At 67.2% G+C, this 57,092-nt stretch carries 51 protein-coding genes and 1 tRNA gene (2 of these 52 only partly in view); 29 read left to right on the top strand and 23 right to left on the bottom strand.

Annotated features, from left to right (window positions below; genetic code table 11):
- Positions 1-526, top strand: the 3' portion of a protein-coding gene (locus A5782_RS17900; RefSeq protein WP_067102992.1) for a TetR/AcrR family transcriptional regulator. Its footprint begins 17 nt before the window's first position; only the last 526 of its 543 coding nucleotides appear in the window; its start codon lies beyond the left edge, outside the window; the stop codon is at positions 524-526.
- Between the two features lie 37 nt (positions 527-563).
- On the opposite strand, the gene fadD8 is transcribed toward A5782_RS17900, so the two are convergent.
- Positions 564-2,165, bottom strand: coding sequence for a fatty-acid--CoA ligase FadD8 (gene fadD8, locus A5782_RS17895; RefSeq protein ID WP_067102990.1), 1,602 nt, complete (start codon positions 2,163-2,165; stop codon positions 564-566).
- A 191-nt stretch (positions 2,166-2,356) separates the two neighbouring features.
- On the opposite strand from fadD8, the gene A5782_RS17890 reads away from it, so the two are divergent.
- The 6 genes from A5782_RS17890 to A5782_RS17865 all read left to right on the top strand — a co-directional run bounded on the left by A5782_RS17890 (position 2,357) and on the right by A5782_RS17865 (position 9,249).
- Complete coding sequence (locus A5782_RS17890) at positions 2,357-3,961, top strand: amidohydrolase (protein WP_067102988.1); 1,605 nt, start codon at positions 2,357-2,359, stop codon at positions 3,959-3,961.
- A gap of 50 nt (positions 3,962-4,011) precedes the next feature.
- The gene (locus A5782_RS17885) at positions 4,012-4,929 is read left to right on the top strand and encodes an o-succinylbenzoate synthase (protein ID WP_231986717.1); all 918 of its coding nucleotides are present in this window, start codon (positions 4,012-4,014) and stop codon (positions 4,927-4,929) included.
- Positions 4,926-5,714, top strand: coding sequence for an alpha/beta fold hydrolase (locus tag A5782_RS17880; protein WP_067102983.1), 789 nt, complete (start codon positions 4,926-4,928; stop codon positions 5,712-5,714). The genes A5782_RS17885 and A5782_RS17880 overlap by 4 nt, the downstream gene beginning before the upstream one ends.
- 113 nt (positions 5,715-5,827) lie before the next feature.
- On the top strand, positions 5,828-7,474 hold the full coding sequence (gene menD / locus A5782_RS17875; protein WP_067102981.1) for a 2-succinyl-5-enolpyruvyl-6-hydroxy-3-cyclohexene-1-carboxylic-acid synthase: 1,647 nt from the start codon (positions 5,828-5,830) through the stop codon (positions 7,472-7,474).
- Between the two features lie 11 nt (positions 7,475-7,485).
- Positions 7,486-8,043, top strand: coding sequence for a DUF3592 domain-containing protein (locus tag A5782_RS17870; protein ID WP_067102979.1), 558 nt, complete (start codon positions 7,486-7,488; stop codon positions 8,041-8,043).
- A gap of 51 nt (positions 8,044-8,094) precedes the next feature.
- Complete coding sequence (locus tag A5782_RS17865) at positions 8,095-9,249, top strand: glycosyltransferase family 1 protein (RefSeq protein ID WP_067102977.1); 1,155 nt, start codon at positions 8,095-8,097, stop codon at positions 9,247-9,249.
- Between the two features lie 61 nt (positions 9,250-9,310).
- Here A5782_RS17865 and A5782_RS17860 read toward each other — a convergent pair whose 3' ends face one another.
- Complete coding sequence (locus tag A5782_RS17860; RefSeq protein WP_067102975.1) at positions 9,311-9,502, bottom strand: CsbD family protein; 192 nt, start codon at positions 9,500-9,502, stop codon at positions 9,311-9,313.
- Between the two features lie 458 nt (positions 9,503-9,960).
- Between A5782_RS17860 and A5782_RS17855 the strand changes: the two genes are divergently transcribed.
- From A5782_RS17855 to A5782_RS17845, 3 genes are all read left to right on the top strand, one after another.
- On the top strand, positions 9,961-10,410 hold the full coding sequence (locus A5782_RS17855) for a MarR family winged helix-turn-helix transcriptional regulator (protein WP_067102973.1): 450 nt from the start codon (positions 9,961-9,963) through the stop codon (positions 10,408-10,410).
- 164 nt (positions 10,411-10,574) lie between these two features.
- A complete protein-coding gene (locus A5782_RS17850; RefSeq protein ID WP_197694262.1) occupies positions 10,575-11,180 on the top strand; it encodes an NAD(P)-dependent oxidoreductase in 606 nt (201 codons plus the stop codon).
- A 242-nt stretch (positions 11,181-11,422) separates the two neighbouring features.
- A complete protein-coding gene (locus A5782_RS17845; RefSeq protein WP_067102969.1) occupies positions 11,423-11,629 on the top strand; it encodes a hypothetical protein in 207 nt (68 codons plus the stop codon).
- 44 nt (positions 11,630-11,673) lie between these two features.
- Here the strand turns inward: A5782_RS17845 and A5782_RS17840 are convergent, their stop codons facing one another.
- Positions 11,674-12,498, bottom strand: coding sequence for an SDR family oxidoreductase (locus tag A5782_RS17840; protein WP_067102968.1), 825 nt, complete (start codon positions 12,496-12,498; stop codon positions 11,674-11,676).
- 57 nt (positions 12,499-12,555) lie between these two features.
- Between A5782_RS17840 and A5782_RS17835 the strand changes: the two genes are divergently transcribed.
- Complete coding sequence (locus A5782_RS17835) at positions 12,556-13,248, top strand: demethylmenaquinone methyltransferase (protein WP_067102966.1); 693 nt, start codon at positions 12,556-12,558, stop codon at positions 13,246-13,248.
- A 7-nt stretch (positions 13,249-13,255) separates the two neighbouring features.
- Here A5782_RS17835 and A5782_RS17830 read toward each other — a convergent pair whose 3' ends face one another.
- Entirely contained in the window at positions 13,256-13,654 is a 399-nt protein-coding gene (locus A5782_RS17830) for a DUF732 domain-containing protein (protein ID WP_067102963.1), read from the bottom strand.
- Between the two features lie 112 nt (positions 13,655-13,766).
- Positions 13,767-14,996, bottom strand: coding sequence for a menaquinone reductase (gene menJ, locus A5782_RS17825; protein WP_067102961.1), 1,230 nt, complete (start codon positions 14,994-14,996; stop codon positions 13,767-13,769).
- A 20-nt stretch (positions 14,997-15,016) separates the two neighbouring features.
- Between menJ and grcC1 the strand changes: the two genes are divergently transcribed.
- From grcC1 to A5782_RS17810, 3 genes are all read left to right on the top strand, one after another.
- Positions 15,017-16,024, top strand: a complete 1,008-nt coding sequence (grcC1, locus tag A5782_RS17820; protein WP_067102959.1) for a nonaprenyl/(2E,6E)-farnesyl/geranylgeranyl diphosphat synthase — start codon at positions 15,017-15,019, stop codon at positions 16,022-16,024.
- Positions 16,025-16,128: 104 nt separating this feature from the next.
- Positions 16,129-16,992, top strand: a complete 864-nt coding sequence (gene htpX, locus A5782_RS17815) for a zinc metalloprotease HtpX (protein ID WP_067102957.1) — start codon at positions 16,129-16,131, stop codon at positions 16,990-16,992.
- Positions 16,993-17,034: 42 nt separating this feature from the next.
- On the top strand, positions 17,035-17,277 hold the full coding sequence (locus tag A5782_RS17810; protein WP_067102955.1) for a helix-turn-helix transcriptional regulator: 243 nt from the start codon (positions 17,035-17,037) through the stop codon (positions 17,275-17,277).
- A 40-nt stretch (positions 17,278-17,317) separates the two neighbouring features.
- Here A5782_RS17810 and A5782_RS17805 read toward each other — a convergent pair whose 3' ends face one another.
- From A5782_RS17805 to A5782_RS17790, 4 genes are all read right to left on the bottom strand, one after another.
- Positions 17,318-18,865, bottom strand: a complete 1,548-nt coding sequence (locus A5782_RS17805) for a SulP family inorganic anion transporter (RefSeq protein ID WP_067102953.1) — start codon at positions 18,863-18,865, stop codon at positions 17,318-17,320.
- A 244-nt stretch (positions 18,866-19,109) separates the two neighbouring features.
- Positions 19,110-20,135, bottom strand: a complete 1,026-nt coding sequence (locus A5782_RS17800) for an NAD(P)H-dependent glycerol-3-phosphate dehydrogenase (protein WP_067102951.1) — start codon at positions 20,133-20,135, stop codon at positions 19,110-19,112.
- 68 nt (positions 20,136-20,203) lie between these two features.
- A complete protein-coding gene (locus A5782_RS17795) occupies positions 20,204-21,715 on the bottom strand; it encodes an NAD(P)/FAD-dependent oxidoreductase (RefSeq protein WP_067102949.1) in 1,512 nt (503 codons plus the stop codon).
- Positions 21,716-21,820: 105 nt separating this feature from the next.
- Complete coding sequence (locus A5782_RS17790) at positions 21,821-22,312, bottom strand: YajQ family cyclic di-GMP-binding protein (protein WP_067102947.1); 492 nt, start codon at positions 22,310-22,312, stop codon at positions 21,821-21,823.
- A gap of 69 nt (positions 22,313-22,381) precedes the next feature.
- Between A5782_RS17790 and A5782_RS17785 the strand changes: the two genes are divergently transcribed.
- The 4 genes from A5782_RS17785 to A5782_RS17770 all read left to right on the top strand — a co-directional run bounded on the left by A5782_RS17785 (position 22,382) and on the right by A5782_RS17770 (position 23,929).
- Positions 22,382-22,465 (top strand) — tRNA-Tyr (locus A5782_RS17785).
- 243 nt (positions 22,466-22,708) lie between these two features.
- On the top strand, positions 22,709-23,089 hold the full coding sequence (locus A5782_RS17780) for a hypothetical protein (protein ID WP_156624006.1): 381 nt from the start codon (positions 22,709-22,711) through the stop codon (positions 23,087-23,089).
- Positions 23,090-23,194: 105 nt separating this feature from the next.
- A complete protein-coding gene (locus A5782_RS17775; RefSeq protein ID WP_156624005.1) occupies positions 23,195-23,449 on the top strand; it encodes a hypothetical protein in 255 nt (84 codons plus the stop codon).
- A gap of 339 nt (positions 23,450-23,788) precedes the next feature.
- Positions 23,789-23,929, top strand: coding sequence for an LppA family lipoprotein (locus A5782_RS17770; RefSeq protein WP_231986714.1), 141 nt, complete (start codon positions 23,789-23,791; stop codon positions 23,927-23,929).
- 5 nt (positions 23,930-23,934) lie between these two features.
- Here the strand turns inward: A5782_RS17770 and A5782_RS17765 are convergent, their stop codons facing one another.
- Entirely contained in the window at positions 23,935-24,903 is a 969-nt protein-coding gene (locus A5782_RS17765; RefSeq protein WP_067102941.1) for a DMT family transporter, read from the bottom strand.
- Positions 24,904-25,057: 154 nt separating this feature from the next.
- On the opposite strand from A5782_RS17765, the gene A5782_RS17760 reads away from it, so the two are divergent.
- Together A5782_RS17760 and A5782_RS17755 are read left to right on the top strand one after the other, a co-directional pair.
- Positions 25,058-25,552: a hypothetical protein gene (locus tag A5782_RS17760; protein ID WP_067102938.1), complete on the top strand. Its 495-nt coding sequence runs from the start codon at positions 25,058-25,060 to the stop codon at positions 25,550-25,552.
- Between the two features lie 360 nt (positions 25,553-25,912).
- Positions 25,913-27,211: an NRAMP family divalent metal transporter gene (locus A5782_RS17755; RefSeq protein WP_067102936.1), complete on the top strand. Its 1,299-nt coding sequence runs from the start codon at positions 25,913-25,915 to the stop codon at positions 27,209-27,211.
- Between the two features lie 25 nt (positions 27,212-27,236).
- On the opposite strand, the gene A5782_RS17750 is transcribed toward A5782_RS17755, so the two are convergent.
- From A5782_RS17750 to A5782_RS17740, 3 genes are all read right to left on the bottom strand, one after another.
- Positions 27,237-28,598 (bottom strand): hypothetical protein, encoded by a 1,362-nt coding sequence (locus A5782_RS17750; RefSeq protein ID WP_067102934.1) that lies wholly within the window; start codon positions 28,596-28,598, stop codon positions 27,237-27,239.
- A 111-nt stretch (positions 28,599-28,709) separates the two neighbouring features.
- Complete coding sequence (locus A5782_RS17745) at positions 28,710-29,939, bottom strand: cytochrome P450 (RefSeq protein WP_067103161.1); 1,230 nt, start codon at positions 29,937-29,939, stop codon at positions 28,710-28,712.
- Between the two features lie 182 nt (positions 29,940-30,121).
- Positions 30,122-31,021 carry an NYN domain-containing protein gene (locus A5782_RS17740; RefSeq protein ID WP_067102932.1) on the bottom strand — a complete coding sequence of 300 codons (900 nt, stop codon included), beginning with the start codon at positions 31,019-31,021 and terminating at the stop codon, positions 30,122-30,124.
- Positions 31,022-31,129: 108 nt separating this feature from the next.
- Here A5782_RS17740 and A5782_RS17735 point away from each other — a divergent pair, with 108 nt between their 5' ends.
- The gene (locus A5782_RS17735) at positions 31,130-32,002 is read left to right on the top strand and encodes an alpha/beta fold hydrolase (protein WP_067102930.1); all 873 of its coding nucleotides are present in this window, start codon (positions 31,130-31,132) and stop codon (positions 32,000-32,002) included.
- A gap of 7 nt (positions 32,003-32,009) precedes the next feature.
- Here the strand turns inward: A5782_RS17735 and A5782_RS17730 are convergent, their stop codons facing one another.
- The 3 genes from A5782_RS17730 to A5782_RS17720 all read right to left on the bottom strand — a co-directional run bounded on the left by A5782_RS17730 (position 32,010) and on the right by A5782_RS17720 (position 36,820).
- Positions 32,010-33,173: an FAD-binding domain gene (locus A5782_RS17730; protein WP_067103159.1), complete on the bottom strand. Its 1,164-nt coding sequence runs from the start codon at positions 33,171-33,173 to the stop codon at positions 32,010-32,012.
- Positions 33,174-33,249: 76 nt separating this feature from the next.
- Entirely contained in the window at positions 33,250-34,500 is a 1,251-nt protein-coding gene (locus A5782_RS17725) for a cytochrome P450 (protein WP_067102928.1), read from the bottom strand.
- 97 nt (positions 34,501-34,597) lie between these two features.
- On the bottom strand, positions 34,598-36,820 hold the full coding sequence (locus A5782_RS17720) for an FUSC family protein (protein WP_067102926.1): 2,223 nt from the start codon (positions 36,818-36,820) through the stop codon (positions 34,598-34,600).
- Positions 36,821-36,858: 38 nt separating this feature from the next.
- On the opposite strand from A5782_RS17720, the gene galT reads away from it, so the two are divergent.
- The 3 genes from galT to A5782_RS17705 all read left to right on the top strand — a co-directional run bounded on the left by galT (position 36,859) and on the right by A5782_RS17705 (position 40,067).
- A complete protein-coding gene (gene galT / locus A5782_RS17715) occupies positions 36,859-38,037 on the top strand; it encodes a galactose-1-phosphate uridylyltransferase (protein ID WP_067102924.1) in 1,179 nt (392 codons plus the stop codon).
- Complete coding sequence (locus tag A5782_RS17710) at positions 38,034-39,134, top strand: galactokinase (protein WP_067102922.1); 1,101 nt, start codon at positions 38,034-38,036, stop codon at positions 39,132-39,134. Before galT ends, A5782_RS17710 begins: the two co-directional genes overlap by 4 nt.
- 246 nt (positions 39,135-39,380) lie before the next feature.
- Positions 39,381-40,067: a PAS and ANTAR domain-containing protein gene (locus A5782_RS17705; RefSeq protein WP_067102919.1), complete on the top strand. Its 687-nt coding sequence runs from the start codon at positions 39,381-39,383 to the stop codon at positions 40,065-40,067.
- A gap of 12 nt (positions 40,068-40,079) precedes the next feature.
- Here A5782_RS17705 and A5782_RS17700 read toward each other — a convergent pair whose 3' ends face one another.
- Positions 40,080-40,565: a hypothetical protein gene (locus A5782_RS17700; RefSeq protein WP_067102917.1), complete on the bottom strand. Its 486-nt coding sequence runs from the start codon at positions 40,563-40,565 to the stop codon at positions 40,080-40,082.
- Between the two features lie 90 nt (positions 40,566-40,655).
- Entirely contained in the window at positions 40,656-41,339 is a 684-nt protein-coding gene (locus A5782_RS17695) for an LpqN/LpqT family lipoprotein (RefSeq protein ID WP_067102916.1), read from the bottom strand.
- Between the two features lie 200 nt (positions 41,340-41,539).
- Here A5782_RS17695 and A5782_RS17690 point away from each other — a divergent pair, with 200 nt between their 5' ends.
- A complete protein-coding gene (locus tag A5782_RS17690; protein WP_067102914.1) occupies positions 41,540-44,176 on the top strand; it encodes a GH92 family glycosyl hydrolase in 2,637 nt (878 codons plus the stop codon).
- Between the two features lie 6 nt (positions 44,177-44,182).
- Here the strand turns inward: A5782_RS17690 and A5782_RS17685 are convergent, their stop codons facing one another.
- The gene (locus tag A5782_RS17685; protein ID WP_067102912.1) at positions 44,183-46,558 is read right to left on the bottom strand and encodes a lysylphosphatidylglycerol synthase transmembrane domain-containing protein; all 2,376 of its coding nucleotides are present in this window, start codon (positions 46,556-46,558) and stop codon (positions 44,183-44,185) included.
- Between the two features lie 168 nt (positions 46,559-46,726).
- Between A5782_RS17685 and A5782_RS17680 the strand changes: the two genes are divergently transcribed.
- Positions 46,727-47,680 carry a class I SAM-dependent methyltransferase gene (locus A5782_RS17680; RefSeq protein ID WP_067102910.1) on the top strand — a complete coding sequence of 318 codons (954 nt, stop codon included), beginning with the start codon at positions 46,727-46,729 and terminating at the stop codon, positions 47,678-47,680.
- An 8-nt stretch (positions 47,681-47,688) separates the two neighbouring features.
- Positions 47,689-48,642, top strand: coding sequence for a class I SAM-dependent methyltransferase (locus A5782_RS17675; RefSeq protein ID WP_067103157.1), 954 nt, complete (start codon positions 47,689-47,691; stop codon positions 48,640-48,642).
- A 34-nt stretch (positions 48,643-48,676) separates the two neighbouring features.
- On the opposite strand, the gene A5782_RS17670 is transcribed toward A5782_RS17675, so the two are convergent.
- Together A5782_RS17670 and A5782_RS17665 are read right to left on the bottom strand one after the other, a co-directional pair.
- Entirely contained in the window at positions 48,677-50,041 is a 1,365-nt protein-coding gene (locus tag A5782_RS17670; protein ID WP_067102908.1) for an HNH endonuclease signature motif containing protein, read from the bottom strand.
- 85 nt (positions 50,042-50,126) lie between these two features.
- Complete coding sequence (locus A5782_RS17665; RefSeq protein WP_067103155.1) at positions 50,127-50,858, bottom strand: TVP38/TMEM64 family protein; 732 nt, start codon at positions 50,856-50,858, stop codon at positions 50,127-50,129.
- Between the two features lie 131 nt (positions 50,859-50,989).
- Between A5782_RS17665 and A5782_RS17660 the strand changes: the two genes are divergently transcribed.
- Positions 50,990-52,108, top strand: coding sequence for a DUF2235 domain-containing protein (locus tag A5782_RS17660; RefSeq protein ID WP_067102906.1), 1,119 nt, complete (start codon positions 50,990-50,992; stop codon positions 52,106-52,108).
- A gap of 13 nt (positions 52,109-52,121) precedes the next feature.
- Complete coding sequence (locus A5782_RS17655) at positions 52,122-52,703, top strand: phospholipase D-like domain-containing protein (protein ID WP_067102904.1); 582 nt, start codon at positions 52,122-52,124, stop codon at positions 52,701-52,703.
- Here the strand turns inward: A5782_RS17655 and recD are convergent.
- Together recD and recB are read right to left on the bottom strand one after the other, a co-directional pair.
- Positions 52,696-54,408: an exodeoxyribonuclease V subunit alpha gene (gene recD / locus A5782_RS17650; RefSeq protein ID WP_369815646.1), complete on the bottom strand. Its 1,713-nt coding sequence runs from the start codon at positions 54,406-54,408 to the stop codon at positions 52,696-52,698. The genes A5782_RS17655 and recD overlap by 8 nt on opposite strands.
- On the bottom strand, positions 54,405-57,092 hold the 3' portion of the coding sequence (gene recB, locus A5782_RS17645; RefSeq protein WP_067102902.1) for an exodeoxyribonuclease V subunit beta. The gene runs 615 nt beyond the window's last position; 2,688 of the gene's 3,303 nt are visible here — the last part of the coding sequence; the start codon falls outside the window, past its right edge; the stop codon is at positions 54,405-54,407. The genes recD and recB overlap by 4 nt, the downstream gene beginning before the upstream one ends.

Here is a 57,092-nt window from a genome sequence, read left to right as displayed (position 1 = left end):
TGCACGCCGCAATCGCGAACGGCTGCTGGCGGCGGCCACCGCGGCGTTCACCGCGCACGGCGCGTCGGTCTCGCTCGAGTCGATCGCCCGCGACGCGGGAGTGGGAATCGGCACGCTCTACCGCCATTTCCCCACTCGGGAAGCCCTCGTCGAGGCGATTTACCGTGCCGAGCTCGCCGAGGTGGCCGCGGCCGCCGAGCAGGTGCTCAAGCGGCATCCGCCCAAGACCGCGCTGCGACGCTGGATGGACAGGTACGCGAGCTTCGTAGCCGCCAAGCGCGGAATGGCCGAGTCGCTGCACGCGATCTTCGACTCCGGCGCTCTTGAGCCCAGCCAGACTCGCGACAGCATCGTCGGTGCCGTCGAGATGCTGCTGCGGGCCGGCGCCGACGACGCGACCCTGCGCGCCGACGTGCAGGCCGACGACGTGGTGTCCAGCCTCATCGGCATCTTCTTGGCCAGCTCTTCGCCGGAGCAGACCGGGCGCATGCTCGACCTGCTGGTCGCGGGCGTGGCGGCTACCTGACCCAGTGTGCGGCCGGCCGCGCGTTCGGCGCAGAAACCTAGCCGACGGAGCGGGCGGCACCTTCCCAGAATTGCGCGCGCACGGCCTTCTTGTCCGGCTTGCCCAGCCCGGTCAACGGCAGCGAGTCGGCGAGCACCACGCGCTTGGGTGACTGCACCGAGCCCTTGCGCTCCTTGACCGCGGCCTGGATCTCGGCGGTCATCTTCTCGATCGCCGCGTCATCGCGGGGCGCGTCGGAGCGCAGCACCACCACCGCGGTGACGGCCTCGCCCCACTTCTCGTCCGGCGCGCCGACCACGCACACCTGGGCGATGGCCGGATGCTCGGCGACGACGTCCTCGACCTCGCGCGGGAACACGTTGAAGCCGCCGGTGACGATCATGTCCTTGACCCGGTCGACGATGAAGTAGAAGCCGTCCTCGTCCTCGCGGGCCATGTCACCGGTGTGCAGCCAGCCGTCTTTAAAGGTCTTCGAGGTCTCGTCAGGTAAATTCCAGTAGCCGCCCGCCAAAAGCGGTCCGCTGACACAGATTTCGCCCGGCTCGCCCTGGGGCACCGGCTTGCCGTCCTCACCCAGCAGCGCGACCCGCGCGAAAAGCGTTGGGCGCCCACACGACGTCAGCCGCTTCTCATCGTGCTCACCCTTGGCCAGGTAGGTGATGGCCATCGGCGCTTCGGACTGCCCGTAGTTCTGGGCGAAGATCTGGCCGAATCTGCGGATCGCCTCGGCCAGCCGAACCGGGTTGATCGCCGAGGCGCCGTAGTAGACGGTCTGCAGCGACGAGAGGTCGCGGGTGTGTGAATCCGGGTGGTCCATCAGCGCATACAGCATCGACGGCACCAAGAAGGTGGCCGTAATACGCTTCTCCTCAATGGTTTTCAGCACATCGGCCGGATCGAACTTGGGCAGCACGTGCATCTCGCCGCCCTTGATCAGGGTGGGCAGGAAATACGCCGCCCCGGCATGCGATAGCGGGGTGATCATCAAAAACCGCGGCTCCTCCGGCCACTCCCACTCCGAGAGCTGGATCTGGGTCATGGAGGAGATCGACTGCGCGGTGCCCATCACGCCCTTGGGTTTGCCGGTGGTGCCCCCGGTGTACGTCAGGCCGATGACCTGATCCGGCGGCAGGTCCGCGGCGGTCAGGGGCTGCGGGTCGTACTTGGCCGCCTCGGCCGCCAGGTCGACCGCGACCCCGCTGAGCGCCTCGGGCACCGGGCCGATGGTCAGGATCTGTTTGAGCCCCGGGACCTTCTCCAGCAGTGCCAGCGCGCGCTCGACGAACATCGGGTTGGGGTCGATGATCAGCGAGCTGATGCCGGCGTCGTTCAGCACATAGGCGTGGTCGTCCAGTGAGCCCAGCGGATGCAGGGCGGTGCGCCGGTAGCCGCGGGTCTGGCCGGCGCCGATGATCAACAGCACCTCGGGGCGGTTGAGCGACAGCAGGCCGACCGCGACACCGGTGCCCGCGCCCAACGCCTCGAACGCCTGGATGTACTGGCTGATCCGCTCGGCCATCTGACCACCGGTCAGCGTGGTGTCGCCGAGGAACAGCACCGGCTTGGTCTTGTGGCGCTTGAGTGCGCCTACGAGCAGGTGGCCGTTGTGGGTCGGGTTGCGCAACAGATCGTCACTCATGTGGCCAGACTAGAACGTGTTGCAATTTGGGTCAGCCGCACCCTCGATGACCCCCCGGGGATCTAGGTTTGACTGGTGGCGACCCGCTTCGTCCGGCTCCGCCGCCCTCGCGATCGCCACTAGGTTTGACCGGTGGCGACCCGCTTCGTCCGGCTCCGCCGCCCTCGCGATCGCCACTAGGATCCCTACGCATGGGGCAGGCAGATCTCGTCGTTACCGGAACCGTATTGACCGTCGATGAGGCGCGGCCCACGGCCGAGGCGCTCGCCATCGCCGACGGTCGCATCATCGCCCTCGGCACCCGGGCCGACGTCGCCGAGTTCGTCGGTCCCGGCACCCAGACCATCGACATCGGCGACGGCTGTGTCATGCCGGGATTCGTTGAGGCACATGGGCATCCGTTGATGGAGGCCGTCGCCCTGTCGGACCGTATCGTCGACATCCGCCCGGTCACCATGCGCAGCGCCGACGACGTCGTCGCGGCGATCCACTCCGAGGTCGCCCGCCGCGGATCCGACGGCGCCTACCTCAACGGCTGGGATCCGTTGTTGCAGAACGGTCTTCCAGAACCCACGCTGAGTTGGCTTGACGACGTCGCGCCGGACAGTCCGCTCGTCATTTTGCACAACTCCGGGCACAAGGCCTTTTTCAACTCCACCGCTGCCAAGCTGCATGGGCTGAACCGCGACACCCCCGACCCCAAGGGTGCCAAGTTCGGCCGCGACGCCGACGGTGAACTCGACGGCACCGCCGAGGAGACCGGCGCGGTGTTTCCGCTGCTGGGCGGGGCCATCGACTTCGCCGACTATCCGCGGATGCTGCTCGCCGAGTGCGCTCGGCTCAACCGCGCCGGCCTGACCACCTGTTCGGAGATGGCGTTCGACCCCGGGTTCCGGCCGATGGTCGAACAGCTGCGCGATCAGCTGACCGTGCGGCTGCGCACGTATGAAATCTCCAACCCGCAGATGTCCACCGCCGCCACACCCGGGCAGGGCGACGACATCCTGCGCCAGGTCGGCATCAAGATCTGGGTGGACGGCTCGCCGTGGATCGGCAACATCGACCTCTCGTTTCCCTACCTGGACACCGAGGCCACCCGGATCATCGGCGTCGCACCGGGTTCGTGCGGCTGCGCCAACTACACCGCCGAACAGCTGCACGAGATCGTCGGTGCCTACTTCCCGCTGGGCTGGCCGATGGCCTGCCACGTGCAGGGCGACGCCGGTGTGGACACCATCCTCGACGTGTACGAAGACGCGCTGCGCCGCCATCCGCGTGACGACCACCGGTTGCGGCTCGAGCACGTCGGCGCCATCCGGCCCGAGCAACTGCAGCGCGCCGCCGACCTCGGCGTGACCTGCAGCATCTTCGTCGACCAGATCCACTACTGGGGTGACGTCATCGTCGACGGGCTGTTCGGCGAGGAGCGCGGAACCCGTTGGATGCCAGCGGGATCCGCGGTGGCCACCGGGATGCGCATCTCGCTGCACAACGATCCGCCCGTCACGCCCGAGGAGCCGCTGCGCAACATCAGCGTGGCGGTGACCCGGACGGCGCCGAGCGGCCGGGTGCTCGGACCCGAGGAGCGCTTGACTGTCCACCAGGCGATCCGCGCCCAAACCATCGACGCGGCCTGGCAGCTGTTCTGCGACGACGTGATCGGCTCGCTGGAGGTCGGCAAGTACGCCGACCTGGTGGTGCTCTCGGCCGACCCGCGAACGGTGCCGCCCGAGCAGATCGCCGACCTTCAGGTGCGGGCGACGTATCTGGCGGGCCGCCAGGTCTACAGCGCGTGACGCCGACGCTCGAGGATCTGCTCGACCGCCTGCACGTGGTGGCGCTTCCCATGCGGGTGCGCTTTCGCGGCATCACCACCCGGGAAGTCGCGCTGATCGACGGACCGGCGGGCTGGGGCGAGTTCGGGGCGTTCGTCGAATACGAGCCGCGCGAGGCCGCGCACTGGCTGGCGTCGGGCATAGAAGCCGCCTACCGCCGGCCGCCGCCCATCCGCCGCGATCGCGTGCCGATCAACGCGACCGTGCCGGCCGTGCCCGCCGCGCAGGTGGGCGAGGTGCTGGCCCGCTTCCCGGGGGCCGGCACGGCCAAGGTCAAGGTCGCCGAGCCCGGGCAGACGCTGGCCGACGACCTCGCCCGGGTCAACGCCGTGCGCGAACTGATTCCCACCGTGCGGGTGGACGCCAACGGCGGCTGGAGCGTCGAACAGGCCGTACAGGCGGCGGCCGCGCTGACCGCCGACGGGCCGCTGGAATACCTGGAGCAACCCTGTGCGACGGTCACCGAACTCGCCGCGCTGCGCCGGCGCGTCGACGTGTTGGTCGCCGCCGACGAAAGCATCCGCAAGGCCGACGACCCGCTGGCCGTGGTCCGCGCCCGGGCCGCGGACATCGCCGTGCTCAAAGTAGCCCCGCTGGGCGGCATTTCGGCCATGCTCGAGATCGCCGCGCAGATCGACATCCCAGTCGTGGTCTCCAGCGCGCTGGATTCGGCGGTGGGAATCGCCGCCGGCCTGAGAGCCGCCGCGGCTCTGCCGCAGCTTCGCCACGCCTGCGGGCTGGGCACCGGCGGGCTGTTCGTCGACGACGTCGCCGAGGCCGCCGCGCCCGTCGACGGCTGCCTGCCGGTGGGGCCGGTCACGCCGGATCCGGGGCGCCTGCACGCGCTGCGGGCGGCGCCAGATCGGCGGCAGTGGTGGATCGACCGGGTCAAGGCCTGCCATCGGTTGCTTGTACCGTCGTCCGGGTGATCAACCTGGCTTACGACGACCGCGGCTCCGGTGAGCCCGTGGTCTTTATCGCCGGCCACGGCGGCGCCGGACGAACCTGGCACCCCTATCAAGTCCCCGCGTTCCTGGCGGCCGGATACCGCGTCATCACCTTCGACAATCGCGGAATCGGAGCCACCGAAAACGCGGAAGGCTTCTCGACCCAGACCATGGTGGCCGACACCGCGGCGTTGATCGAAGGCCTGAACGCGGCCCCGGCCCGCATCGTCGGGATGTCGATGGGCGCGTTCATCACCCAGGAGCTCATGCTCGCCCGGCCCGAGCTGGTCAGCTCGGCGGTGCTGATGGGCACCCGTGGCCGCATGGACCGGGCCCGGCAGTTCTTCCGTGACGCCGAGGCCGAGCTGGCCGATGCCGGTGTCGCGCTGCCGGCCGCATATGAAGCGAAAATCCGCCTGCTGGAAAACTTTTCCCGCAAGACGCTCAACGATGACACCGCGGTCGCCGACTGGATCGCGATGTTTTCCACCTGGCCCGTCAAGCCCACCCCCGGCATTCGTGCGCAGCTGGATGTCGCGCCGTACACCAGCCGGTTGACTGCCTACCGCAGCATTGCGACCCCGGTGCTGGTGATCGGCTTCTCCGACGACGTGCTGACGCCGCCGTATCTGGGTCGCGAGGTGGCGGACGCGCTGCCCAACGGCCGTTACGTGCAGATACCCGACACGGGTCATCTCGGCTTCTTCGAGCGGCCCGACGCCGTCAACGCCGCCATGCTCAAGTTCTTCGGCGAGGCCACGGGCTGAGTGCGGCTCACCCGGGCTGATGCGGTTCCTCGAGGCTGGGGTCTGATTGCCCGCTTCCTTCCTCCCGCCGCTACGCGGCGGGCATCGTCACGGGGCTGTGACACCCTGTAGGAGTGAACCCCTCGACGACACAGGCTCGCGTCGTCGTTGACGAGCTGATTCGCGGCGGTGTCCGCGATGTGGTGCTTTGCCCCGGTTCGCGGAACGCCCCACTGGCGTTCGCGTTGCAGGACGCCGACCGATCCGGTCTGATCCGCCTGCACGTCCGCATCGACGAACGCACCGCCGGGTATCTGGCCATCGGCCTGGCCATCGCCGCCGGCGCGCCGGTGTGCGTCGCCATGACGTCGGGCACCGCCGTCGCCAACCTCGGTCCGGCAGTGATCGAGGCCAACTACGCGCGGGTGCCGCTGATCGTGCTGTCGGCCAACCGGCCCTACGAACTGCTGGGCACCGGGGCCAACCAGACCATGGAGCAGCTGGGCTACTTCGGCACCCAAGTGCGGGCCACCATCAGCCTGGGCCTGGCCGAGGACGCCCCCGAGCGGCTGGATTCGGCCAACGCCACCTGGCGATCGGCCACCTGTCGGGTGCTGGCGGCCGCCACCGGATCCCGTACCGCCAATGCCGGGCCCGTGCAGTTCGACATTCCGCTGCGCGAGCCCCTGGTGCCCGATTCCGAACCTCAAGCGGTGACACCGCAGGGCCGCCCGGGTGGCCGGCCGTGGACCCACACCCCGCCGGTCAGCTTCGACCAGCCGCTGGACATCGATCTCTCACCCGACACGGTCGTCATCGCTGGACACGGCGCCGGCGCGCAACCCAACCTGGCGCAGCTGCCGACCGTCGCGGAGCCGACGGCCCCGGCGCCGGCCAACCCACTGCACCCGCTGGCGCTGCCCCTGCTGCGGCCCAAGCAGGTGATCATGCTCGGCCGCCCCACCCTGCACCGGCCGGTGTCGACATTGCTGGCCGACCCGCAGGTGCCGGTGTTCGCGCTCACCACCGGGCCGCGCTGGCCGGACGTCTCGGGCAACTCGCAGGCCACCGGGACACGCGCGGTCACCACCGGCGCACCGAGCCCGGCGTGGTTGCACCGCTGCGCGGAAACCAACCGGCACGCCCTGGCCGCCCTCCGCGGCCAGCTCGCGGCGCACCCGCTGACCACGGGCCTGCACGTCGCCGCGGCCGTGGCCGACACGCTGGCGCCCGGCGATCAGCTGGTGCTCGGGGCGTCCAACCCGGTTCGCGATGCGGCGCTGGTCGGCCTGGACACCCACGGCATCCGGGTGCGGTCCAACCGCGGCGTCGCCGGGATCGACGGGACGGTCTCGACGGCGATCGGGGCGGCGCTCGCGCATGAGCGGGAGGGCGGAGCGGACACCCCGGCGCGTACCGTCGCGCTGATCGGCGACCTGACGTTCGTGCACGATAGCTCCGGGCTGCTGATCGGCCCCACCGAACCCACGCCGCGCCGACTGACGATCGTGGTCTCCAATGACAACGGCGGCGGCATCTTCGAGCTTCTCGAACAGGGCGACCCGCGGTTCTCCGACGTGTCGTCACGGGTTTTCGGAACACCGCACGACGTCGACGTGGGCGCGCTGTGTCGTGCCTACCACGTCGAAAGCCGCCAAATCGAGGTCGGTGAATTGCCGGCGGCCCTCGACGAACCCGGACCCGGAATGCGGGTGCTGGAAGTCAAGGCCGACCGGTCGTCGCTGCGGCAACTGCACGCCGCCATCAAGGCCGCGCTATGAGGCGCGCATAGATGGAGATATCTCTAAAAGCTCTGCTGCACATACTGATTCATGGACGCAGCGACGAGCCGCCGAAAACGCATGCCCGGATTGCGTTGCGATGGGCCCGGATTGCGGTGCTGATCGTCGCCGGCCTGGTCACCTTGCAGTCAATGCTGCTGGTGGCCGGCGCCTGGCGCGATGACATTGCGATCACCCACAACATGGGCGTCGCTCAGGCGGAGGTGCTCAGCGCCGGGCCGCTTCGCTCCACCATCGAATTCGTCACGCCCGAGCGAGTCACCTATCGCCCCGAACTCGGAGTGCTCTACCCGTCGCATTTGGCCACCGGGATGCGGATTTACGTCGAGTACAACAAGAACGATCCCAACCTGGTTCGCGTGCAGCATCGCAATGCCGGCCTGGCGATCATCCCGGCCGGATCGATCGCGGTGGTGGGCTGGCTGGGTGCGGCGGTGATCCTGGTCGTGCTGGCGCTGCTGGACAAATGGCTCGACCGGCGCGACATACCGCGAAACGAAGCAGATAGCCCCGCTGTAAAAAGTGTCGGACCTGCAAATTTCGCATGACGTATGCCGGCAGGCAACCTTGTCGACAGCCGACGCTGACACCGTAGTGATGTGCGCGTTGCCATCGTCGCGGAATCGTTCCTCCCCGAAGTCAACGGTGTTAGCAATTCGGTGATCCGGGTGCTCGAGCATCTGCGCCGGACGGGCCACGAAGCCCTCGTCATCGCCCCCGACACGCCGCCGGGGGAGCCGCGGGCAGAGCGTATTCACGACGGCATCCGAGTTCATCGGGTGCCGTCGCGAATGTTTCCGAAGGTGACCACGCTGCCGCTCGGCGTGCCGACGCCCCGGCTGGTGAGCGTGATGCGTGGATTCGATCCGCACGTGGTGCATCTCGCGTCCCCGGCGCTGCTGGGCTACGGCGGCGTGCGGGCGGCCCGGTGGCTGGGGGTTCCGACGGTTGCGGTGTATCAGACCGACGTTCCGGGCTTCGCGGCGAGCTATGGCCTTCCGATGACCGCGCGGGCAGCCTGGGCCTGGTTCCGTCATCTGCACGGCCTTGCCGACCGTACCCTGGCGCCATCCAGTGTGACTATGGAATCACTTGTCGCTCACCGCTTTCCGCGGGTACACCGGTGGGCACGCGGGGTCGACGTGCTGCGGTTCGCGCCGTCCGCACGCGACGAGGCGCTCCGGCGGCAGTGGTCGCCGCAGGCCAAACCCATTGTCGGATTCGTGGGTCGGCTCGCGCCCGAGAAACACGTCGAGCGACTCATCGGGCTGGCCGCCAACGACGCGGTCCAGCTCGTCATCGTCGGCGACGGTGTCGACCGCAACAAGCTGCAATCGGCAATGCCGACAGCTGTTTTCACCGGTGCGCTCTACGGTGACGAGCTCGCCGCGGCGTACGCCAGTATGGACGTGTTCGTGCATCCCGGTGAGCACGAGACGTTTTGTCAGGTCGTGCAAGAAGCGCTGGCGTCGGGGCTGCCGGTGATCGCCCCCGACGCCGGCGGCCCACGTGACCTCGTCACCCCGTGGCGTACCGGTCTGTTGTTGGCCGTCAACGAGTTCGAGTCCCGGTTGCACGACGCGGTCGCGCACCTGATCGCCGAGCGGCCGCGCTACGCCCTGGCCGCCCGGCGCAGTGTGGTCGGCCGAAGCTGGCCGGTCATCTGCGACGAACTCCTCGGCCACTACGAAGCGGTGCTGTCGCCGTTTGCCCGACGGCAAGTACGGCCCACCCGCTACGCGCAGGGGGAGTGACGGGCACATGAGGTATGCCGAGGCGCGGTAACCGCGGCCGTTATCGCGGCGGGCTCTTGGGCTACAACTGTCGACGCCGCCGGGGGCGGAAGGCGTCCTTGACCTTTTCGCCGGCGTCCTTGAGCTGAGCCGCCCGCTGGTCCGCCCTGCCCTCAGCCTCCAGCGCCGGATCCTTGACCGCGCGACCGGTTGCCGTTTTGATCTTGCCCGTCACCAGCCGCAGCTTGTTTCGGGCTTTATCTGCGCCGCTCATAGCGTGTCCTTTTATTCGTTCCAAGTGAAGCGCAACGGCCGGTTACCCTTTTTGTCGCCGAGCCACGCGCCTACACGCGGCGTCTTGGCTTGATGTTCGGAGTCGAATTCCGTCGCCAGTCCGCTCGGCCCGGTGAGCGGCGTCCATGGGGGGCGGCAATGCATGCCGGCGCCGAACGTCGGCATCCGCACGCTGCTTTGCGGTTCACATATTAGAGGCACTCAGCGCCGGTGCCGGACTCGGCAATTAGTCAGCTATTCTGACTAATATAGTCATAGATTAGGACCGATGGCAACAGACGCGAAGTCGCTGAAGCGCATCGATGACACGTGCGGAACCCAGCGAGCGTAACGAGGCGCGCGCGACGTCGCAGTCGTAGTGGCAGCGATCTGATCCGGCAGCGCTGACGTAAGGTGTGTACCTCATGAGAGCAGGTGGGCGCTGGAGCCGAGAACGGTATGGACGACGAGCAGCCGGTTGATCTGGGGGTGGCGCTGTTCATCCCGTATCGCTATATGGAGGACCGAATTTTCCGGGCCATCCAGGATGCCGGGTTCGACGACTGGACCCTGGCTCAGGTTCGGGTGTTTCAACGCCTCGCAGCGGATGGTTCGCGCCTCACCGACCTCGCTGATCAGGCGCAAATGAGTAAACAGAGCGCCGGGGTGCTGGTCGATCAACTGGAACGCCTGGGCTATGTCCGCCGGGTTCCCGACCCGACCGATGGGCGCGCCCGGTTGATCGTGATCGAGGAACGTGGCCGGCGGGCGGCCGAGGTGGCGATGGCGACATCCGCCGAGATCCTGGCGGAGTGGAAGGCCTTCCTGGGCACCCGAAACTTCACGTTGTTGCACCAGATCCTGGATCAACTCCGCGAGATCACCGACCCCTACGCGCACGAATCGTAGCTGCGCCGAGCCGGCGGCACTCGAAGCCGTTCGCCGGGAGGCCCCCACCTGGGCCGGCAGGTGTCAGTGGCTTGCCGGCCTTGATATAGTCAGCTTTATTGACTAATGTGGTCAGTGATTCTCACCATCAGAAAAGATTGCGGGCAAACATGAAGATATTGGTTTTGGGGGCAACCGGCGCAACCGGTCAGCTAATAGTCCGCGACGCCACGGCGAGCGGTCACTACGTCGTGGCGCTGGTTCGTGCCAAAGCGCGCGCTGATCTGCCGGGAGCCGAGGTGATCGAGGGCGATGTGCGCGACGAGGGGACCCTCGCGCGCGCGTTGGACGGCTGCGATGCCGTCGTCAGCGCGCTGGGCACCGGGATGGGCTTGCGCGAGGTCGACCTGCTGACCGTCGCGACCCGCGCCCTCGTCGCCGCGATGACCCGCACCGGCGTCCGCCGTCTAATCTGCATCTCCGCGCTCGGAGTCGGCGACAGTCGCGGCCACGGCGGCTTCGTCTTCGACCGGCTGTTCCAGCCGTTGCTGCTCGGCCCCGCCTACAAGGACAAGGACCGCCAGGAAGCCGCGATCCGCGCCAGTTCGCTCGACTGGGTTGTCGTCCGCCCCGCCATGCTCACCAACGACCCGCCGCGTGGCAGCGTCAGGGCCACCGCCGACCTCGCAGGCGTCAACGGCGGCAAGATAGCGCGCGCCGATGTCGCTCAGTTCGTGCTCGAGCAATTGACGACCGACACCTGGTTGCGGCGGACACCCGTCATCCTGTGATGGAGGGTGGTCGTAGATCACTTGTCGAGCCGAGCAATCGGCGGAGATCGGACAGGCCCATCTTCAGTCGCGCTTCCGCCGCCGCGCGGGCCAACAGCCGCTCGGCGTCGGGGGGTCAACCTACGTCGGGAGCAGACAACCGGTGAACGAACCCGTGTGAGAATAGCCAACTCACGCAGGTGCCGGTGACATGGTCACAGCCAACAGCGTGGAGCCAATGTGGGCCGTCCGTCTGGGGCCACTTGGCTGCGCACCCCGACACCGTGCAGATCCAGGTCGCCGGGCGCACCATCGCGGTCAGCGCCGAGCAGCTGCACGGCACCGCCCGCCAGCACGCCTGGCGCCACATCACCAGCGCGGCAGACCGTTTGGCGAAATACGAGCAGAAACCGACCGCGAGCTTCCCGTCATCCGGCTGCGCGCCCGACCCACCGCCGAGGAGACCCTAGAGCCGTCTCGGGGATAGACCATCAACGAGATGGCCGTGGGCTGATCAGCCCTGCGCCAGCTGGGCGACGGGCTGCCATTCCTCCCAGTTCTTGAGCCGGCTCTGGTAGTCGGCCTTGGCCGTTTCCAGCGGGGAAGCGCCGAAAAACACTCGCAGCGGCGGCTTTTCGGCGTCGACCACCTTGAGCAGGGCGGCTGCGGACGCCGACGGGTTGCCCGGGCTGGCCCACCGGCGGCTGCGCTCGGCCTGGACGGCGGCGCGAATGTCGTCATAGGCCGGCAGCGGATCGGCGTGCTTGGCCGAGTCGCCCGCCCAGTCGGTGTCGAAACCGCCCGGCTCGATCAGCGTGACGTGGACACCGAACGGTGCGACCTCCTGCGCCAGCGCCTGCGAGAAGCCCTCCAGCGCCCACTTGGATGCGTGGTACATGCCGACCAAGGGGAACGCGGTAATGCCTCCGATCGAGGACACCTGAATGATGTGGCCGCTGCCCTGCTCGCGCAGATACGGCAGCGCGGCCTGCGTGATCCACAGTGCCCCAAAGACATTGGTATCGATCTGATCGCGTGCGTCTTGTTCGGACAGCTCCTCGACGAACCCGAATTGGCCGTAGCCGGCGTTGTTCACCACGATGTCGAGCCGGCCGAAGTGGTCGTGCGCCTGCTTGACTGCCGCGAAGTCCGCCACCCGGTCGGTGACGTCCAGACGGATCGGCAGCAGCGCATCCCCGTACTTCTGCGCCAAGTCGTCCAGCGCGGCGGTGTTGCGTGCCGTGGCGGCCACCTTGTCGCCGCGCTCCAGTGCCGCGATCGTCCACGCCCGCCCAAAACCTCGCGATGTACCGGTGATAAACCAAACTTTTTCAGTCACGCCTTCCTGTAACGCCGATCGCGCCGCCGCATTCCCCGAACCGGTAGCGTCTCTCTGGTGAGTCGCGCGGAGTTGGACAAGGATCCCCGGGATGTCGCGTCGATGTTCGACGGCGTCGCCCGCCGGTATGACCTGACCAACACCGTGCTGTCGATGGGCCAGGACCGGTATTGGCGGAAGGCCACCCGCTCGGCGCTGGCCATTGGCGCGGGTCAGAAGGTGCTGGATCTCGCCGCGGGTACCGCGGTGTCCACCGTGGAGCTGAACAAGTCCGGGGCGTGGTGTGTGGCCGCCGATTTCTCGGTCGGCATGCTGGCGGCCGGTGCCGCCCGCGACGTTCCGAAGGTCGCCGGTGATGCCACCCGGCTGCCCTTCGGCGACGATGTATTCGATGCTGTGACAATCAGTTTCGGGCTGCGCAACGTGGTCGACACCCAGGCCGCGCTGCGCGAGATGGCCCGCGTCACGCGTCCCGGTGGCCGGTTGGTGGTGTGCGAGTTCTCCACACCCACCAATGGGCTGTTCGCCACCGTTTACAAGGAGTACCTGATGAGGGCTCTGCCGCGGGTGGCCCGGGCGGTGTCCAGCAATCCCGACGCGTACGTGTACCTCGCGGAGTCGATCAGGGCGTGGCCGGATCAGGCGGAGTTGGCGCAGCAGATCACCCAGGCCGGATGGTCGGGGGTGCGCTGGCGCAACCTGACCGGCGGGATCGTCGCCTTACACGCCGGGTGCAAGCCCCTGCGCTGAGAACGTTCTAGTGATTGCCGGCGGCCTGGACGACGCCGATTTGGTCCGGGCAGTAGTGGTCGACCGCTGCGCCGAGGAACTGCAACGACTGCCCCTCGGTGGTGCCGCGCGGCAGGTTGCGTTGAATGAAGGTCGCGGACTGGTGGGCGTCGTGGTCCACGCCGCGGCCCAATCGATCGCAGGTGATCTTGCCCAGCCACGCCAGCTGGTCCTGCGGCTGGTAGATGCCGAAGCCGTTGACGGTGTTCTTGAATGGGGCGTCGTAGTCGCTCGGGGGCGACGGTGTGCGCGGCGTCGGGTACGGCGCCGTCGGCGGCGGGTCGGCAAGTGCCGGCGCGGCAAGCGCGCCCAGCGTGATGGCAGCCGCAGCAGCGGCTCCGATAGTAGCCAGCCTCGTTCCCTTCATTAGCTGGACTATACACGGCCCGGTCGGGGTGTGCGGACGAAAGTCAATCGCAGATCGACGGCCTCGTACGACCACGGTCAGCGCGCCGACCAGCGGTGATGCGGGCACTCGGTCAGCTGAACGGCGTTCGGCGGTCGAGCAGCCGCGACAGCCGCCCACCGCCGCGCCAGGCGCGCGCCACCCAGTCCGCATCGTCGTCGGTCACCAGATTGGCCATCACCCGCACGGCGATGCTCATCAGCGTCGTCGAGCGCATCGCGATCGGTCCGGTCGACGGTAAAAACCGCTGGAACGTCAGCAGCAGCGCCAGCCTGCGCGCCACCGAGAAGCCGCGACCGTAGTGCTGCTGCAGCAGCGACGGCCACACCTGCGACAGGTCGCGGCAATCCAACAGCTCGGCGGCCAGTCGTCCGGTCTCGAGCCCGTAATCGATGCCTTCGCCGTTGAGCGGGTTCACGCAGGCCGCGGCGTCGCCGATCAGCATCCAGTTGGCGCCGGCCACCCCCGACACCGCGCCGCCCATCGGCAACAGTGCCGAGGCCACCGCCCGCGGCTGGCCGGAAAACCCCCACTCGTCGCGGCGCAGGTCGGTGTAGTAGTCGATCAGCGGCCGCAACGCCAGGTCGGCGGGCCGTTTCGACGTCGACAGTGCTCCGACGCCGATGTTCACCTCGCCGTTGCCGAGCGGGAAGATCCAGCCGTAGCCGGGCAACACCGCGCCGTCGGGGGAGCGCAGTTCCAGGTGCGACGTCAGCCAGGGGTCGTCGGCGCGCGCCGTGGTCAGATACCCGCGGGCTGCGACGCCGTACACCGTCTCCTGGTGCCAGCGACGGCCCAGTTTGCGGCCCAGCGGCGATCGGGCCCCGTCGGCCACGATCAACTGACGGCAGCTCACGTCGGTGCCGTCGGCCAATGTCACCGATGTCACCCGTCCTGATGAATCATGTTGCGCGGCAACAGCTTTGATGCCAAGCAGCATCCGCGCCCCGGAATCTTCGGCGACTTTGCGGATCCGGTCGTCCAACTCGAAGCGGGCCACCGCGCTGCCCGTCGACGGGAACGACGGCCCGGGCCAATCGACTTCCACCTCGCCGCCGAACCCGCTCATCCGCAATCCCCGATGCCGGATGCGGGTGTCCAGCCAGTCGCACAGTCCGAGGCGTTCCAGCTCGGCGACCGCGCGCGGGGTCAGCCCGTCGCCGCAGGCTTTGTCGCGGGGAAAGCTCGCCGAATCGACGACCAGTACGTCGTTGCCCGCACGGGCGGCCCAGGCCGCCGCCGCCGAACCGGCGGGTCCTGCGCCCACGACCACCACTTGGGCCTTGAGGGCTCGGGTCTCCACGCCACCAGTATGTTGGTCGCGTGAGGACTCCGGCGACGGTGGTGGCGGGCGTTGACTTCGGCGACGCCGCTTTCGCGGCGACCGTACGGGACGGTGTCGGACGGATCGAGCAGCTCATGGACACCGAACTGCGCAGCGCCGACGAGATCATGACCGAGTCGCTGACGCACCTGTTCAACGCGGGCGGCAAGCGGTTCCGGCCACTGTTCACCGTGCTGGCGGCGCAGATCGGGCCGAACCCGGACGCCGCGGAGGTGACCATCGCCGGCGCCGTCATCGAACTGGTGCACCTGGCCACGCTGTATCACGACGACGTGATGGACGAGGCGGAGGTTCGCCGGGGCACACCCACCGCCAACGTGCGCTGGGGCAACAACGTCGCGATCCTGGCCGGGGATTATTTGTTCGCCACGGCATCCCGGTTGGTCTCACGGCTGGGGCCCGAGGCGGTCCGGCTGATCGCCGAGACGTTCGCCCAATTGGTGACCGGCCAGATGCGCGAGACTCGCGGGTTCGTCGAGGGATCCGACCCGATCGAGCACTACCTGAAAGTGGTGTACGAGAAGACCGCGTGCCTGATCGCCGCGGCGGGCCGATTCGGTGCAATGTTCTCGGGTGCCGACGCCGATCAGGTCGAGCGGCTCAGTCGCCTGGGCGGCATCGTGGGCACCGCGTTTCAGATCTCCGACGACATCATCGACATCGACAGCGACTCCCACGAGTCCGGCAAGCTGCCCGGCACGGACGTGCGCGAAGGCGTGCACACCTTGCCGATGGTCTACGCGCTGCGCGAACCCGGGCCCGAGGCGGCGCGGCTGCGTGAGCTGCTGGTCGGGCCCATCGACGACGACGAGACGGTGGCCGAGGCGCTGGCGCTGTTGCGGGCATCGCCGGGCATGACCAAGGCCAAGCACTCGCTTCAGGACTACGCGCAGCAGGCCCGCCAAGAGCTGGCCGTGCTGCCGGATCTTCCCGGCCGGCACGCATTGCAGACACTGGTCGACTACACCATCAGCCGGCACGGCTAACGTCACCTCCGACAGCCCTGCGGAACCAACGGGGCCATCTGGTGCGTTCAATGTGCTGTAGTCGGCAATAACGCGCGCTCCCGAGTGTTCCGAGGAGGACACCGATGACCTGGCATCCGCATCACAACACGTTCAAGACGTTCGCGTTGTTGGTTGGCATGTCCGCGTTGATCGTGTTCGTCGGGTCGCTGTTCGGCAGGACCGCAATGTTCCTCGCGGTGCTGTTCGCCATCGGGATGAACGTCTACACGTACTTCAACAGCGACAAGCTGGCGCTGCGGGCCATGCACGCGCAGCCGGTCTCCGAGGTGCAGGCGCCGGCGATGTACCGGATCGTGCGCGAGCTGGCTACCGCAGCGCACCAGCCGATGCCCCGGCTGTACATCAGCGACACCAACGCGCCCAACGCGTTCGCGACCGGCCGTAACCCCCGCAACGCGGCGGTCTGCTGCACCACCGGCATCCTGGACATCCTCACCGAGCGCGAACTGCGTGCCGTACTGGGACACGAGCTTTCGCACGTCTACAACCGCGACATCCTGATCTCGTGCATCGCCGGCGCGCTGGCCTCGGTTATCACCGCACTGGCCAACATGGCTATTTTCGCCGGCATGTTCGGCGGTAACGACCGCGATGGCGAGAATCCCTTTGCGCTGCTGCTGGTTTCATTGCTGGGTCCGATCGCCGCGACGGTGGTGCGGTTGGCGGTGTCGCGGTCACGCGAGTACCAGGCAGACGAATCCGGCGCGGTGCTGACCGGTGACCCGCTGGCGTTGGCGTCGGCCCTGCGCAAGATATCCGGCGGGGTTCAGGCGGCCCCGCTGCCGCCGGAGCCCCAGCTGGCCAGCCAGGCGCACCTGATGATCGCCAACCCGTTTCGGTCGGGCGAGCGGATCGGTTCGTTGTTTTCGACGCATCCGCCGATCGAGGACCGTATCCGCCGGCTCGAGGAAATGGCCGGGCGGTAGGCCGAGACCGCAAGTACCATCGGGATTGGATGGTGATTGACGATGACTGAACCCAACTCGATGGATATTCACGAAGCCGGGCTGGCCTTGGATCTGCCCGACTTGATCTTCGAAACACGTGCCGGTGCAGGAATGAACCAGGCCCAGCTTGCCGAGGCGCTTGGCACCACCCACGCAGTCGTCGCCGCGTGGGAGGACGGGACCGAGGTGCCCCGTGTCGACGAGCTGCAGCGGTTGGCGCAGGTATGCGGCAAGCGGCTGCATATCCGCATCGACGTCGACTGACCGACCGGGCATTGCCGGGTCCGGCCAGCCGTCGAGCCGATTACGCTGCGGCCTCAGGCCTTTCGGCTTCGAGCAGCGGTTCGTGCGCATCGCGCCGACCCGTCTCGATCATGCCCTGAATGTGAACCTTCCCGCCCGTCGCCTCATGTTGTTGCTGCCAGTCGGTAATCGTTTGGTGGGCAGCGTGATCGAGGTAGTGGACCGCAATTGCCACCGTCGCCGTCGTCCCCCGCGGAACCGAGGCCAGCATCCGCGTCAGCCTCGGAAGGGCCAGGAATGTGCACGCCGCGCCCTCGATGCTCACCCGCCATTGGTCGTCCACCGAAGTGGCCTCGATCTTGGCCCGGATCACCCGCCATCCGGTTAGCGCGATGGCCAGTGCGAGCCCGATCATGACCCCGTGCAGCAAGTTGAGGAAGATGACGCAGACGGCCGTCACGACGTACACCGCCAGATCGCCGTGTTTCAGGGCGGTTTCGATGTGCGCCGGCTTCAGCAGCTGGACACCGATGACAATGAGCAGACCGGCCAGGGCGGCGGTGGGGATCTCTTCGACCAACCCGGCGAAGGGGATGGTGAACAGCAGGATCCAGACGCCGTGCATGATCGCCGAGGCGCGGGATTTGGCGCCCGCGTTGACGTTTGTTGAGCTACGGACGATCACGCCGGTCACCGGCAGTCCACCGACGGTGCCCGACACGATGTTGGCGGCACCCTGCCCCACCAACTCGCGGTTGAAATCGGTGCGTGGCCCGTTGTGCATCCGGTCGACCGACACCGCCGACAGCAGGCTTTCGACGCTGGCGATGAGCGCCACCGTGATCACCCCGATCGCGAACGCGCCCCAGTTGCCGTGGGGAAGATCGGGCAATTGCAGCGCATCCAGCGGTGACCCCTCGAGGTCGATCCGGCGCACGTGGAATCCGAAGACCACCGAAATCACCGTCACCGCCACTATGGCGACCAGGGGACCCGGAATGCGGCGCACTTTGGCGGGAACCCATCGCCAGCCCACCAGGATGACGATCACCAGTACCCCCAGGATCACCCCCGGCCGGTGCGCACCGATGATCTGGCCCGGGAGCCCGATGAGGTTGTGCCAGGCCGTGCTTTTGGATTTCCCGCCGAGCAACACGTGGGCCTGCTGCAGGGCGATCGTGATGCCGATGCCGGCCAGCATGGCGTGCACGACGACCGGTGAGATCGCAAGGGCGGCACGTGCGACGCGGCTGAGCCCCAGCAGAACCTGCACGACTCCGGCGGCGACGGTGATCAAGCACGTTATGCCCCAACCGAAATCGGAAATCAGGTCGGCGACAACCACCGTCAGTCCGGCCGCGGGACCACTGACCTGCAGCGGGGACCCACCCAACGAGCCGACGATGATTCCCCCGACGATCGCCGCGATCAGCCCGGCGAGCACCGGGGCGCCCGAAGCGATCGCGATCCCCAACGACAGGGGAAGCGCGACCAGGAAAACCACGAGTGAGGACGGCAAGTCGTGCCGGATCGCGTCGCGCAACCGATTGAGATGCCCGGCCCGGCTCTGGTCACGGGTCGTTTGACCCGACTGTTCAACGTTGTGCATCGGTCGCGTCCCTCGTTAGGTGTTAGCGGGGGATGTTCCGATATCCGCCCCATCGTGCGCTCATTACCTCTTCGTAACGCGCTGGCGTACAGACGATTACGATCGGGCCGACCCGCAGGATCGCGCCCGGAAACCACTGGCTGCCTGGATCGACGGTATTTTGCTGGCAAAGCGCCGGTCAAGCCGAGGGGCCATGCCCATAGAGAACGCAAAGATTTGAATTACCTGGTGTTAACCAGCCAGTTCAGAACCCGGAACCGTGCACCTCGTGGCCGGGGACCTCGGCGATCAGACCCCGATAAGCCTGCTCGACGGACGAGCCATGGTTGATCACGGCGTCGACTTCACGGGCGATCGGCATGGTGAGGCCGAATTCGTTGGCAAACTCCATGATCACGCTGGCGGCCTTGACGCCCTCGGCGACCTGGTTCATGGAGGCGATGATCTCGTCGATCGGCTTGCCCGCCCCCAGTTGTTCACCGACGTGACGGTTACGGCTGCGCTGGCTGGTACAGGTGACGATGAGGTCGCCCAGGCCGGCCAGGCCCGGGAAGGTATCGGGGTTGCCACCCAGGGCGACGCCCAGCTTGGTCATCTCGCGCAGCGCGCGGGCGATGACCAGTGCGCGGGTGTTCTCCCCGATGCCCAGCGAGTAGCCCATGCCGACCGAGATCGCGTAGACATTCTTCAGCGCCCCGGCCATTTCCACGCCGATGACGTCGTCGGTGGTGTACACGCGGAAGCGCCGGGTGCGGAACAGGCCCGACAGCCGGGTCGCCAGGTGCTGGTCGGGCATCGCCAGCACCGCCGCGGCGGCGTAGCCCTCGCCGACCTCGCGCGCGATGTTCGGTCCGGCCAGGATGCCCGCGGGGTGGCCGGGCAGCGTCTCCTCGATGATCTGCGACATCCGCATGTTGGTGCCCTGCTCGAGCCCCTTGACCAGCGACACCACCGGCACCCAGGGCCGCAGTTCCTTGGCCAGCTCGCTCAGGACCCCCCGAAAGCCGTGCGAGGGAACGCCCATCACGACGACGTCGGCGGAGTTCGCCGCCTCGGCGAAGTCGGTGGTGGCGCGCAGGGTGTCGCTGAGCACGACGTCGTTGCCGAGGTAACGACTGTTGCGGTGGTTGTCGTTGATGTCGGAGGCGGTCGCCTCGGAGCGCACCCACTGCAGCGTCGGCCCGCGGCGCGCGCAGATTGATGCCACGGTGGTACCCCAGGAACCGCCACCGAGGACAACGACTTTGGGTTCGCGCTTCTCAGATGCCATGGCGATCAGCGTATTGCCGACATCTCACATTTAGTAGCAGTTCACGAACACCCATGCGCGCGCTGCGACTACCCCGCCAGCGGCGCCCGGTCGTCGACCCGGCCGAACACCATGGCCTCTTCGATGCGGTCGAAGCGGTAGTCGAGGGCGTCGGCGAGATAGTTCTGCCGGACATTCCACGGCCGCCTGGTGCCGGACTTGGGCAGCGCATGCACCGAGCGCAGCACGTAGCCGGCGTTGATGTCCCACGACGGCTTCTCGGTCATCGGCTCGTTGCCGCGATGCGGGGCGGCGTGGGTGTAGCCGTGAGTGGCCATGTGTTCCATGAGTTTTGCCGTTGCCCGGGCGGTGATGTCGGCCCGCAGGGTCCACGACGCGTTGGTGTAGCCCACGCACCAGAACAGGTTCGGCACGTCTTCGAGCATGTGCGCTTTGTAGACGAAGCGGTCGCTGGTCTTGATCTCGTTGCCGTCCAGGCTGATCGCGGCCCCGCCCAGGGCCTGCAGCTGCAGTCCGGTGGCGGTGACGATGATGTCGGCCTCGAGGCGTGCACCGGATTTGAGCGCGATGCCGGTCGTGTCGAAATGATCGATGTGGTCGGTGACCACCTCGGCGCCCCCCGCGCTGATGGCGTTGTACAGATCGGCATCGGGGATCAGGCACATCCGCTGGTCCCACGGGTTGTAGCGCGGCTTGAAGTGGGTGTCGACGTCGTAGCCGGCGGGCAGGCTGTTGATCGCCTTGCGCCGCAACAGCCATCGCACCAACCCCGGCGCTTTGCGCGACAGCGCAAAGAACACCGCCTCGGTCAAGGCGCTGTACATGCGGACGACGAGGTGAGCTGGCTTGCGGGGCAACAGTTTTCGGGAGACGGCGGCGACCGTGCCGTACTTGGACGCCGAAATGAGATAGGTCGGCGAGCGCTGCAGCATGGTGACTTTGGCGGCGCGGTCCGACAGCGACGGCAGCAGCGTGACCGCGGTTGCCCCGCTGCCGATCACCACGACCTTCTTGCCGGTGTAGTCGAGGTCTTCCGGCCAGTGCTGCGGGTGCACCACGGTGCCCCTGAACTCGTCGATGCCCGGGAAGTCGGGCGTGTAGCCCTCGTCGTAGTTGTAGTAGCCGCTGGCGAAGAACAGGAAGCGGCAGCGGTATTGCTTGCGTGCCCCGTTCTGCTCGACGGTGACCGTCCAGGTGTCGGTGGCGGAGTCCCAGTCGGCCGAGCGGACGTAGCTGTTGAATCGGATGTGCCGATCGATACCGTACTTGCGCGCGGTGGCGGCCAGGTATTCGCGGATGTGCACGCCGTCGGCGACGCCCTCTTGACGGGTCCACGGCTCGAACGGGAAGGACAGCGTGAAGATGCTGCTGTCCGAGCGCACGCCGGGATAGCGGAACAAGTCCCACGTTCCGCCGATCTGCGCGCGCCGCTCCAAGACGGTGTATGTCAGGTGCGGATTGCGCTCGGTGATCCGGTAGGCCGCGTCGATGCCGGAGATGCCGGCACCGACGATGATCACGTCGCAGTACCCGGCCTCGGTCGCACCGCTGTCGGCGGCTTCCTGGGGAGTCACGGTCATCGTGAACCTCGCTCAAATTGTGGGACTCGTCACCAGCGTAAAGACCCACCGGTTGGTCGGGCTAGTAACCGGCGAATCCGGGTCGCAACGCGCAGATTGCGCCGGTTAGCGGTAGTTGACGAACTGCAGCGCCACGTCCAGGTCGGCCTGCTTGAGCAGGGCTTGGACGGCTTGCAGATCGTCACGCTTTTTGCTGGTGACCCGAATTTCCTCGCCCTGGATCTGGGTTTTGACGGTCTTGGGGCCGTCGTCGCGGATCAGCTTGGTGATCTTTTTGGCGTTTTCGCTGCTGATGCCCTGTTTGAGAGTGCCGCTGATCTTGTAGGTCTTGCCAGACGCCTGCGGTTCGCCGGCGTCGAAGGCCTTCATCGAGATGTCCCGCCGGATCAGCTTCTCTTTGAAGACGTCGACCGCCGCCTTGACGCGTTCCTCGGTGGACGACGTCAGCTCGATAGCCTCGTCGCCTTTCCAGGCGATTGTGGTGTCGGTGCCGCGGAAGTCGAAGCGGGTGGCCAGCTCCTTGGCGGCCTGGTTGAGCGCGTTGTCGACCTCCTGGCGATCCACTTTGCTGACGATGTCGAACGATGAGTCCGCCATGCAATCCGTCCCTTCACTCGGTGATAGGCGTTTGTGCTTTGTCTACTCGCTCGTTGTAACCTGTCTGGCGGCAGGTTGCCCGAGCGGCCAATGGGAGCGGACTGTAAATCCGTCGCGAAAGCTTCACAGGTTCGAATCCTGTACCTGCCACCAAAGTTTTTTGTCGGTCAGGCGACGTGTTTTGGGTTCCGTCGAGGGTCCGCATCCTCGCCGCATCCTATTGCCTGACGGTGGCCGGCCCGCCGGGCAGGGGAGCGACCGACAACGCGACCGCGCGGACGTTCGCGATCTGCTGAGGGTGAGCCGCAACCAGGGCCAGGCTGGGCGGCGGCCGGATTTTTCGCCTGAAGCGCTCGGAGTAGGGCCTGGCACGTCAGGTCAGGTCGACTCGCCAGGTTGCGTGATGCCGTACGAGACTGGCTCATTCAAGCTCGCGCCATTGCCGCCTCCGTCAATTTCAGGGGAACCATGGCCGAAGCGCTGCCGATGCTCACCGCTGACCTAGAGGGTTACGCCGATAACGGCACAGACGAAGAACGTTCGGCGCCCCCAGAGACTGAAAATGCAATGCAAGCCAACGAAATCAGGAACCTGCGCACCGAGACCGAGAAAGCCAGGGCCGCTGCGCTGGAAGGATTTGAGGCGCCTTCCGGCCGATCCGGCCCCCGGGATATCTACTCGGCTGCGTTTGGCATCCTGGCATCGCCGGGTAGTTCTGCCAACTGTCGGCCTGTGCACGACCGGCACACGGACACCGATGTCCGAAGCCTGGTCTAAATGTACGAATGTCAAACAAACCGTCTGAAACCCATTCGGCCGCAATCCTTCCCGCCAGGCGTTTTCGCGCGTAGCGTTGTATCTACGTGGGAAAGGTGGATGCCCATGAGCGTCACATCAGACATAGCCAAAGCCACCGGGCTGTTCCACCAAGGCGTCGACCTGATGGATTCCGCCAGCAGTGTGGGTGACCTCGTGATTGCACGAACCATGTTGCAGGACGCTATGTTTGAACTACTAGACGTGAAAGTTGTTCTTCCATCTAGTGATCCGATGGCGGCGCGGCTGGATGAAACGGTGCGGCGCGGGAACGTCTACCTCGATGGCCTCGACGTTTTCATCTCTGAAGCGACGGGCTGAGCCTTTCGACACGATCTGACCGAGACGGCACCCCGGCGCTGACTCCTCCAACCCAACCCCGGCGTCGGGGTGTCCTGCTGTGCCCGTCGCCGACGCGCGTTGTGTCCGACGCGTTCCCTTTCGCGGCCCGCCGCAGGCTCCCGACTTCGGCGGCCTCGCCACGTCGCTCGCCGGTGGGGTGGGGCGCCAGCCACGACGTCCACCGACGCCGCCAAGACCCTGGCCGGGCTGCCCTCGTTCGAGGACACCTAATCTCAGGTGCAGACCGCTATGGCCGAAATTGACTCGGCCCCAACCGATTGAGCCCCGCAGGGGGCGGGCAAGTAGGGTGCCACCGACATGCAGGTCACGCACGACAACCCCGGAATCCACGACGCGGGCTTCCACGGCCCGACCGGAATCGTCATCAAGCTCGGCTACCGGCGCCACGTCGTCGTCTCGGGCTACACGGGTTGCCGGTTGCCGCGGTACAAGAAATAAGCACCTCACTCGAGGTGATCGCGCCCGCCCGGCACGCTCGCCCCGACCGCCGCAAGCGCGGCTTCATCGAGGTCAGACGGCGAGATGGGTTGCCCGTCCGGGACTTCGCCGTTTTCGATCGCCTGACTGCGGCCCAGCGCGATAGTGGCCGCCATCATCGCCACCGCCGCGAGGACGAGGGCCAGCGCCGGCAGGCCGCCCACCGCCAGGTGCTCACCGAGCACGACAACCCCGAGCAGGACGGCGACGACCGGTTCACCCACCAACATGATCGGCACGGACGCCTGCAGCGCACCGGCATGAAACGCGGAGTTCTGCACCGCGGTCACGGTCACCGCCAGCGCAACCAGCACATACGGGGCCGGGACGGTCAACAGCGCATGCCAGCCGCCGACCGCGAAGCGGTGGGTGCAGACCTTCGTCACGACGGCGATCATGCCGAGCAGGATCGCCACCGCGGCGCCCAGCAGCGAGGCCCGGACCCGTCCGGCGGCGCGGTGAGCGGCGATGACGGAGGCGATCACCGACGGCACGGTGATCGCCAGCGCCAGCGTCCAGGCCGGAATCGGCGGACGGCTATGCCCTTCACGGGGCTGGCCCACCAGCAGGAAAACCGCCAGTGCGGCCGTCAGCAGCATCGCCCACCCCCACTGGGCCCGACTGATGCGCTGGTGGCACAGGGCCGCGCTCAACGGCAGCGCGAACAGCAGCGACGACACCAGTAGCGGCTGGACCAGCAGCAGGGATCCGTGCGCCAGCGCCACGGCCTGAAACGTGTAACCGGCGACGGCGGCGACGGTCCCCGCCCACCACAGCGGCTGACGAACCAGGGTCGCCGCCATCGCCGCGGACATGGCCTCATCACCGGGAACGCGGTGGGTCGCTCGCTGCCGAACGACGATTCCCACGGCAGCCCACAATGCGGAAAGCAAAGCCGAGAAGATCGCAACTGCGTGTACCGTCACCCACCCCATGCCCCGATGGGTACCCGCGACCCCGATGCGGTTAACTCGTCGGGCCGACGCGGCGCCCCCGGGCACGTATCCCCGCTCGGGATCTCCGGCCCCGGTCGCCCTACCCTGGGTGGCCGACGGGAAGTTCGTCGTGCCCGGCCGATCGAAAGGAAATATGGTGCGTACCAGAGTAATCACCATAGTGGCGCTCGTCGCGGCCATCGCGTCAGCGGCGCTGACCCTTCTGTCATGGATCGACTTGAGCCACTTGGGATTCCCCATCCGGTGGAATGGTCTGGGCATGTACGTGGGCGAGGACGCCGAACACTATGGCCCCATGCTCTCGGGCATGGTGGACGGCGCGCCGGGATGGATCGTGCTGATCGCCTCGATCGCGGCCGCCGGTGCCTTGCTGGCCGCGTCGCGAGTGCGCCGACTTGGGCTCGTCGCGTGCGGCTGCGCGGTGGTGGCCTTCGGCACCGCCGTCGTGTGTGTGGCGAATCCGGCAGTACTGGTCGGTGGCACCAAGTACGAAATGGGAGCGTCCGGGCTAGCGGACCGGGATTTCGTGAACTCCGGCGCATTGGTCGCCGAAGCCGCGGCCACCGGCGTGCTGGTGATCTGCACCGCCCTCATTGTTGTCGGCGCAAGACGCCGTAGCGAAGGTTGATTCGCCGGCAGCGTTAAACGGGGTGCAGGCTGACGGCGATGCCGGATTAGCGCAGCATGCCGGTCACCACATCGATGTCGTCCTTGTTGGTCAGGCGGTTGGCGTCGGCGGCCCGGTGACCGTGTGTATGGACACGGCGCCGCGCCGAAGGGAGTCGTCGACCTTCGCGATGCCAGCCCCCATCCGTTCGACATGCTCGTCGACCCAGGCGGCCGGCGGCTCGCGCGCGGCCTCGAGACTGACAGTGCGTTTTTCGCCAATGGCGCTCTCCGGTAAAGTTGCCGCGGTTAGGCCAGCCTTAGTTATCCTCGGGGCGGATCAGCATTGATGCTGGCAGTGGACTAGGGGAGTGGGCCCAGGGTGACGGAGACAACCACGCAGCCGGTGGCGGACGAATTCGACCGCCGGCCGCCGGTATCGCTGCGTACGCGTGGCCGCTGGCTGCGGTGGGGACTGCTGTCGGTATGGGGCCCCGGCCTGGTGGTGATGCTGGCCGACACCGACGCGGGCTCGCTGATCACCGCGTCGCAGTCCGGAGCCCAGTGGGGCTACCGGATGGTGCTGCCGCAGCTGATCTTGATGCCGGTCCTCTACGTCGTGCAGGAGATGACGGTGCGGCTGGGCATCGTCACCGGGCGCGGTCACGGTTCGCTGATCCGGGAGCGGTTCGGCCGCGGCTGGGCGTGGCTTTCGGCGTTCACCTTGTTCGCGTCGGCAATCGGGGCGTTGCTGACGGAATTCGCCGGCGTCGCCGGAGTGGGCGAGCTCTTCGGCGTCTCGCGGTGGGTGAGCATCCCGGTCGCGACGGTCGCGCTGTTGGCGCTGGCACTGACCGGCAGCTACCGGCGCGTCGAACGCATCGGCCTTGTCGTCGGCGCGGCCGAATTGGCGTTCCTGGTGGCCATGGTCATGGCCCGGCCCGATCCGAAGGCACTGGTGGACGGTCTGTCGTCGATGCCGCTGGGCAACTCGTCATATCTGCTTTTGGTCGCGGCCAACGTCGGCGCGGTCATCATGCCCTGGATGATCTTCTACCAGCAGGGCGCGGTGGTCGATAAGCGCTTGTCGCAGAGCACGATTCGGCAGGCTCGTTACGACACCGCGTTCGGCGCGGTGCTGACCCAGCTGATCATGATCGCGGTGGTGATCACCATGGCCTCGACGATCGGCGAACACAGCGGCGGGGCGGCGCTGGAAACCGTCGGCCAGATAGCCCAGTCGCTCACGCCCTACCTGGGCCACGTGGGCGGGACGGTGCTGTTCGGCCTGGGCATGCTGGGTGCGGCGCTGGTAGCCGCGATCGTCGCCTCGCTGGCCGGTGCGTGGGGGCTTGCGGAGGTGTTCGGCTGGAAGCACACCCTCAACGAGCGGCCCAACCGCGCCACCGCCAAGTTCTACCTCACCTACGGACTCGCCCACATCGTGGGCGCGGCGCTGGTGCTGGCCAGTGTCGACCTGGTCAACCTGGCCGTGGACGTCGAAGTCATGAACGCGCTGCTGTTGCCCATCGTGCTGGGCCTGCTGCTGGCGCTGGAAGCCAGGGCGCTGCCTGAGCAATGGCGGATGCGGGGGCTGCACAAATACATCACCCGCGCATTGTGTTTCGTGACCATCGGCTTCGGCCTTTACATGGCGCCGCAGGCCCTCGGCCTGTTCTGAGCGCGGCCCAGCGTCAGAGCCCTGGTCAGAACCAGGGTCCGGGGTAGTGGCCGTCCTGGTCTTGCACCATGACGATCTCCTTGCATTCGCCATTGGACGCCGGCGCGGTCTCGCCGCGGCACACCAGCGTCCATCCGGAGATCCGCTCGAACGGGCGTAGCGACCAGTTCGTTGCGACGGGATCGGTTGCGGGCAAGGCGATTACGGAGAACGTTCCGCCGGTGCCGGTGATGTACAGGTGGTCTTCAAAAAACGCCAGCTTGGAAATCGACAGTTTCTGGGCGTCGTCTCGGCTCTTCTGGAAGTCCCACTGTTGGCTGCGCAGGTTCCACACACCGAAGCCGAACTGGGAGGTGTCCGAGCCGTGGCCGTCGACGAACAGTTTGCCGTCGGACAGGGCCGCGGTCAGCCCGCCGCCCGAGATCCGGTCGGAATCGCCGATCTTGATGATGGATTTGGCGTTGAGGTCGTAGAACATCGTCGACAGCACCGGGGGGTTGTACGAATCCCAGTGGGTGAGCTTCACCAGTTTGTTTGGGCCGTCGGTCAATTCGGCGTCGACGGATTGCACGTCGTTGTCCTGATAGATCGCTTCTCCGCTCGGCCGGCGCAGCTCGGCGCCAGATGTCTTGGCAGGCTCGGTGTTGCGCGCAAACGCGAGCACGTCCTGCCAGACCCGCCCGGGCTGCGGATCGTTCCACATCATCGACAGGTCGCCACCGGACAGGACGACTGTCCGGGGCGGCGAGGCGGCACCGTGGCCGTCGATGAAGGCGTTCAGCCACGCCACGCCCGACGCGGTCGAGGCCAGTCCCCAATCCTTCGGCGGGGCCAGCTTCAGGTCGGGGGCGGGCGGCTGCAGCTCCTTGGCGGCCACCTGCTGGCCCGATTTGGAGTCGTAGACGTAGGCGGTGGTTGTGGTGACTGGGGCTGTGGGGGCCTGCGCAGGCTTGAGGGTCGTGACGACGTACACGACCTTCATGTCGTCCGCCGTGCCGGTCAGCGCGCACATGCCACCGGTGAGGTTCTCCCCGGCCGGAACCGTGGGGATGGCGGGTGCGACGTATTGCCCGGTTTTCGGGTCGAAGATTTTCGGACGGATGTCCTCGAGCGCCGATTTGCTGGCCGAGAATTTGTCCGGACAGCCGAAATACGCGGTTCCGCCGTAACTTTTCCAGTCCTTTTCCAGTGGCCCGGTTATGGGTACGGGCGGGGCGGCCGCCCGCGAGCTGGTTTTCGAGACGGATGTCGAGGTGGTGGGGGTGAGCGGGGGCGGCGCCGCGGTTTCCGAACAGGACGCCACGGTCAGGCAGGCGGCCGACGCGATCGCGGCAGGCCTCCACGTGGACAGGCAGCGTCGCGCCGCATGCCCCCAGGCTGCACGCATCAAGAACCCCCAGTTACGTTCGTGTAACCAAGCAGCGTAAAGCCGTCCCGGTGCGACCGCGACTTGTGCGCACGGCGGTCTTTGTCACAGCAGGCGACGGCTCGGCGCTAACTATCGGTCGAATTCGATGGGCAGGCTCTTCGGTCCGCTCAGGCTCACCATCGGCTTCCATGGCGCCGGTCCGGCCGTACGCGGGTTTCGCAGCCGGTTCGCGAGCACGGTCAGCGCTTCGGCGATCTCGCGCCTGGCGAGGTTGGCACCCAGGCAGTAGTGCACGCCACCGCCGAAGGTCAGGATGGGCGGCGCGGCCTCGCGAGTGATGTCAACGCGGTCGGGGTCGTCGTACACGACCGGATCACGGTTTGCTGCAAAGGTATTCACCAACACCGCCGTGCCGGCGGGGAACAGGTAGCCGTCGATTTCTGCATCCTCGACCACCAGGCGCAGGGTTCCGCAGGCGATCGGCGAGTGCCGCATGGTCTCCTCGACGGCACGCATCGCCAGCTCGGGCCGCCGGCGCAGCAGCTGCCACTGTTCGGGGTGTTCGCACAGCACGTGCACCGAGGCGGCCACCTGGTTGCGGGTGGTGTCCGTGCCCGCCAACAGCAGACCGCCGGCCAGCATGCGCAGTTCGGCGGCGTCGAGACGGTTGCCCTCGTCCTCGGCGCGAATCAGGTCGGACAGCAGGTCATCGGTCAAACTGTGTCGTCGGCGGGCGACCATCTCGTCGACGTAGTCGTCGAGCGCGCGCCACGCGTGCATCACGACCGGCTCGACTTCGCGGAGGTCGACGGTGAAGCTGAAGGCCTTGAACACGTCGTCGGCCCACAACGAAAACTGTTGCCAATCCTCGCGGGGTGCGCCGAGCAGCGCGCAGATGACCGGAACGGGGTACGGGCGCGCGATATCGGTGACGACGTCACAGTGGCCCGCGTCCGCCACCTGATCGACCAGCTCGTTCAGCACGCCGACCATGGTGTCGTGCAGACGCGCAACCGTTCGCGGGGTAAAGGCTTTGGAGCACAGACCGCGCAGTCGGTGGTGCGCATCACCTTCCAGGCACAGCAGGCTGTTGGCCACCTTGTCCCACAGTGGGCCCGACGTGATGTCCTGGGCGAGCAGGTTGATGCCGGGCGGGATCTGGAACCGGGTATCCCGAAGGACGGACCTGACCAGGTGGTAGGAGAGCACCTCGGGGCCGTGCGGTCCCAGCGCGACGGGGGCTTGCCGCTGCGCCTCGCGCAGGCGCGGGTAGACCTGGGCGGGTGTTTCTTCGGGGTCGTAATCCAGCGTCGGCAAATCGGCGTCGAAAACGTTTGGGGGAGCGGCACCGACGGTCATGACGGTCTCCTTGATTCCGCAGACGCTGCGGACGACTTTCAGACAATGTATGGCCACCACTGAGGAGTGTCAACGATATCGGCCCGGCAAGGTGCAGGGCTTGCGGTTCGCCGGCCGGGCGGTCGGGGAAGGCGCCATACACCAAAAAGAAAGTGGATTGCCGGCGATACGCGCGGCGATGCTCAGTCGCGCGCGCGCAACCGCACCATCCGCGTCGTCGACGTCTCGTCCAGCTCGACGACATCGGCTCGCGAACGCAAGAAATCGCTGAATGAGCGGAAACCCAAAGACCTTTCACTGAACGACGGGTCCATCCGCTTCATTTGAGCCTTCACAGCGGAGTTGTGCAGCCAGTCGACGTCGTCCTTCTCCAGGCCGATCCGCAGGGCGCGCGTCAGCAGCGCGGTGGCGGCGGTCTGCGGGTCGGGCTGCTCGTCGGGCTCGTCGGGCTCCTCGGGCTTGACCGACTTGCTGCGGCCGGTCCCCTTTTTCGGCTTGGCCTCCTGCGGGTCGGCGGGAGCCGGTTCGGGCACCGGAACCCCGGGCAGCGCGTCGTAGATGACGAACTCGTCGCAGGCCGCCGCGAGCGCCCGGCTGGATGCGCCGGCCACTCCGATGCCCACCACGTACCGGCCCAGGCGCTTACAGCGCTGGGCCAGCGGAATGTAGTCGGAGTCACCGGCCACGATCACCACGTGGGTCAGGTCGGGCAGCCGGAACATGTCCTCGACCGCGTCGACGGCCAAGCGGATATCGGCGCCGTTTTTGCCGTAGGCGGCCGCCGGGAACAACTGCACCAGATCGACCGCGCGCGCCACCAGTTGTCCGCGATACCCTGCGTTGATATCGGCCGACCAGTCCGCGTAGGCGCGAGTGAGCACCAGGGTCCCGAACGACGACGCGAAGTCGAGGACCGCGCCGACGTCGACCGTCGCCCGGTCCAGCCGATCGGAGTACTGCTCGAGCCCCTTGGCCTTGTCCCGCTGAAACGAATTCCGCCCGTGAATCTGGTCGTACCGCGAGATCACGATGTTGTCGAAGTCGAGGTAGACGGCCACGCGGGTCGCAACCGGTTCGGTCATGCACTAGATCATTGCTCAGCCGTGTGCGCCCGGGCGGGGCGGAGGCGTTTTCGGTCACGATTCGCCCGGCCTGATCATGAGCAGGACCAAATCGGGTACACAGGCCCCATGACTGAGATCAAGTTCCTCGAGCTGCACGGCGATCGCGTCGCCTACCGCGACGAGGGTGAGGGCGAGGCGCTCCTGCTCATCCACGGCATGGCGGGCAGTTCGGAGACCTGGCGGTCGGTGATACCGCCGTTAGCGAAGAAGTTCCGGGTCATCGCCCCGGACCTGCTGGGCCACGGCGAGTCGGCGAAGCCCCGCACGGACTACTCATTGGGCGCATTCGCGGTGTGGCTTCGTGATTTCCTCGACGAACTCGGCGTCAGCCAGGCCACCCTGGTCGGTCAGTCGCTCGGCGGTGGGGTCGCGATGCAGTTCGTTTATCAGCATCCCGATTACGCCAAGCGGTTGATCCTGATCAGCAGCGGCGGCCTGGGCCCCGACGTCGGATGGGTGCTGCGGCTGCTTTCGGCGCCAGGGGCCGAGCTGGTGTTGCCGATCATCGCGCCGCCACCTGTGCTGTCCGTCGGCAACAAGGTCAGGTCCTGGTTGAGAAGCGCCGGCATCCAGTCGCCGCGCGGTGCCGAGTTGTGGAGCGCCTACTCGTCGCTGTCGGATGGCGAAACACGGCAGTCGTTTCTGCGGACGCTGCGATCGGTCGTCGACTACCGCGGGCAGGCGGTCAGCGCGCTCAGCCGGCTGCGGCTGCGTGAGGATCTACCGGTGATGGCGATCTGGGGGGAGCGCGACGGCATCATTCCCGTCGCCCACGCGTACGCCGCGCACGAGGCGCGCACGGACGCGAGACTCGAGGTGCTGCCCGATGTCGGTCACTTCGCTCAGGTGGAGGCGCCCAACCAGGTGGTGGAGCTGATCGAGGATTTCATCGCCACGGGCGAGCGCCGCGACACGGAGAGCCAGCAGCCGAGCTTGTGATCGATGGCTACCCGTCGTAGTCGGGCAGCTCGAAGTCGTCGCGCACGCTTCCCGCGAGAAGCCTTGTCATCGGGGCGAAATTCATGGTGCGCAGGGCCAGGTTGCGCAACCACAGCCCGGATCGGGTCCGGGTGGCGAAGAAGCCGATGTACCGTGCGGCACCGGCCTGCTTGCTTTCGATGAAGGGACGTAGGCGGGTCTCGTAGGCGTCGAACGCGCGGCGATGGTCGTCGCCGGCGCGCGCGAGTTCACCGGCCAGCACGTAGGCCTCGGTGATCGCCAGGCCGGTGCCCTCACCACCCAGCAGTGAAATGCATCCGGCCGCATCGCCGACCAGTAGCACCCGGCCCCGCGACCAGCGGTTCATGTGGATCTGGCTGACGACGTCGAAGTAGAGGTCATCAACATCGTCGAGTGCGGCCAGCATGTCGTTGGCTTCCCAGCCGCAGTCACCAAAAATAGTGTGCAGCTGCGCTTTTGGCGTCACAGCGGTGCCGTGTTCGTCGCGGAAGATGAACAAGAACGTGGTGCGGTCGCCGCGCAGCGCGAAACGGGCCAATTGCCGCCCGGGTGCCGCGTAGGTGACGTAGGCCAGCTCGTCGCGCGGCCGGTAACCGTCGACCGTGCAGGCCGCGACCTTGCAGCCCAGATAGCGCTCGAATTGTCGCTCGGGGCCGAAGACCAGACTGCGCACGTGTGAATGCAGTCCGTCGGCGCCGATCACCAGGTCGAAATCGCGCGTTTCGCCCCTGTCGAGGGTGAGTCGGACGCCGTCGTCGCGCTCGTCGATGGTGGCGATGCAATCGGCGAATATCGTTTCGACCTTGTCCTCGATGGTGGCGTAGATCGCGGCGGCCAGATCGCCACGCGGCAGGCTGGTGAAGTCGGTGCCGAGGAGCCGGCGAAAGACGTTCACGTCCACGTCCGCCTTGACCTCGCCGTGCGAGCCGACCGAACGCAGCCGTTCCATCTCGTATCCGGCGGCCCGGATCGGCTCTTCGATGCCCATGCGCTTGGCCACCTGGTAGCCGACGCCCCAGAAGTCGATCATGTAGCCGCCGGTGCGAAAGTGCGGTGCCTGCTCGATCAGCGTGGGCGCGTGGCCGGTGCGATGCAGCCAATGCGCCAGCGCCGCCCCGGCCACGCCGGCACCGCTGATGGCGATTCTCATGATGGCCTCTACGGTCGCACCAACTGCCATGTGACGTCCAGCGGCTCGACCAGCCCGAGTGCTCGATCGATCCCGGCTAGCGCGCCGCCGGACACGCCTCCCGGTAGTCGACCTGCCAGTGCTTGATGCCGTTGATGAAGGACGAACGCAGCCGTTCGGGATCGCCTGCCGAGCTCAGGTCGGGCAGGTGATCTGCGATCGCGTTGAACATCGCCTCGATCGTCATGCGGGCCAGGTTGGCGCCGATGCAGTAATGCGCTCCCGTGCCGCCGAAGCCGACGTGTGGGTTGGGGCTGCGCAAGATGTCGAAGGTGAACGGGTCATCGAAGACCTCGTCGTCGAAGTTGGCTGACCGGTAGAACAGCGCCACCCGCTGGCCCTTTTCGATGGCCACACCGCCGAGTTCGGTGTCTTGGCACGCGGTGCGTTGAAACGCCGTGATGGGTGTGGCCCAACGGATTATCTCGTCGGCTGCGGTCTTGGGTCGCTGCGCTTGGAACAACTCCCACTGGTCGGGATGGTCGGTGAAGGCCATCATTCCCTGGGTGATCGAGTTGCGGGTCGTCTCGTTTCCGGCCACGGCCAGCGTGACCACGAACATGCCGAATTCGGCCTCCGAGAGGCGCTGGCCCTCGGCATCCGCCTGGATCAGCGTGGTGACGATGTCGTTACCGGGTTCCTCGGCCTTGCGCGCGGCCAATTGCATGGCGTACCACATCAATTCACCGGCCGACGTCAGCGCGTCATTCCCGGCGAACTCCGGGTCGTCGCCGCCGATCATGTTGTTGGTCCAGTCGAACAGCTTGTCGTAGTCCTCCGCCGGCACGCCGAGCAGGCCCGAGATCGCCTGCAGCGGTAGCTCGCAGGCCACCTGGCGGACGAAGTCGCCCGAGCCCGCCGCCGCGGCCTCGGTAACGATGCACCGCGCCCGCTCGGTAAGTTCGGCGCGCAACCGCTCGACGGCGCGAGGCGTGAAGGCACGCGAGACGATCTTGCGCAGCCGGCTGTGCTCGGGGTCGTCCATCATGATCATCGAGGCGCGCCCCGCCTCGATTTGCCCCTGCGCCAAGTCTTCTCGGTAACGCGGCACGATCGACTTGGCGGCCGACGAAAAGACGTCGCTGCGCAACGAGACCTCGCGGATGTCGCGGTGCTTGGTCACCACCCAGTAGCCGCCGTCGCCGAAGCCGCCTTGATCGAGCGGCTGCTCGTTCCACCAGATGGGTTCCGTGACACGCAGTTCGGCGAACTCCTGCACTGGAAGCCGCTGGGCGTAGATGTCGGGATCGGTGAAATCGAAGCTCGGCGGAAGGTTCGGTGTCGCCATGGGATTTCTCCTCGACTCCTGCCGGCTGACCGCGGCGGTTAGCACGATGGTAACCGCGCGCGTTCGGATCGCCTAGCAAATCTCGGGGCGCACCGGATCAGCGCGACGCGGGACTGGCCGTCCTGACGCTTTCGCGCCCACCGAGATTGGTGGCCGCGGTGATGACGGCGCGCTCGATCTGGCGCAGGGCGTGCACGGCGGTGAGGAATCGCCGGGTGTCCGCGCCCAGGTCGCCGCGGCCGTCGCCGTCCTGTTGCCGCGCCACCGTTTCGGCGGCATCAAGCTCGTCGGCCGCCGAGACCAGCGTCGGTGCGTGGCCCCCCTCGATGGCCTCCTGCAACGCCTCGATGTTGCGTCGCGTCTGGGCCGCGGCCGCCGAAAAGGCTTGCGCTAGTTCCTCGGCGAGCGATGGTGACCCGACCGGATCCTGATACTGCTCGGCGCTGCGCGCCAGGCTTCGGCCGTAACGGTCGCAGGCCGTGAAGATCCGCAGGGCGCGGCGGATGCTGCGCCGCCCGGCAAATCCGGCGACACCGGCCACCAACGGCTTGGCGGTGACCCGGAACTGCTGCAAGTCCCGATCGAGCTGACGCGCCTGTTCCGAGGGGCTGGCGTATTCCTCTTCGCCGAACATGGTCGCGGCCGAGATCTCGATCAGGAGGGACAGGCTCGTCAAGAAGGCCCGGGTATCGCTGCGGATCGCGGTTCTGGTGTTGGTCGGCAGCACGACAACCGCGACGGTGGCCCCGATGACGGCACCGATCGCGGTCTCTTCGATCCGCAGCATCAGCACGCCGAACGAGAATTGGCCGAGCAGGCCGTACAGCAACGCCAACATCGTGGTGATCCAGAACGTCATCAGGCTGTAGGTAACCGTCATGAAGTAGAAGGCGCAGAACAAGCACACGAAGATGCCGACCAGCGCGGCGGTCTTGTGGCCGGTCAGCAGCGTGGCCACCAGCACGCCGCAGGGCACGCCGAGCAGGGTGCCGATCAGGCGTTGCCAGCCCTTCGTCAAGGTTTCGCCCCAGGAGTTGGTGCCGGCGAAAATGACGAACGCGGCGATCACCGCCCAGTACCAGCGCGCCGGCGACACCAGCTCGCCGACGACGATGGCCAACGATGCGGCGACGGATACCTGGATGGCTTGCCGGGTGGTCGGCGGCAGTCCGGTGGCCTGCTCTTCCCCGGTGGCCGCGTCGGACGCGGGGCCATCGGGCACCGGGGCAGGTTCGTTGTCGGCCTCGTCGATGGGCCGGCCGGTGGCCACTCGCTCGACGATTGCCCGTACGTCGGAAGAAGCTGTCGCGGCGTTGATTATCGCCAGGGCGAGGCGGCGTACGGCCGTGCTGCCCGCGTCATCACCCCCCGGGGCTGAAGCGGGGCACTGCTCGTCCAGCAGCCGCTGCGCTTGATCGGCGGCCCGGCGCAGTCCCTCGGGTTCGGGAAGCCGGATGGCTCGCGCCAATTCGGTGAGCGCGTCGACGAGTGCGGCCCGGGTGGGCACGGGGATCGAATCCGGGGACTCACAGGCAAGGACGGCCGCCCGTCGACCGGCGGTGGCCACCCATTCGATGGCCAGCTCGGCATCCAGCAGCCACGGGGCCAGTTGTTCGGCGGTGACGCCGGGCCACAGGGTGGCCGGGTCGGCCTTGTCTTCGATCTGGCTCTGCACCATCAGGGCGGTCTCGTTGAGCCGGACGGTGCGGGCCCGCATGCGGCGGCGGCGCCGGTCATCGAGGCGGCCCGTCCGCACCGCTTCGGCGGTGGTGTCGATGACGATCGCCATCCGGGCCCGCAACGCCCGAATGGTGGCACGCAGCACCTGCTCGGGTCGATCGGGCATCACGTAGGTGCTCATCACAAAGGTGCACACGGCGCCCACCGCGACCGCCCCGATCATCCAGGGCAGCTCCGCGAGGCGGGCATGCAGGTACAGCGTGAAGAAGTAGGACATGAACGCGACCATGCCCAGCGCCCTGCCCCGCGCACCGAAGCGCCGGACGTACGCCGCGGTGAACACGACGATCACGAAGACGACGTCGCTGGCCACCGTGTGCGGGGCCAGCACCGCGGCCGCGGTGATGGCCACCGCGGCCGGCAGGGGCAGCAGCGCCATGGTGATCCGCTGCTGACGAGGGTCGGGTTCGTTGACCGAGCGTGACGCGACCATGGTGATGACGACACCCAACAGGGCGACGGTCAGGGGTTGTCCCGTCGCCCTGGTCAGGATGTACAGCGCCAGCAGCGAAAGGCCAAGCGCGGCCGTCGTCCGAGTCGCCATTCGCAGCCGGAGTAAGCCAGGATCGGAGCCGATCACCCAGTTGCGGGCGCGTTCGTAAACAACAGTTATTTCGGATGACCGCCTCTCTTGCGCTTACCCACCATGGTTACCCGAACCGCACCTCGGCGACCAAGCTAGTCTTCGACATCGTGACGGGGCCGACGCGGGCGAAGCTGGCTGACGGTCGTGACCTGCTGTTCTTCGCGCTGCCCGGGCATCGTCCGGCGCCGGTCGAGGATCGCCGACCGCTGCCCTCGCGTGCCACCGAGCTCCCTGCCCAGTCGCAGTTGCGGTTCGACCGATCCACCGGGCAGTGGGTGATCATCGCGGCGCTGCGCCAGGACCGCACGTACAAGCCGCCGCCCGAGGCGTGCCCGCTGTGCCCGGGTCCGACCGGGCTGACCAGTGAGGTGCCCGCCCCCGACTACGACGTCGTCGTGTTCGAGAACCGATTCCCCAGCCTGTCCGGCGCGCTGCCGTCGTTGCCCGCCCCGGCGCCGGTGCCCGCCGATGACGGCTTTGCGAGCGCGCCCGGGCATGGCCACTGCGAAGTGATCTGTTTCTCGGCCGACCACACCGGGTCCGTCGCCCAGCTGGGGCCGGAGCACGCGCGGCTGGTCGTCGAGGCGTGGCGGCACCGCACCGCCGACCTGATGGCCAGACCGGGCGTCGAGCAGGTGTTCTGTTTCGAGAACCGCGGCGAAGAAATCGGGGTGACGCTGACCCACCCGCACGGCCAGATCTACGGCTACCCGTTTCTGACGCCGCGCACCGCCAGCATGCTCGAGCAGGCGCGTTTACATCGAAAACGGCACGGCAGCAACCTCTTCGGCGACCTGCTGGCACGCGAGGTCGGCGACGGCAGCCGCGTCATCGCGCGCAACGAGCTGTTCACCGCGTTCGTGCCGTTCGCGGCGCGCTGGCCGGTCGAGGTGCACATCTACCCAAACAGGTTCGTGCACAACCTGACCGAACTCGGCGAGGATGAGGTGGACGAATTCGTGCAGGTCTACCTCGACGTGCTCAAGCGCTTCGACCGCATGTATTCCGCGCCGCTGCCTTACATCTCGGCGCTGCATCAATACGCCGACACCGCGGCGCAGGCCGAGGGGTATTTCCACGTCGAATTGATGTCCATCCGGCGCAGCGCCACCAAGCTCAAGTACCTCGCAGCGTCCGAATCGGCGATGGATGCCTTCATCGCCGACGTCACCCCGGAAAGCGTCGCCGAGCGGCTGCGCGAACTGCGATGACGATCCGCTACGCCGCACCGGGACGGATCAACCTGATCGGCGAACATACCGACTACAACCTGGGTTTCGCGCTGCCCCTCGCATTGCCGCAGCGCACCGTGGCGACGTTCACGCCCGCCGACGATGACGCGATCACCGTGGTCAGTGACCGCGCGCACGCCCCGGTGCGCGTTCGGATCGGCACCGTTCCCGGTGAGGTGGGCGGTTGGGCGGCCTATGTGGCCGGCGTGATGTGGGCGCTGCGCCAGGGCGGCCACCCGGTGCCGGGCGGCACGATGTCGATCACCAGTGACGTGGAAATGGGGTCGGGCCTGTCGTCGTCGGCGGCGCTGGAATGCGCGGCGCTGGGCGCGATCGCGTCTGCCGCCGGTGTCCGCATCGACGCAGGAGAACAGGCCCGGCTGGCCCAGCGCGCCGAAAACGAGTACGTCGGCGCGCCAACGGGTTTGCTCGACCAGTTCGCCTCGCTCTTCGGCCGGGAAACGACGGCCGTGCTGATCGACTTCGCCGACCTCACTGTCACGCCGGTGGTTTTCGACCCGGCCGCCGCGGATGTTGCGTTGTTACTGATCGACTCCCGGGAACGCCACAGCCATGCCGGCGGCGATTACGCGGCGCGGCGCGCGTCGTGCGAGCGGGCGGCCGCCGATCTGTCGGCGTCCTCCCTGCGCGAGGTGCAGGACATCGCGGGCCATCAGGGGCCCGCCGTCTTGGCCGGCGTGCGTGACCCTGTCGACGCCCGTCGCGCCCGCCACGTGCTCACCGAAAACCAGAGGGTCATCGATTGCGTTGCCGCGCTGCGAAAGTCGGACTACGCCGAAGCCGGGCGGATTTTCACCGCCTCACACCACTCCATGCGTGACGACTTCGGCATCACCACCGAACGCATCGACCTGATCGCCGACACCGCCGTGCGCGCGGGCGCGCTGGGGGCCCGGATGACCGGCGGCGGATTCGGCGGCTGTGTGATCGCCCTGGTCCCGCTGGACCGGGCGGACGCGGTCGGCGAGGCGGTGCAGCGGGCCGCGGTCGACGCCGGCTTCGAGCAACCCACCGTCACCCGAACCCACGCGGCCGCGGGCGCGGGACTTGCGTGAGGGAGCCGGCGTCAACCTCGGGCGGCGGACAGCGGCGCGTCCGCTGAGCCGCCCCCAAACTTACTCTCCCGCCAATTTCGTCATTCCGCCGTGACCAGTGGTCAGGAAATGTAACCTGACCGCCATGGGGTTTCCTCACTCCTGCAGGTGCAGTGCCGGCTTTCCCGCCCGAGCAGTAGCGATCGACGCGCGATCGCTACTGCTTTCGGCCGCCAACTCGATCACCCGCAACGCGAAACGTCAGCCGTGGCTTGGGAACTAGATAACCAAGCCGCGGCGATCGAGCGTGGCCTGGCCGGCGCGACGCCGCAATCCGCGGGCTGGTTCCGCTTCTACTTCGAAGGCCAGCGCTGGGTGTGGTCCGACCAGGTGCAGCGCATGCACGGTTACAAACCCGGCACCGTGACGCCCACCACGGAACTGGTGCTCTCGCACAAGCATCCGGCCGACCGTCCTCAGGTTGCCGACGGCATCAATGACATGATCAGGCGCCGTCAGGCTTTTTCCACGCGGCATCGCATCGTGGACACCGGCGGCATCATCCACCACGTCCTGGTGGTGGGCGACCAATTCTGCGATGACGACGGGGAAGTCGTCGGAACCCACGGCTTTTACCTCGAACTCATCCCCGCGCCCGTCCGCAGCCGGGAGGAATCCATCAGCGCGAAGGTCGCCGAAATCGCCGGGCGCCGCGGCGTGATCGACCGCACCAAAGGCATGCTGATGCTGATCTACGGCATCGACGAGGACGCCGCCTTCAACATGCTCAAAACGCTGTCCCAGTCGGAAAACACGAAGCTCGGACTGCTCGCCCAACGGATCGCCGAAGACTTCGCGGCGCTGGGCAAAGAGGTCATCACCGCGCGCTCGCGATTCGACCAGCGCCTGCGCAGCCCGCACCTGCGCGCGCCCAGCACCGACGACACCACCTGAGCGGGCTCGGTCCTACTCGTCCGGACTCAGCCGGACCGCACCCAGATGCAGCCGGTCGACCGCCTCGGCGAACTCATCGCGTGTCGGTATGCGCTGGTCGCGAAACTTCAGTCCGATCATGCGTTGTGCGCGCCGGAAGCCATAGGACTCGGCGCAGCGAAACAACAGATCGGAGACGACGGCCCGGTCGCGGATGAGCTCACCGCGCATCGCGGTCGTCTTGCCGTCGTAAACGACCTGCACCGGTGCGCCGTCGCGGAAGTTCTGCTTCCATCCAGCGCCGGTCAGCGCGTACAGGTCATCGCCGATCACATGAGCGCTCAACGGAATTGAATACGGGTGTCCCGTCTTGCGCCCGGTGAAACTGAGCACCATCAGCTGCTTACGGGCCGGGCCTGCGAGCGGAGTCCGAAGCAGAAACCTCATCATCGGATTGATAAACCGCATCAGCACCGAGGGCGGGTGCCCGGCGTCCACCGCATACGACTGCTCTGTCATGCGTTCACCGTAGAGCCCACCGGGCCCCGGGCCTAGCGATGCGGGGCAAGCCGCGGAGCTCGCCGGTCTCCGCGGCCCGCGCATCTGGACTCAGCCGGTGATGGTGATCTGGTCGTCGATGGTGTGGGTGGCATCCATCAACGGCAGTTGGTCGCTCTCCAGGCCGTCGGCGTTGAGCTGGAGCACATAGATTGCGCCCTGGCTGGGGATCACCACCGTCTTCTGCGCGATGACGCGGGTTTTGCCGCCCTTCTGGTACGTGCCGCCCAGCTGCCAGGCCTGGAAACCGCCGAGTGTGGCCGCCGAACCGTCACCGGGCCCGTCATATCCGGGCAAATTCTGCACCTCGCCGGGGGCGGCTTGAAGGATCTTCGCAGCGTCCACATTGCCGGTCAGCTTGGAGAACAGCGCCGAGACGGTGGGCGGATCGGAGGGATTGGCCGGCTGACTCTGCACGATGCCGCCGTAGGAGGTGCCGGCATTCTGGTTGAGCTGCCAGCCCGCGGGCACGGGCAGGTCGACGTTCGGGCCCGGATCGCCGTGGTGCACGGGCGTCTCGGAGATGTTGTTGTCCTTGACGTAGTCGGCGATGGTGTACTTGGCCTTCGCCGCCGGTGGTGTGCTGGCTTGCGACGACCCAGACGTAGCAGTCGACATTGTCGTCGACGCGGATGTGGACGTCGACGTTTTATCACCGGATTTGTGGCCGTGGCCGCAACCGACCAGCGCCAAACTCAGCGCCACGGGGATAGTTGCTAGGGTCAAATGTTTCATTAATCAAACTCCCGAAAATTAAGGCCGGTACCAGCGCCAGCCAAGCTGGAATGACAGTAGCCGAAATGATCTACAACTTTGCCGGTATCTTTTGGACCTTTTGACCGAACCCCGGCTATCCGCCAATCGTTATCCAACTCGACGGCCAAAACGCCACGCGAATACGCCGTTATTCAGTCGTTTTCCAGTATTAGACAGGTATGCGGTCGCGGCGGGCCCTCATTGCGGTCATCGCGGCCTCGGCTGTCTTCATGGTCTTCATCGCGGCGGCACCCCCGAGGGGATACGACGGCCCGCCCGTGTTCGTGGCGAATCCGGTCGACCACGTTGCGACGCTCATCGGCACCGGGACGGGCGGCGAGACGGTGGGAGAGATCAACAACTTCCCGGGCGCCACCGTGCCGTTCGGGATGGTGCAGTACTCGCCGGACACCGTGGGCAACTACGCCGGCTACAACTACGACAACCCGCGCGCCACCGGCTTCAGCATGACCCACGCCTCGGTGGGATGCGCTGCGTTCGGCGACATCTCCATGCTGCCGGTCACCGGTGAAGTCGGCCTGCAACCCTGGAACGCGGCCGAAAGGATCGCCCACGACGACACCGAGCAGGGTGTGCCCGGCTACTACACGGTGCGGTTCCCCGGCACCGGGGTGAAAGCGGAACTCACCGCCACCGCGCACACGGGCGTCGGCCGATTCAGTTATCCCCGCAACGGACGCCCCGCGCTGCTCCAGGTGCGCTCCGGCTCGTCGCTGGCGGGCAATTCCCGCGCGACGATCCAGATCGGCGAGGACAACACGACGATCACGGGGTGGGCCACCAGCGGCGGATTCTGCGACAAGCCGAACGCCTACACGGTGTATTTCGCGATGAAGTTCAGCCAGCCCTTCACCTCGTACGGATCCTGGGATGGCAGTGCGGTTTACGCCGGCGCCCGCAGCGCGAACGCGCCGTACAGCGGCGGTTATGTGGAGTTCCCGGCCGGCGCGACGCTCGAGGTGCGCACCGCGATCTCCTACGTCGGTATCGAGGGGGCGCGGGCGAATTTGGCGGCCGAGGATACGGCGGGCTTCGACGACGTCCGCGCCGCCGCGTCCAGGGAATGGAACGCAGCGCTGTCCCGGGTGTCGGTCGCCGGCAGGAATGCCGACGATCTGACCACCTTCTACACCTCCCTGTATCGATCGCTGTTGCACCCCAACATGTTCAACGACGCCGACGGACGCTACGTCGGGTTCGACGGTGCCATTCACACCGTGGCTGCCGGCCACACGCAGTACGCCAACTTTTCGGACTGGGACACCTACCGATGCCTGGCGGCGTTGCAGGCGTTGCTGTTCCCCGACCGGGCCGGCGACATGGCCCAATCGCTGGTGAACGACGCCGAGCAGAGCGGCGCGCTGCCGCGCTGGGCGTTCGCCAACGCCGCGACCGGCGAGATGAGCGGGGACAGCGTGGTACCGCTCATCGTGAACCTGAATATGTTCGGCGCCAAAGACTTCGACGGAAAAACGGCGTTGCGCTACATGGTGGACGGGGCGACCAAAGGTGGTGCGGGTCTAAGCGGCTATGTGGCACGCCGCGGCATCGGCACCTACCTGCGGCTGGGCTATGCGCCGTTCACGTTGGAGTTCGGCCGCAACGGCTGGATCGCCGACGCGTCGATCACCCTCGAGTGGTCGGTCGACGACTTCACCATTTCCCGATTCGCCGGCTCGCTGGGCGATGCCGCGACCGCCGCAGAATTTGCGAACCGGGCTCAGTATTGGCAGAACCTGTTCAACCCGACCACCCGATACATCCTGCCGCGCAGCTGGACCGGATTCTTCCGCCCCGGCCCCGGGTTTGCGGTCGTGCCGGAAAATTTCGGCCAGGTCGGGTACGACGAGGGCAACGCCGAACAGTACGTCTGGTCGGTGCCGCACAATGTTGCCGGCCTGGTGACCGCGCTCGGCGGCCGCCAGACCGTGGCCGACCGGCTCGACCGCTTCACCGAGAAGCTCAATGTCGGCCCCAACCAGCCCTACCTGTGGGCCGGTAACGAACCGAGTTTCGGTGTGCCGTGGCTGTACAACTACATTGGTCAACCGTGGAAGACGCAGTACACGGTCGACCGGGTGCGCGGGCTCTTCGGTCCGACCGCCGACGGTGAGCCGGGCAACGACGACCTGGGCGCGCTGGCCAGCTGGTACGTGTGGGCGGCGCTGGGCCTGTACCCGGCCACCCCGGGAACGCCGATCCTGACCATGGGCGCACCGCTTTTCGACCGTGTCGAAATCGCCTTGCCCGCAAACAAGTCCATCCGCATCTTTGCCCCGGGCGCATCCGGACCACACCACCTCAAATACATCAGCGGCCTGAAGGTCGACGGCCAGGCCACCCAGCACACCTCGCTGCCCGAGTCGATCATCCGTACTGGGGGCACGCTGGCGTTCTCGCTTGCGGCCTACCCCGACAAGCATTGGGGCACAGCCGAAGCGGATTCCCCACCGTCGTTCGCGGAGGGTAGCTCGGCGTTGGCCGTCAACGTTTCTCAACCCGTCGTCACCATCGCACCCGGGCACACCGGCACCGTGACCCTCGATGCGCAGCGCATGACCGGCGCCGGCGAAGGCTACGCCCTGGCCGGGACGTCCTCCGATGTCGGAATCAGCGTGAAGCCGACGTCTGGTCAATTCGCCGCCGACGGCTCGGCCAGCGTCACCGTCCCTATCACGGTCGCACAGTCGGTGCCCGAGGATTACTACCTGGTGTCTTTGACCACCAGCGTCGGCCAAAGCGTGCGCACTTCAACCGTTCTCGTGGTCACGCAGGCCGAGTCCGAAAACTCCTGAGCGTCCTCAGACCATTTCGTTGGTGGTCAACCAGCGCATCACCGGCCAGCCGACGAAGACCGGCAGCCAGCAGGTCAGTACCCGGTACAGCAGGACGGACGGCACACCGACGGCGGCCGGCACGCCGAACGCGGCGAGGCCACCGATCAGCGCCGCTTCGACCGCCCCGACACCGCCCGGCGTGGGCGCGGCGGAGGCCAGCGTCCCGCCGACCATGGTGACCACGGTGACGGCGACGAAAGTTGTTCCACCGCCGAAGGCCTCGATGCTGGCCCATAACGCCAGCGCCGCGCCGAGCGTGGTGCCCGCACAACCCAGCAGGATCAGGGCCAGCCGCCGTGGTTCGCGGGCGAGCTTGACCAGATCGGTCGCCACCTCGTTCAGCTTGGGGCGCACCTCGGTCGCCAGCCACTTGCGCAGCGTGGGCACGAACAGGAACGTGCCGATGATGCCCAGCGCGATCCCCGCGATCAGGTACAGCAAGGTCGCGCTCGGGACGAAATGCCGCAGGTTCATCGACGCGCCGGCTGCGGCGCTGAACAAGACCAGCAGCGCAAGGTGCGCGATCACCTGTACCGACTGCTGCAGCGCCACCGCCGCGGTCGCTCGCATCGCCGACAAGCCACTCTTCTGCAAGAACCGCGTGCTCAGCGCCAGCCCGCCCACGCCGGCCGGAGTGGTGGTTGCGGCAAAAGTGTTGGCCACCTGGGCGATTGACAAGGTCCAGAAATTCACCATGCCGTCGGCGCAGGCCCACAACGCGGCGGCCGCACCGACGTACGTCAGCGCCGACACCACCAAGCCCCCCAGCGCCCACCACCAGTTCGCGGTCCTCAGCTGGGAGAAGAACGTCGGTGCCGTGCTGATGAACGGGTACGCGACATAAACCAGCGCACCGAACAGCACCAGCTGGACGATCTGGCTGCGGGTGAACCTGGTAATGGTCTGGGGCTTGATCTGATCGGCGCCGGTTTGGCGCTTGACCTCCGCCCGCGCACCGGAGATGACGGCGCCGGCGTCCGGTACCGACCGCCGGATGAATCGCGGCACAGCGACTTTCGTGAGCCGGCGCGACGCGCTCAGGATGGTGTCCTTGCCGAACACGTCAATGGCCGCGCGCACCGCGGACTTCGGTTCGTACAGGGCGGCGGTGGTAACCAGCAGCTGTGCGATGTCGGATTGAAGTTGGGCATCGGTCGCTCCGTATTCGGCACTGCCGAACCCGCCGAACATCACGGTGTCGTCCTCCACGGTGATGTGGTGGCTGCGCAGGTCGCCGTGGGCGATCTGGCGGTCGTTGAGGTCTCGCAGCGATTCCCACAGCCGGCCAACGGGAGTCGACTGCGCGCATTCGTCGATGGGTGTGCCGCGCGGGGGCCGGTGCGAGTACAGCATCCACCCCCGGTCCAGCGGGGCGACGGCGACCGTCGCCGTGTTGGCCAGGCCCGCCTCACCTATGGCGATCGCCATCAATGCGCGATGCTCCACGGCCCGCCGCATGGAGGTCACCAGGGGCGCGGTCTCGGCGTCGCGCAGCTTCAGCTTTCCCCAGAGTTGGCGCAGCGCTCCGCCGCTGCGTTGATGCGGGCCGTACAACTCGATCAGCGCAGTTTCACCGAGATGTTCACCGTCGGCCGAAAGAATCAGCGGGCCCCGCCCGGCCGGGCGCACCACGGTGAGCCGCGAGACGGCGAAGCCGCGCTTGGCCAGGGCGCGCACCGCGGCATCCAGTGGCACCTCGAGCCCCGGAGTGCCGACGACGAGCACCACCAGCGCGCCCACCACCCACCCGACCGCCAGGCCCACCAACGAGCGCGCCGGGACGATGGCGCTGATCACCAGATGGATGGGCACGAACGCCAGCAGCAGCGCCCACCACCAACGGCGCCACCGCGCCGGCAGCCAGGGACCCGAAACAGTCAGCACCGCCGCCAGCATCCCGATCCACCGAGGGTCATCGAGCAACTGCGCCGGCAGGGTGGTCAGCCGGTCGAGGGCGTCGAAGTGCCACCGCGGCGCGGCCAGGCCGGTGCCGCTGATCGACAACAACACGATCGCGCTCAGCCCCGCGGCGGCGTACGCGCCCAGCAGTTTCCACTGCCCGGCCACGATCAGGCCGATGAGGATCATGAACGGCAATGCCACGATCGCCACTCCGTAGACCAGGTACACCGCGTCGGATTGCGTGGGCGACAAAACGCCGACGATCTGCGAGACGGATTTCTCCAGCGCTATCCACTGCGGACGGGTGATCACCGACCCCGTGATCACCAGCGCCAGGAAGAGCGAGGCCAGCACCAGCCGCAGGATGTCATTGGTCCGCCGGGTCAACGGCTGCAGCAAGCTGCCGGAAACGAAGATGTCGCGCCCGTCAACTCGCATGTATTAACGATCCTTCGGATTGCCCGGCACCGCTGACACCTCGCTTACCGCCTGCTGAATTGCCCGCCGACAAGTTAACGTAAATACCCGGTTCGTTGACAGCTCCCGCTCATCCGGCACGCGTAGGGTCGGGTAGGTAGGCGTGCTAGCGAATTGGGGGGCAGCGGCGTGGCCAGGACGGACGACGACAGCTGGGAGATCACCGAGAGCGTGGGGGCCACGGCGCTGGGTGTGGCGGCGGCCCGGGCCGCGGAGACCGAGAGTGAGAACCCGCTGATCCGCGATCCGTTCGCGCGGGTGTTCCTGCAAGCCGCCGGAGAAGGCATGTGGGACTGGTTCGCGGCTCCCAATCTGCCCGCCCAGATCGCCGAGATCGACCCAGACCTGAAGCCGCGGATGCAAGGGATGGTCGACTACATGGCCGCGCGGACGGCGTTCTTCGACCAGTTCTTCCTGGACGCAACCGGCGCGGGCGTGCGCCAAGTGGTGATCCTGGCGGCGGGGCTGGACTCGCGGGCCTGGCGGCTGCCCTGGCCCCACGGCACCACGGTGTACGAGTTGGACCAGCCGCGGGTGCTGGACTTCAAGGCCGCGACGCTGCGCGACAAGGGTGCCCAGCCATCCTGCGAGTTGGTCAACGTTCCCGTCGACCTGCGCCACGACTGGCCGTCCGCTTTGCAGCAGGCGGGATTTGACGCCTCGGCGCCCAGCGTGTGGTCGGCCGAGGGGCTGTTGCCGTTTCTGCCGGCTGCCGCACAAGAGCTGTTGTTCGAGCGGGTGCAGGCACTCGGCGCGGAAGGCAGCCGGATCGCCGTGGAGGCGCCCGGTCCCGACTTCCTGGACGAGGGCGCCCACGACCGGCAGCGCCAGACCATGCAGCGGGTGCGCGACGTGATGGCCGATCTGGATCCGGACCGCGACATTCCCGACGTGCAAGACCTGTGGTACTTCGAGGAATGCGAAGACGTGGGTGACTGGCTGGGCCGCCATGGTTGGGACGTGACGGTCACCCCGGCGCCGGAGCTGATGGCCGGCTACGGCCGCAGACCACCACAAGACATCGACGACGCCACTCCGCAGACGCTGTTCGTCGCGGCGCAACGGACCAGAAAGGAAGCGTGACCGGAGAAATGAGCGGAGCCAGAACCGACAACGACAGCTGGGAGATCACCGAAAGCGTGGGGGCGACCGCGCTGGGTGTGGCCTCCGCCCGTGCGGCGGAGACCCGCAGCGAAAACCCGTTGATCACAGATCCATTCGCCCAGGTTTTCCTGGATGCCGCCGGCGACGGGGTGTGGAACTGGCATTCCGCGGCGCAGCTACCGGCCGAGATCATCGAAGCCGAGCCGACGTTGCCGCTGCAGATGCAGTCGATGGTCGGCTACATGGCTTCGCGCACAGCGTTTTTCGACAAGTTCTTCCTCGAGGCCACCGGCGCGGGCATCCGCCAGGCCGTGATCCTGGCGGCCGGCCTGGACGCGCGGTCCTGGCGGTTGCCCTGGCCGGCGGGCACGACGGTCTACGAGCTCGACCAGACCCGGGTGCTGGACTTCAAGGCGTCCACGTTGGCCGAGCATGGGGCAACGCCCGCCTGCAACCGCGTCGCGGTGCCGGTGGACCTGCGCCAGGATTGGCCGGTCGCGTTGCAACAGGCGGGTTTTGACATCTCCGCGCCCAGTGTCTGGTCGGCCGAGGGGCTGATGCCGTATCTGCCGGCGGCGGCCCAAGATTTACTGTTCGACCGCATTCAAGGGCTGACCGTTGCCGGCAGCCGGGTCGCCGTGGAGGCATTGGGTCCGACGTTCCTCGACCCGCAGGCCCGCGCCAAGCGCCGTGAGCGGATGGACCGGATCCGCGGGCTGATGGCCGACGTGGATCCGGACCGTGAGATACCCCGGACCGACGAGCTCTGGTATTTCGAGGAACGCGAGGATGTCGGCGAATGGTTCGGCCGCCACGGCTGGAATGTAACGGTGACACCGGCCGACGAGTTGATGGCCGGCTATGGTCGCGCAGCGCCCGAGGAAGTCCGGGACTACGTGCCCGGGAATCTGTTCGTGGCAGCGCAACGGACGACGAGCTAGCGACCGGCGGCGCCGAAAGCACTCTGCGCCAATGTCAACCGGGTTCATCGTCGTCCCCGCCGCGCAGGAATCGTTCGGGGTGATGAAATGCGTTTGTCCTCGGTTGCCCATGGTCTAGGTGCGGAGGCGCGATCCATTCGGTTTCGCCTCGGGCGTTGGCGCGGGTGGTCCAGCCCTTTTCGGCAAGTCTGTTGTCCGGTCCGCAGGCGAGGGTGAGCCCGTCGATGTCGGTGCGGCGGGTGGCGGTCCAGCCCTGGACGTGGTGGACCTCGCTGTGATACGCCGGTGCGTCACAGCCCGGTTTCGTACAGCCACGATCCTTGGCGTACAACATGATTCGCTGTGCCGGCGAGGCCAGCCGCTTGGTGTGCTGCAACGCCAGGGCCCTGCCTTTGTCGAAAATCGCGAGGTAGTGATGAGCGTGGCTGGCCATGCGAATCAGATCCGACATCGGCACCAAAGAGCCGCCACCGGTGAAACCCTTGCCTGTGGCGGATTCCAGATCCTGCAGCGTGGTAGTGACCACGACCGAGACGGGTAGGCCGTTGTGGCAGCCCAGCTCGCCCGAGGCCATCAAGGCGCGCAGCCCGGCCAGCAGTCCGTCGTGATTGCGTTGGGCTTGGCTGCGGGTATCGCGTCGGACCGCGTCCTCATCTGGTAGCTCGTCGACGAAGGGTGCGTGATCCTCCGGGTTGCACGCACCGGGAGCGGCCAGCTTGGCCAGCACGGGTTCCATCGTGGCCCGCGCCTCAGGCGTCAGATAGCCGGTGATGGGCGACATCCCGTCGTACTGCTGGTCGCCGATGGTGATGCCGCGCTTGCGGGCGCGCTCCGTATCGCTGAAGTCCCCGTCGGGGTTGAGCCAGTCCATGATGCGTTGGGCGTACTTGGCCAGTTCATCGGGACGATACCCGCCCGCCTTGGCAGCGAGGTCGGCGTCGGCGGCCTCGCGGGTCGGCAGGTCGACCGCGGCGGGCAGGTGAGCAAAGAAGCCCCGGATCACCCGCACGTGCCCATCGCCGATGAGCCCCTTGCGTTGGACGGCCGCCGTTGCGGCCAAGTTGGGCGCCAACAGTTCGCCGGTGAGCGCCCGACGTTCGCCGAGGTCGGCGGCCTCGTCGATGCGCCGCCCGGCCTCGGCCTTGGTGATGCGCAACCGATCGGCGAGCGCCGAGCGCAACGTGCCGCCCAGTTCTGCGTCGCCGGCCTGGGCACCGACTTGGTTGATCAAGACGTGCTGTGGTGCTCGCAGGCGACGCGCGACGCGTTCCATGCGTTCCAGTGCGCGCAGTCGTTCTGGGGTGGTCAGCGCCTCAAAAGTCAACTTGCACAGGCGGTCCACGTCGTCGTCGAGCGCGTCGAGAACGTCGACGACCTCTTCACGGCTGCTCGAACCCATGCGTCAAATCGTAGGAAGCACCACCGACAAGAATCGCGGCTTTGTGGCCACTGAAACCAAAGTGGCACAAGGGATTTAATGGCGGCTAGCGCGCTGCCGAATCGGGCTCCGGCGCACCGTTGCCCTCGTCGTCGGGTGCGTGCCCGCGCCATTTTCGGTAGCCACGATGCGCGGCGAACGCGCCGACGACGGCGCTCACACACCACACCGCTATGGCCGCGTAGGCCAACGGTGACGACCGGTTCCCGATCGAAGCGCCCAGCGCGGTGTAGGCGAATGCGCGCGGGGCCGAGCCGATGAACGCGCCAACGGCCATCTGCCACACCGGAACCCCGAACGCGCCGAACGCATACGAGGCCAGCGCATCTGAGATGCCGGGGACGAAGCGCTGGCCGACGACCGCCCACAGTCCGCCGCGTCCGATCAGGGCGTCGATGCGATCGGCGCGCGCCGTACCCAGCAGCACGCGTGCGCTGTCGCGACCGGCGCGCCGGCCGACGAAACTCGCGACGATCGCGGTGCCCACCGTCGCGCCCAGCGTCACGAAGACGCCCAATAGCGGACCGAACAGCAACCCACTGCCCGCGGCCAGTATCGAGCCCGGAACGAACAACGCGCCCACCACCGCCGAGACCACGACGTAGGCCAGGGGCGCCGCCGGTCCGGTCAACGACACCACACGACGGATCTCGTCGATGTTGATCACCCGCGCGACGGCCACCAGATAGAAGACCACGCCCAGAAACGCGGCGAACACGGCGAGCCGCACGATGTGGGACCTTCGCGATGTCGGTGGCGGACCGTCGGTGTCGTCCATGTTGACCATGATTGTTCCGCACCGCCGCTCGCTCATCCCAGCCGGGGATTTTCAACACGCCGCGGTGCGGGCGCGGTCGTCGTAGAGTGCCGCATATCAGGGAGTCGAATTCTGGTGAGAGGCCTTCCCCGATGACCGAGCAGCCTGTGCCGCCGAAAGGCAAGCGGATAGTCGTCTGCCTGGACGGCACCGCGAACCAGATAGGAGCCGGCAACCTCACCAATGTCGCCAAGCTTTTCGAGCTGCTCGACAAGAACGATCCCAGCACTCAACTGGTTTACTATGACCCCGGTGTGGGCACGCTGGCGCCGGCCGCCGCGCACTCGGCGGTGCGGCGCTCGGTGTCGCTGCTGATCGAGAAGGCGTTCGGTGCAGGCCTGAAAGACAATGTCGCACAGGCATACCGGTATGTGATGGAGCATTGGCGTCCCGGCGACGCGCTGTACATCTTCGGTTTCAGCCGCGGCGCCTACACGGCGCGCGCGTTGGCGGGCATGCTGCTGCGGCCGGGACTGATGCGGCCGGGTTCGGAGAACCTGCTGCCTTACGCGGTCGAGAAGTACGCCATCAACCGCGATTTCACGCAGGATGAGTTTGACCGCTGGGCCGAGTTCGCCCGCGCGTTCTGCTGGCGCACCGACGGCGAGCCGCTGTTTTCCGTGGTGCGTCAAAACAGTCCGAACCAGGTGTGGCACTACGCCGTGCCCGTGGCGTATCTCGGACTGTGGGACACCGTCAAGGCGGCCGGCTTCCTGCGGTTCGGCAGCCTGCGATGGCCCTACACCCGTTCGCTGCCCAACGTGGCGCGCATCCGCCACGCCGTCTCGATCGACGAGCGACGCCGGCCGTACCGTGAATATCTTGTCCAACGGCACCCGCAGGGCCTCGAGGAACGCTGGTTCGCCGGTGTGCACGCCGACGTCGGCGGCACGTTTATGCCCGACCACCGGCTTGCCGCGATTGCGTTGAAATGGATCGTCGACGGAATCACCGACGAACTGGCGATCGACGCGACGGCCTACCGGCGGCAGTGCGCGGTGACCGAAGACTTTGCGTGCGCGCCGATCCACAACAACGGGAAGTTGTGGTACCTGGTCGGCCGCCGGCATCGGCCGATGAACCCCGACGCGCTGGTGCACCCGAGCGTGTTGGCGCGCCGTCGTGACAATCCGGGCTACTTACCGAACCTGACCGACGAGCAGCAACGGCTGTCCGCCGACCCGAAAGATTGGATGTCTCCCGCGTTGTGAAGGAGCAACCGCCATGGCACTGAGTTCGCTGACCGAGCTGGACCAATACAAAGCCGCGCCCTTCCCCCCGGGCTATCCCGACGACACAAGGACGTTCTACAGTCCGGTCGACCAGGTGCACCAAGCGCTCAAGGCCCTGTTGACCTCGGCCAACAAGACCATCGTCGTGGCGATGTATGGTTACGACGACACCGAACTCAATGCGGTGCTCCAGTCGGCGCTGAACGACGAAAAGATCTATGTACAAATGAGTCTCGACTCCACGCAGGCCGCCGGAAAGTCCGAACACGCTCTGCTGGCCCCATGGCTCAATGACAAGGTCGGCAACAGCATCGCGATCGGTCACAGTGAGAAGTCGGCGATCATGCACTTGAAGATGGTGATCATCGACGGCGTCGACGTCATCACCGGTTCCACGAACTGGTCCACCGGCGGAGAATCCAAGCAGGACAACCAACTCACCGTGATCCGGGACCCATATGTGTGCGCGGAAGCTCGCTCGCGGATCGACATCATCCACGACGGCATGCTCAAGCAGATGGCCGCGCGGGCTGGGTCCGGAAGCGCACCCCAGGGTGGCCCTGCCGCTACTTGACCGACCGCAGCCGCTGCCGCAATCCGGTGGCCCGCACCGCGCGGCGTTCGATCGCCGCGCGGACCGAAGCCTCGGGGCCCACCACCCGCACCTTGGTCTTCGCGCGTGTCACCGCCGTGTAGAACAATTCCCGCGTCAGCAATCGCGAATCCTCCGGCGGTATCAACACCGTCACCTCGTCGGCCTGGCTGCCCTGGCTCTTGTGGATGGTCATGGCATGCATCGTCTCGACCTCGCCGAGGCGGCTGGTCGCGAAGTCCAACGGCCCGGTCGCGCCGGCGACGACGGCACGCAGGCCGTCCGCGCCGGCCACCGTCACGCCGGTGTCGCCGTTATAGAGGCGCAGGCCGTAGTCGTTCGCCGTCACCAGCAGGGGACGGCCCGCATACCACTGCGACCAAGCCGGCTGGCCGGTCGCTTCGCCAATCCACTTCTGCACCTGCGTGTTCCAGTGCGTCGCCCCGTAGGGTCCCTCACGGTGCGCACACAACAACCGGTGTTCGTCCAGCGTGGCCAATGCCTGTTGCACCGCGCCCAGCAGCGCGGCCGAGCGCAGCCGCAGCGCGTGCACAACCAGCACCTCACGCAGCCGGTCGGCCGGACGCTCGGAGTCCACCCACTCGATGTGTTCACCGCCGGCCGCCAACAACTCCACGACGCGGTCCGCCTCGCCGATCCGGATCGCTTCGGCCAGGGCGCCGATCGACGTGCCGAATCGGTGCGGGGTCCGCAGGGCGGCCACCCGGACGTCGTCGCGAGCGGCCAACCCGTCCACCAGGTCGGCCAGCACGGCGCCCGCTTCGACCGAGGCCAACTGGTCGGGGTCACCGACCAGGATCAGCCGGGTGTCCGGCCGGACCGCCTCGACCAGCCGCGCCATCATGGTCAACGACACCATCGACGTTTCGTCGACCACGATGACGTCGTGTGGCAGCCGGTTGCCGCGATTGTGCTTGAACCGCACGGACGTATCCGCCCGCGGACCCAGGAGGCGATGCAGCGTGGTTCCCGGAAGACCGGTCAGCCGAGCCCTGTCCGCCGTGCCGAGCCCCTCGATTCCCACGGCCACCGCCTCGGCCAGCCGGGCCGCCGCCTTGCCGGTCGGTGCGGCCAGCGCAATCCGGGGTCTCGGCCGACCGGCACGCTCGGCTTGTTCGACCAGCAGGGCGAGCAGGCGGGCGACCGTGGTGGTTTTGCCGGTGCCGGGCCCCCCGGTCAGCACGGTCAGCGCCTGCGACACCGCGATCTCGGCGGCGGCGCGCTGTTCATCATATCCGGGCGGGAAAAGCCGTTCGTAAGTGGATGATTCGACGGTCGCGGGCGCCACCGAAAGCGCCAGCAGGTCGATGCAGACCTGCTCTTCCTCGAGCCAGTACCTGTCGAAGTACAGCAGATCGCCGAGCAGCCGCAGCACCGGTGGCGTCTGAAGCAATGCGCTGGAACGCACGGTCGCCATCCAGTCGTCGGCGCCGGGCCAGGGGAGGTCGGCATCACCGACCTGGGCGGGCACCGCGCGCAGATCCACGCACACCGACCCGCCCCGCAGCGCACGCACCACCAGCGCGAGCGCCAGCGCCACCCGCTCATCGGATTCGCCGGTGAGTGCGGTAAGCCGTTGTGCCACATGGACGTCGGCGGGCTCGAAAATACCGGCATCACTGAATGTGCGCAGCAATCCGGTCGCGGACATCACTTCAACCGTCACGCGGCGACCCCCTGCGCGTCGAGCAGGTCCGACAGGGCCGCAATCAACGACCAGGGCGGTCGCCAATCGAACACACCCGCCGGGTGACCGTCGAGCACCGGCGTATCCGCACCGCACATCCCCCGCAGGAACAGGTAAAGGACGCCGCCGAGATGCCGGCTCGGGTCGTAATCGGCTAACCGCCAACGCAAAAACCGATGCAACACCGCGCAATACAGCAGCGCCTGCAGCGGATAGTCCGAGTGCAACATGGCCTCCGCCATCCGTGCCCGGTCGTAGTCGGCGGCGGTCAGCGGTCGCTCCGGATCTCCGAGCCGGTTGGTCTTGTAGTCCACCACCACGAAACGATGCCCCGAGCCGTCGGGAACGCGGAGCACGGCGTCGATCGAGCCGGTGAGGTATCCGCGCAGCGACTGATCACCCAGGCCGTGTTCGGCCAGCCGGTCGGCATACGACGCCAGCACATCATCGGCCGGCAGGTGCTCGCGTAACAGCGGCGCCAGATCCGCCAGCCGGACCTCCGGCGCCGGCGCTCGACGGTCACCGCCGGCCAGTGGGAGCTCAAAGTCCAGTTCGCGCAACCGGTCTGACAGCCCGATTTGGCGTAGCGTCATACCACCCGTCAACGGGCCCAGCGGCGTGTCATGCATCGGAACCATCGCCGCGGCCAGCTGCTCGGGGGCCGCGGCAACCGGCCACCACGCCGAATGCGCCCGGATCTGCGTCTCCAGCTCGGCGGTCAAATCCGCGGCGAACGGGTCGGCTGTCTCGAGCACGGCGTGCACCAGCGTGCCGAACGTGGCGCCCGCTGGAAGATCCGCCATCGGCGAGGGCACGTCCGGCCCGGACACCGCGGAAACCAATGGGATGTCGCCGACTTCGTCGTCGAGTTCGCCGATTTCGGGTTCGCTGCTGACCCCGCTGGTCTGCGCCGCCCGAATCAAACCGGAATAGGAGGTGCGCCGCCAGCCGGTGTCGATGCCGCGGTGGAAGTGGCGATTCTCCAGCCGCCGCGGCACCGGCTCGGCGGGCAGCGACGGCGCCGGTGCCACCAGCGATTCCTCGATGACCGGCCCGCCGGCCGCCTCCCACTCGCGCAGCCGGGCCATGGCGTCGTCGTCGGCGATCTTCGCGGGTTCGCATCGGTCCGGTACCACCGCCTCGCCGGGCCGCCGGCCGCGCAGCAGCCGCGACAGCCCGCCATTGGGTTCGTAGTACGCCGGTGACCACCACGCCACCACCTGGGCCTGCGCCCTGGTCAGCGCGACGTAGGTCAACCGGCTGTCGTCACTGGCGTCCTCTTTACGCCCAAGTCGCTCGACGGCTTTGAAGTCGGGGCTGTCCTTGCCCCCGACGTGCAGGCAACGCATGCCGTCCTCGTCGTGGAAAAGCACCACGTCGCTGTCCTGGGTGTTGCGGTTGAACGCGAACGGCAGATACACGATCGGGTATTGCAGGCCCTTGCTGACGAAGACGGTCATGATCTGTACGGCGGCGGCATCGCTGTCGAGCCGGCGGTTGCGTTCCGGCGCGCCGCTGCGCTCATCACGCTGCCGGCGCAGCCAATCGCGCAGCGCCGGCAGGCTGTAGTGCTCGCGGTGCGCGACATCCTGCAGCAGCTGGGTGACATGCGCCAGGTCGGTCATGTGCCGCTCACCGCCCTGCCAGGCGAGCACGCGGTTGCCCATCCCCAGCAACTGGGCTGCCTCGAAGATGGCCGCGACACCACGTTCGCGCGCATGACCGGCCCACTCCCGCAAGGTTTTCGCGATTCGATCCGTGAGCGCGTCACCGCCGGCCGCCAGCGTTTCGGCGGTCTCCCCGAAGAACATCGTCGCCGCGGCCGCGCGCACCATGCCGGGCCGGTGTGGTTGATCGAAGGCCTCCAGCAGGCACAGCCAATCTTCGGCGGCCTCGGAGGTGAACACGTCGGAGTTGCCCGTATAGACCGCGGGGACGCCCGCGTCGCAGAGCGCCTTGAAGCACGCATGCGCATCCCGGTGCTTCTCCACGATCACGGCGATATCGCGGGCTTGCAGCGGCCTACCGGCGAACGTGGCGCCGCCGGCCAGCAGCGCGCGGATGTCGGATGCCAGATCGGCACCGATGTGCTCGCGCACCTGGTCGATGGGCAGGTTCTGAATCCCACGACGCCCCAACGTCTTCCGCGCTACCACGCGCAACCGGAACGGCTCGTTGTGCGGTGCACCGGCGAGCCGATGACCGCGGTGATACGCGTCGACGTCATTCACCACGATCGCGGGGTCACCGAGTTGGGCGCCACCGAGCACCACCTGCAGCCGCTGCAGAAGCGCGGAATCACTGCGCCAGTTGACGTCCAGCGTCTTGCGCTTGCCCGCCGTCTCGGCGGCCCGCAGATAGGTCACGATGTCACCGCCGCGAAACGCATATATCGCCTGCTTCGGATCACCGATGAGAATCACCGTGGAGCGCCCACTGAACGCGCGGTCGATCACCTGCCATTGCACCGGGTCGGTGTCCTGGAACTCGTCGACCATGACGATCGGCCAGCGTTGATGCATCCGCAGGCGGGCGGGGGAGCCGTCGATGGCCAGCGCGTCGGACAGCCGGATCAGCAGGTCGTCGTAGCCGAGGACGCCCAGCCGGCGCTTGCGCGTATCCAGCTCGGTCAGAACGTCATTGGCGAACCTGACGCTGACGGC

It is taken from the genome of Mycobacterium sp. 852002-40037_SCH5390672 (assembly GCF_001665875.1).
Taxonomy (GTDB): Bacteria; Actinomycetota; Actinomycetes; order Mycobacteriales; family Mycobacteriaceae; genus Mycobacterium.
Note: the sequence above shows the minus strand (reverse complement) of the source record. Positions and strands in the feature narration are given on the sequence as shown.

What these genes read in the sequence shown, in the direction of transcription:
- fadD8 (WP_067102990.1), bottom strand. Translation starts at nt 2,165, where the DNA reads ATGAGTGACGATCTGTTGCGCAACCCGACCCACAACGGCCACCTGCTC.
- A5782_RS17890 (WP_067102988.1), top strand. Translation starts at nt 2,357, where the DNA reads ATGGGGCAGGCAGATCTCGTCGTTACCGGAACCGTATTGACCGTCGAT.
- A5782_RS17885 (WP_231986717.1), top strand. Translation starts at nt 4,012, where the DNA reads ATGCGGGTGCGCTTTCGCGGCATCACCACCCGGGAAGTCGCGCTGATC.
- A5782_RS17870 (WP_067102979.1), top strand. Translation starts at nt 7,486, where the DNA reads ATGGAGATATCTCTAAAAGCTCTGCTGCACATACTGATTCATGGACGC.
- A5782_RS17860 (WP_067102975.1), bottom strand. Translation starts at nt 9,502, where the DNA reads ATGAGCGGCGCAGATAAAGCCCGAAACAAGCTGCGGCTGGTGACGGGC.
- A5782_RS17855 (WP_067102973.1), top strand. Translation starts at nt 9,961, where the DNA reads ATGGACGACGAGCAGCCGGTTGATCTGGGGGTGGCGCTGTTCATCCCG.
- A5782_RS17830 (WP_067102963.1), bottom strand. Translation starts at nt 13,654, where the DNA reads ATGAAGGGAACGAGGCTGGCTACTATCGGAGCCGCTGCTGCGGCTGCC.
- htpX (WP_067102957.1), top strand. Translation starts at nt 16,129, where the DNA reads ATGACCTGGCATCCGCATCACAACACGTTCAAGACGTTCGCGTTGTTG.
- A5782_RS17810 (WP_067102955.1), top strand. Translation starts at nt 17,035, where the DNA reads ATGACTGAACCCAACTCGATGGATATTCACGAAGCCGGGCTGGCCTTG.
- A5782_RS17805 (WP_067102953.1), bottom strand. Translation starts at nt 18,865, where the DNA reads ATGCACAACGTTGAACAGTCGGGTCAAACGACCCGTGACCAGAGCCGG.
- A5782_RS17800 (WP_067102951.1), bottom strand. Translation starts at nt 20,135, where the DNA reads ATGGCATCTGAGAAGCGCGAACCCAAAGTCGTTGTCCTCGGTGGCGGT.
- A5782_RS17795 (WP_067102949.1), bottom strand. Translation starts at nt 21,715, where the DNA reads ATGACCGTGACTCCCCAGGAAGCCGCCGACAGCGGTGCGACCGAGGCC.
- A5782_RS17790 (WP_067102947.1), bottom strand. Translation starts at nt 22,312, where the DNA reads ATGGCGGACTCATCGTTCGACATCGTCAGCAAAGTGGATCGCCAGGAG.
- A5782_RS17775 (WP_156624005.1), top strand. Translation starts at nt 23,195, where the DNA reads ATGAGCGTCACATCAGACATAGCCAAAGCCACCGGGCTGTTCCACCAA.
- A5782_RS17770 (WP_231986714.1), top strand. Translation starts at nt 23,789, where the DNA reads ATGCAGGTCACGCACGACAACCCCGGAATCCACGACGCGGGCTTCCAC.
- A5782_RS17765 (WP_067102941.1), bottom strand. Translation starts at nt 24,903, where the DNA reads ATGGGGTGGGTGACGGTACACGCAGTTGCGATCTTCTCGGCTTTGCTT.
- A5782_RS17760 (WP_067102938.1), top strand. Translation starts at nt 25,058, where the DNA reads ATGGTGCGTACCAGAGTAATCACCATAGTGGCGCTCGTCGCGGCCATC.
- A5782_RS17750 (WP_067102934.1), bottom strand. Translation starts at nt 28,598, where the DNA reads ATGCGTGCAGCCTGGGGGCATGCGGCGCGACGCTGCCTGTCCACGTGG.
- A5782_RS17745 (WP_067103161.1), bottom strand. Translation starts at nt 29,939, where the DNA reads ATGACCGTCGGTGCCGCTCCCCCAAACGTTTTCGACGCCGATTTGCCG.
- A5782_RS17740 (WP_067102932.1), bottom strand. Translation starts at nt 31,021, where the DNA reads ATGACCGAACCGGTTGCGACCCGCGTGGCCGTCTACCTCGACTTCGAC.
- A5782_RS17735 (WP_067102930.1), top strand. Translation starts at nt 31,130, where the DNA reads ATGACTGAGATCAAGTTCCTCGAGCTGCACGGCGATCGCGTCGCCTAC.
- A5782_RS17730 (WP_067103159.1), bottom strand. Translation starts at nt 33,173, where the DNA reads ATGAGAATCGCCATCAGCGGTGCCGGCGTGGCCGGGGCGGCGCTGGCG.
- A5782_RS17725 (WP_067102928.1), bottom strand. Translation starts at nt 34,500, where the DNA reads ATGGCGACACCGAACCTTCCGCCGAGCTTCGATTTCACCGATCCCGAC.
- galT (WP_067102924.1), top strand. Translation starts at nt 36,859, where the DNA reads ATGACCGCCTCTCTTGCGCTTACCCACCATGGTTACCCGAACCGCACC.
- A5782_RS17710 (WP_067102922.1), top strand. Translation starts at nt 38,034, where the DNA reads ATGACGATCCGCTACGCCGCACCGGGACGGATCAACCTGATCGGCGAA.
- A5782_RS17700 (WP_067102917.1), bottom strand. Translation starts at nt 40,565, where the DNA reads ATGACAGAGCAGTCGTATGCGGTGGACGCCGGGCACCCGCCCTCGGTG.
- A5782_RS17695 (WP_067102916.1), bottom strand. Translation starts at nt 41,339, where the DNA reads ATGAAACATTTGACCCTAGCAACTATCCCCGTGGCGCTGAGTTTGGCG.
- A5782_RS17690 (WP_067102914.1), top strand. Translation starts at nt 41,540, where the DNA reads ATGCGGTCGCGGCGGGCCCTCATTGCGGTCATCGCGGCCTCGGCTGTC.
- A5782_RS17685 (WP_067102912.1), bottom strand. Translation starts at nt 46,558, where the DNA reads ATGCGAGTTGACGGGCGCGACATCTTCGTTTCCGGCAGCTTGCTGCAG.
- A5782_RS17675 (WP_067103157.1), top strand. Translation starts at nt 47,689, where the DNA reads ATGAGCGGAGCCAGAACCGACAACGACAGCTGGGAGATCACCGAAAGC.
- A5782_RS17670 (WP_067102908.1), bottom strand. Translation starts at nt 50,041, where the DNA reads ATGGGTTCGAGCAGCCGTGAAGAGGTCGTCGACGTTCTCGACGCGCTC.
- A5782_RS17665 (WP_067103155.1), bottom strand. Translation starts at nt 50,858, where the DNA reads ATGGACGACACCGACGGTCCGCCACCGACATCGCGAAGGTCCCACATC.
- A5782_RS17660 (WP_067102906.1), top strand. Translation starts at nt 50,990, where the DNA reads ATGACCGAGCAGCCTGTGCCGCCGAAAGGCAAGCGGATAGTCGTCTGC.
- A5782_RS17655 (WP_067102904.1), top strand. Translation starts at nt 52,122, where the DNA reads ATGGCACTGAGTTCGCTGACCGAGCTGGACCAATACAAAGCCGCGCCC.